Origin of the sequence: Streptomyces sp. NPDC048331, assembly GCF_043201215.1 — a bacterium.
Lineage (GTDB): Bacteria > Actinomycetota > Actinomycetes > Streptomycetales > Streptomycetaceae > Streptomyces.
The window spans coordinates 1-42,544 of record NZ_JBICYT010000053.1 but is presented as its reverse complement, the minus strand read 5'-3'; the positions used below and the strand labels follow the sequence as shown (position 1 = coordinate 42,544).

47 protein-coding genes and 3 pseudogenes are annotated in these 42,544 nt (G+C 69.9%); 24 read left to right on the top strand and 26 right to left on the bottom strand.

Annotated features, from left to right (window positions below; all coding sequences use genetic code 11):
- Positions 1 to 102: 102 nt before the first annotated feature.
- Entirely contained in the window at positions 103 to 792 is a 690-nt protein-coding gene (locus ACGFYY_RS38565) for a class I SAM-dependent methyltransferase (RefSeq protein ID WP_393716839.1), read from the bottom strand.
- 136 nt (positions 793 to 928) lie between these two features.
- Positions 929 to 1,804, bottom strand: a complete 876-nt coding sequence (locus tag ACGFYY_RS38560; RefSeq protein WP_393716837.1) for a DUF4394 domain-containing protein — start codon at positions 1,802 to 1,804, stop codon at positions 929 to 931.
- Positions 1,805 to 2,874: 1,070 nt separating this feature from the next.
- Between ACGFYY_RS38560 and ACGFYY_RS38555 the strand changes: the two genes are divergently transcribed.
- The 10 genes and pseudogenes from ACGFYY_RS38555 (at position 2,875) to ACGFYY_RS38510 (ending at position 11,996) form a co-directional block, all read left to right on the top strand.
- Positions 2,875 to 4,479, top strand: a complete 1,605-nt coding sequence (locus ACGFYY_RS38555; protein WP_393716835.1) for a DUF4331 domain-containing protein — start codon at positions 2,875 to 2,877, stop codon at positions 4,477 to 4,479.
- 106 nt (positions 4,480 to 4,585) lie between these two features.
- The gene (locus tag ACGFYY_RS38550) at positions 4,586 to 5,935 is read left to right on the top strand and encodes a tetratricopeptide repeat protein (RefSeq protein WP_393716833.1); all 1,350 of its coding nucleotides are present in this window, start codon (positions 4,586 to 4,588) and stop codon (positions 5,933 to 5,935) included.
- Complete coding sequence (locus ACGFYY_RS38545) at positions 5,932 to 7,620, top strand: nickel transporter (protein WP_393716831.1); 1,689 nt, start codon at positions 5,932 to 5,934, stop codon at positions 7,618 to 7,620. Before ACGFYY_RS38550 ends, ACGFYY_RS38545 begins: the two co-directional genes overlap by 4 nt.
- A 576-nt stretch (positions 7,621 to 8,196) precedes the next feature.
- The gene (locus tag ACGFYY_RS38540) at positions 8,197 to 8,727 is read left to right on the top strand and encodes a hypothetical protein (protein ID WP_393716829.1); all 531 of its coding nucleotides are present in this window, start codon (positions 8,197 to 8,199) and stop codon (positions 8,725 to 8,727) included.
- The gene (locus ACGFYY_RS38535; protein ID WP_393716827.1) at positions 8,724 to 9,305 is read left to right on the top strand and encodes a class I SAM-dependent methyltransferase; all 582 of its coding nucleotides are present in this window, start codon (positions 8,724 to 8,726) and stop codon (positions 9,303 to 9,305) included. The genes ACGFYY_RS38540 and ACGFYY_RS38535 overlap by 4 nt, the downstream gene beginning before the upstream one ends.
- Before the next feature lie 29 nt (positions 9,306 to 9,334).
- Positions 9,335 to 9,718: pseudogene (locus tag ACGFYY_RS38530) on the top strand (class I SAM-dependent methyltransferase); the annotation flags it as partial.
- 15 nt (positions 9,719 to 9,733) lie between these two features.
- Positions 9,734 to 9,883, top strand: a pseudogene (locus ACGFYY_RS38525) (transposase); the annotation flags it as partial.
- A 185-nt stretch (positions 9,884 to 10,068) separates the two neighbouring features.
- Entirely contained in the window at positions 10,069 to 10,437 is a 369-nt protein-coding gene (locus tag ACGFYY_RS38520; RefSeq protein ID WP_393716825.1) for a hypothetical protein, read from the top strand.
- Positions 10,438 to 10,805: 368 nt separating this feature from the next.
- Positions 10,806 to 11,522 carry a hypothetical protein gene (locus tag ACGFYY_RS38515; protein ID WP_393716823.1) on the top strand — a complete coding sequence of 239 codons (717 nt, stop codon included), beginning with the start codon at positions 10,806 to 10,808 and terminating at the stop codon, positions 11,520 to 11,522.
- A gap of 249 nt (positions 11,523 to 11,771) precedes the next feature.
- Complete coding sequence (locus tag ACGFYY_RS38510) at positions 11,772 to 11,996, top strand: hypothetical protein (protein WP_393716821.1); 225 nt, start codon at positions 11,772 to 11,774, stop codon at positions 11,994 to 11,996.
- Positions 11,997 to 12,282: 286 nt separating this feature from the next.
- Here ACGFYY_RS38510 and ACGFYY_RS38505 read toward each other — a convergent pair whose 3' ends face one another.
- On the bottom strand, positions 12,283 to 12,702 hold the full coding sequence (locus tag ACGFYY_RS38505) for a TIGR03618 family F420-dependent PPOX class oxidoreductase (RefSeq protein ID WP_393716819.1): 420 nt from the start codon (positions 12,700 to 12,702) through the stop codon (positions 12,283 to 12,285).
- 908 nt (positions 12,703 to 13,610) lie between these two features.
- Between ACGFYY_RS38505 and ACGFYY_RS38500 the strand changes: the two genes are divergently transcribed.
- The 3 genes from ACGFYY_RS38500 to ACGFYY_RS38490 are packed head-to-tail and all read left to right on the top strand — an operon-like array spanning position 13,611 to position 16,269.
- Positions 13,611 to 13,958 carry a hypothetical protein gene (locus tag ACGFYY_RS38500; protein ID WP_362846178.1) on the top strand — a complete coding sequence of 116 codons (348 nt, stop codon included), beginning with the start codon at positions 13,611 to 13,613 and terminating at the stop codon, positions 13,956 to 13,958.
- Complete coding sequence (locus ACGFYY_RS38495; RefSeq protein ID WP_393716817.1) at positions 13,958 to 15,067, top strand: MAB_1171c family putative transporter; 1,110 nt, start codon at positions 13,958 to 13,960, stop codon at positions 15,065 to 15,067. Before ACGFYY_RS38500 ends, ACGFYY_RS38495 begins: the two co-directional genes overlap by 1 nt.
- Positions 15,068 to 15,093: 26 nt before the next feature.
- Positions 15,094 to 16,269, top strand: coding sequence for an amidohydrolase family protein (locus tag ACGFYY_RS38490; RefSeq protein ID WP_393716815.1), 1,176 nt, complete (start codon positions 15,094 to 15,096; stop codon positions 16,267 to 16,269).
- A 37-nt stretch (positions 16,270 to 16,306) separates the two neighbouring features.
- Here ACGFYY_RS38490 and ACGFYY_RS38485 read toward each other — a convergent pair whose 3' ends face one another.
- Positions 16,307 to 17,161: a helix-turn-helix domain-containing protein gene (locus ACGFYY_RS38485; protein ID WP_393716814.1), complete on the bottom strand. Its 855-nt coding sequence runs from the start codon at positions 17,159 to 17,161 to the stop codon at positions 16,307 to 16,309.
- A gap of 566 nt (positions 17,162 to 17,727) precedes the next feature.
- Here ACGFYY_RS38485 and ACGFYY_RS38480 point away from each other — a divergent pair.
- From ACGFYY_RS38480 to ACGFYY_RS38435, 10 genes and pseudogenes are all read left to right on the top strand, one after another.
- Positions 17,728 to 18,804, top strand: a complete 1,077-nt coding sequence (locus ACGFYY_RS38480) for a hypothetical protein (protein ID WP_393716812.1) — start codon at positions 17,728 to 17,730, stop codon at positions 18,802 to 18,804.
- Entirely contained in the window at positions 18,801 to 19,556 is a 756-nt protein-coding gene (locus ACGFYY_RS38475; protein ID WP_393716810.1) for an ATP-binding protein, read from the top strand. Before ACGFYY_RS38480 ends, ACGFYY_RS38475 begins: the two co-directional genes overlap by 4 nt.
- A gap of 154 nt (positions 19,557 to 19,710) precedes the next feature.
- Positions 19,711 to 20,427: a WhiB family transcriptional regulator gene (locus tag ACGFYY_RS38470; RefSeq protein ID WP_393716808.1), complete on the top strand. Its 717-nt coding sequence runs from the start codon at positions 19,711 to 19,713 to the stop codon at positions 20,425 to 20,427.
- A pseudogene (locus ACGFYY_RS38465) lies at positions 20,424 to 20,900 on the top strand (DUF2637 domain-containing protein); the annotation flags it as partial. The gene ACGFYY_RS38470 and the pseudogene ACGFYY_RS38465, both read left to right, overlap by 4 nt.
- 968 nt (positions 20,901 to 21,868) lie before the next feature.
- The gene (locus ACGFYY_RS38460) at positions 21,869 to 22,060 is read left to right on the top strand and encodes a hypothetical protein (protein WP_393716806.1); all 192 of its coding nucleotides are present in this window, start codon (positions 21,869 to 21,871) and stop codon (positions 22,058 to 22,060) included.
- Between the two features lie 101 nt (positions 22,061 to 22,161).
- A complete protein-coding gene (locus ACGFYY_RS38455; protein WP_393716804.1) occupies positions 22,162 to 22,395 on the top strand; it encodes a hypothetical protein in 234 nt (77 codons plus the stop codon).
- Positions 22,396 to 22,499: 104 nt separating this feature from the next.
- Positions 22,500 to 23,027: a plasmid mobilization protein gene (locus ACGFYY_RS38450; protein ID WP_393716802.1), complete on the top strand. Its 528-nt coding sequence runs from the start codon at positions 22,500 to 22,502 to the stop codon at positions 23,025 to 23,027.
- Positions 23,028 to 23,042: 15 nt separating this feature from the next.
- Complete coding sequence (locus tag ACGFYY_RS38445; protein WP_393716800.1) at positions 23,043 to 24,782, top strand: relaxase/mobilization nuclease domain-containing protein; 1,740 nt, start codon at positions 23,043 to 23,045, stop codon at positions 24,780 to 24,782.
- An 80-nt stretch (positions 24,783 to 24,862) separates the two neighbouring features.
- Positions 24,863 to 25,285, top strand: coding sequence for a hypothetical protein (locus ACGFYY_RS38440; RefSeq protein ID WP_393716798.1), 423 nt, complete (start codon positions 24,863 to 24,865; stop codon positions 25,283 to 25,285).
- An 85-nt stretch (positions 25,286 to 25,370) separates the two neighbouring features.
- Positions 25,371 to 26,060 (top strand): hypothetical protein, encoded by a 690-nt coding sequence (locus tag ACGFYY_RS38435; RefSeq protein ID WP_393716796.1) that lies wholly within the window; start codon positions 25,371 to 25,373, stop codon positions 26,058 to 26,060.
- 143 nt (positions 26,061 to 26,203) lie between these two features.
- On the opposite strand, the gene ACGFYY_RS38430 is transcribed toward ACGFYY_RS38435, so the two are convergent.
- The 6 genes from ACGFYY_RS38430 to ACGFYY_RS38405 all read right to left on the bottom strand — a co-directional run bounded on the left by ACGFYY_RS38430 (position 26,204) and on the right by ACGFYY_RS38405 (position 29,984).
- Positions 26,204 to 27,112 carry a hypothetical protein gene (locus ACGFYY_RS38430; protein ID WP_393716794.1) on the bottom strand — a complete coding sequence of 303 codons (909 nt, stop codon included), beginning with the start codon at positions 27,110 to 27,112 and terminating at the stop codon, positions 26,204 to 26,206.
- Between the two features lie 91 nt (positions 27,113 to 27,203).
- Positions 27,204 to 27,776 carry a DUF317 domain-containing protein gene (locus tag ACGFYY_RS38425; protein ID WP_393716792.1) on the bottom strand — a complete coding sequence of 191 codons (573 nt, stop codon included), beginning with the start codon at positions 27,774 to 27,776 and terminating at the stop codon, positions 27,204 to 27,206.
- 201 nt (positions 27,777 to 27,977) lie between these two features.
- Complete coding sequence (locus ACGFYY_RS38420) at positions 27,978 to 28,274, bottom strand: hypothetical protein (RefSeq protein ID WP_393716790.1); 297 nt, start codon at positions 28,272 to 28,274, stop codon at positions 27,978 to 27,980.
- A gap of 50 nt (positions 28,275 to 28,324) precedes the next feature.
- On the bottom strand, positions 28,325 to 28,687 hold the full coding sequence (locus ACGFYY_RS38415; protein WP_393716788.1) for a DUF317 domain-containing protein: 363 nt from the start codon (positions 28,685 to 28,687) through the stop codon (positions 28,325 to 28,327).
- Positions 28,688 to 28,929: 242 nt separating this feature from the next.
- The gene (locus tag ACGFYY_RS38410; RefSeq protein ID WP_393716786.1) at positions 28,930 to 29,595 is read right to left on the bottom strand and encodes a hypothetical protein; all 666 of its coding nucleotides are present in this window, start codon (positions 29,593 to 29,595) and stop codon (positions 28,930 to 28,932) included.
- Between the two features lie 68 nt (positions 29,596 to 29,663).
- Positions 29,664 to 29,984, bottom strand: a complete 321-nt coding sequence (locus tag ACGFYY_RS38405; protein WP_393716784.1) for a DUF6087 family protein — start codon at positions 29,982 to 29,984, stop codon at positions 29,664 to 29,666.
- Between the two features lie 148 nt (positions 29,985 to 30,132).
- Between ACGFYY_RS38405 and ACGFYY_RS38400 the strand changes: the two genes are divergently transcribed.
- Positions 30,133 to 30,960, top strand: coding sequence for an SDR family oxidoreductase (locus tag ACGFYY_RS38400; RefSeq protein ID WP_393716782.1), 828 nt, complete (start codon positions 30,133 to 30,135; stop codon positions 30,958 to 30,960).
- A 114-nt stretch (positions 30,961 to 31,074) separates the two neighbouring features.
- Here the strand turns inward: ACGFYY_RS38400 and ACGFYY_RS38395 are convergent, their stop codons facing one another.
- The 16 genes from ACGFYY_RS38395 to ACGFYY_RS38320 form a co-directional block, all read right to left on the bottom strand.
- The gene (locus ACGFYY_RS38395) at positions 31,075 to 32,067 is read right to left on the bottom strand and encodes a SpaA isopeptide-forming pilin-related protein (RefSeq protein WP_393716780.1); all 993 of its coding nucleotides are present in this window, start codon (positions 32,065 to 32,067) and stop codon (positions 31,075 to 31,077) included.
- Between the two features lie 62 nt (positions 32,068 to 32,129).
- The gene (locus ACGFYY_RS38390) at positions 32,130 to 32,492 is read right to left on the bottom strand and encodes a hypothetical protein (RefSeq protein WP_393716778.1); all 363 of its coding nucleotides are present in this window, start codon (positions 32,490 to 32,492) and stop codon (positions 32,130 to 32,132) included.
- Between the two features lie 124 nt (positions 32,493 to 32,616).
- Entirely contained in the window at positions 32,617 to 33,456 is an 840-nt protein-coding gene (locus ACGFYY_RS38385) for a DUF317 domain-containing protein (protein ID WP_393716776.1), read from the bottom strand.
- 32 nt (positions 33,457 to 33,488) lie between these two features.
- Positions 33,489 to 34,748, bottom strand: a complete 1,260-nt coding sequence (locus tag ACGFYY_RS38380; RefSeq protein WP_393716774.1) for an acetyl-CoA carboxylase biotin carboxylase subunit family protein — start codon at positions 34,746 to 34,748, stop codon at positions 33,489 to 33,491.
- A gap of 55 nt (positions 34,749 to 34,803) precedes the next feature.
- Positions 34,804 to 35,214 (bottom strand): hypothetical protein, encoded by a 411-nt coding sequence (locus ACGFYY_RS38375; RefSeq protein WP_393716772.1) that lies wholly within the window; start codon positions 35,212 to 35,214, stop codon positions 34,804 to 34,806.
- A 34-nt stretch (positions 35,215 to 35,248) separates the two neighbouring features.
- Positions 35,249 to 36,517 carry an MFS transporter gene (locus tag ACGFYY_RS38370; RefSeq protein ID WP_393716770.1) on the bottom strand — a complete coding sequence of 423 codons (1,269 nt, stop codon included), beginning with the start codon at positions 36,515 to 36,517 and terminating at the stop codon, positions 35,249 to 35,251.
- A 53-nt stretch (positions 36,518 to 36,570) separates the two neighbouring features.
- Positions 36,571 to 37,041, bottom strand: a complete 471-nt coding sequence (locus tag ACGFYY_RS38365) for a hypothetical protein (protein WP_393716768.1) — start codon at positions 37,039 to 37,041, stop codon at positions 36,571 to 36,573.
- Complete coding sequence (locus ACGFYY_RS38360; RefSeq protein WP_393716766.1) at positions 37,038 to 37,553, bottom strand: hypothetical protein; 516 nt, start codon at positions 37,551 to 37,553, stop codon at positions 37,038 to 37,040. The genes ACGFYY_RS38365 and ACGFYY_RS38360 overlap by 4 nt, the downstream gene beginning before the upstream one ends.
- Positions 37,550 to 38,413 carry a winged helix-turn-helix transcriptional regulator gene (locus ACGFYY_RS38355; protein ID WP_393716765.1) on the bottom strand — a complete coding sequence of 288 codons (864 nt, stop codon included), beginning with the start codon at positions 38,411 to 38,413 and terminating at the stop codon, positions 37,550 to 37,552. Before ACGFYY_RS38355 ends, ACGFYY_RS38360 begins: the two co-directional genes overlap by 4 nt.
- Before the next feature lie 32 nt (positions 38,414 to 38,445).
- Positions 38,446 to 38,853, bottom strand: a complete 408-nt coding sequence (locus ACGFYY_RS38350; protein ID WP_393716763.1) for a hypothetical protein — start codon at positions 38,851 to 38,853, stop codon at positions 38,446 to 38,448.
- Positions 38,854 to 39,303, bottom strand: a complete 450-nt coding sequence (locus tag ACGFYY_RS38345; RefSeq protein ID WP_393716761.1) for a hypothetical protein — start codon at positions 39,301 to 39,303, stop codon at positions 38,854 to 38,856. It abuts the gene before it with no gap.
- Entirely contained in the window at positions 39,300 to 39,752 is a 453-nt protein-coding gene (locus tag ACGFYY_RS38340; RefSeq protein WP_393716759.1) for a hypothetical protein, read from the bottom strand. Before ACGFYY_RS38340 ends, ACGFYY_RS38345 begins: the two co-directional genes overlap by 4 nt.
- Before the next feature lie 142 nt (positions 39,753 to 39,894).
- Positions 39,895 to 40,608, bottom strand: a complete 714-nt coding sequence (locus ACGFYY_RS38335) for a hypothetical protein (protein ID WP_393716757.1) — start codon at positions 40,606 to 40,608, stop codon at positions 39,895 to 39,897.
- A gap of 41 nt (positions 40,609 to 40,649) precedes the next feature.
- Positions 40,650 to 41,348: a hypothetical protein gene (locus tag ACGFYY_RS38330; protein WP_393716755.1), complete on the bottom strand. Its 699-nt coding sequence runs from the start codon at positions 41,346 to 41,348 to the stop codon at positions 40,650 to 40,652.
- Positions 41,345 to 41,872 (bottom strand): GNAT family N-acetyltransferase, encoded by a 528-nt coding sequence (locus tag ACGFYY_RS38325; protein WP_393716753.1) that lies wholly within the window; start codon positions 41,870 to 41,872, stop codon positions 41,345 to 41,347. Before ACGFYY_RS38325 ends, ACGFYY_RS38330 begins: the two co-directional genes overlap by 4 nt.
- Positions 41,857 to 42,408: a DUF3631 domain-containing protein gene (locus ACGFYY_RS38320; RefSeq protein ID WP_393716751.1), complete on the bottom strand. Its 552-nt coding sequence runs from the start codon at positions 42,406 to 42,408 to the stop codon at positions 41,857 to 41,859. Before ACGFYY_RS38320 ends, ACGFYY_RS38325 begins: the two co-directional genes overlap by 16 nt.
- Between the last annotated feature and the right edge of the window lie 136 nt (positions 42,409 to 42,544).

Below are 42,544 nucleotides of genomic sequence, written 5' to 3'. Positions count from 1 at the left end.
AGGCGAATCCGGCCGCGTCACCAGCCCTCACCCCGCTGACCTGCACCTTCAACCCGGCAGGTACTCCAGAACCCCTGAATTACGCGGAACGCAGGGACGTGCTCAGCGGCCGGCGGCCCGCAAGGACACGAAGTGACGCCCCCGCCGTGACGTCCACCGTTCCCCCGCCGCCCAGCCCGCATCCGCCGCATGGCGGGGGAGAGCGTCCGCTCCGACCGTGGCCCAGGGGAATGAGCCGCGTACGGGACGGTGCCCCTCGTGCAGCCGGGCCAGATGTCGCCGGTCGGTCCCCCCGAGCGGGACCTCGACGATCAACAGGCCCCCCTCGGCCACCAACGCCCGGATACGGCACAACAGCGCGGGCGGGTCTCCGCCGATGCCGATGTTGCCGTCCAGGAGCAGTGCCGTCTGCCAGCGGCCCTCGTCGGGAAGCGGGTCGAAGACCGACCGGCACAGTACGCTGCTTCCCCGGCTCACCGCCGCCCGGACCGCGGGCAGGGAGATGTCGATGCCCAGGGCGCGATGGCCTTGTTCGTCAAGAGCCTTCACCACTCGGCCGGGGCCGCATCCGATGTCGAGCACGGCTCCTTTACAGCGGCGGACCACCCCCATGTCGCAGGCGTCCGCCCGCCCGCACCACCGGGTGGTCGCAAGCGGCAACACCCACCCCGTGCCGTCCCTCAGTGACAGGTCCGTGCTGCCGCAGACGAGAGCCCGTGCGTAGGGGGCGGCGTTCCAGTGCTCCAGCGACCGGTCGCGCCGCTCGGCGCCGGTACCCGAATGAGCAGACAAGGATTCCATACCGTTCGTTGAAGTCGGCGTAGCCACATCATGTGGAGGACGGAAGGGACGATGAACCGGCGGTGGTGTGCGGGCGGCCGCACTATGGGCGGCCACCCGCACGCCGAGGCCGGTTCAGAACTCGGGGCTACTTCTGGTTGAGGGGCAGGGCCAGGTCGGTGACCTGGTACTTCTTCGGGAAGGCACCCTTGTTCGTGGCTTTGCCGGTCAGGAGGTCGATCGAGTACAGGCGGTAGGAGCCTGCCGTGCCGATGGCGGCGAAGCCGTAATTCGTGCCGGCGGCCGCGTTGAAGTAGATGTCGAATCCGGCGTCCAGGTCGGCGCTGACACCGAGGTTGCCCGTGGGAGCGAGGGTGCCGGCGTTGGCCGGGGACTGCAGGGAGATCCGGTCGGCCATCGTGTCCAGGTCGAACAGGGTCGTCGCGGTCGCGGTGTTCAGGTCGTTGTTGGTGTAGGCGGCGCCGGTGACGCCCATGGCGGTCGACGGCGGGGTGGTGGGGTTGGTGAGGGTGCCGTCGACCGTGGTGGTCAGCGGGGCTGCCGGGTCGTCGATGTTGTGGCGCAGGTTCTGGCCGGTGTTGGAGATGACGCGCAGACGGTTCGCTGCGGGGTTGAAGTCCACGCCGAAGGTGGTCCCTGCCAGCGCGACGGTCAGCTGGGACACCTTCGTGGCCTGGGCGTTCATGGTGTCCAGGGTGTAGATGCCGCCCCGGTCGCCGACGCCGTACAGCTTCTCGTTCTGGACGCGGAAGTCGATGCCGACGAGCTTGGTGTCGCCGGAGAGGCCGGAGACCTTGCCCAGCGACCAGGTCTTGGACGGCTTGTTCACGTCGAACTCGACCAGCCGCTGGTCGCCGGTCAGGCCGATCGCGCTGAGGCCGCCCTTGTGGTCCATCGCCGGCAGGGTCTTTGGCGGGTTGTCGTCGGCCGCGGCGAGCGAGGGCGCCGCGCACAGGGCTGCCAGAACGGCTGCGGAGACCGCGGTCGCGGTGAGATTGCGCATGTTCACTCCATTCATCGGTGCCTCGGCAAGGGTGGCCGACGGCTTATCGGGGGATTCGTCACCACCACCGCAGCGGACAGGCACCGGGAGCGGAAGCCACCCGCACGGCCCAGGAAACGGCGCCCGGGCTACGCCAGCCGGGTGGCGACATCGTGTCCCCGGCAGTCCACGGCGTCCTGGACGTACTACCGGCGGAGACGGTGTGTTCATGCATACGGATCAGGGATGGCAGCGCACGGAGTGCGCGGGGCTCGAGGTCTGCCTGAAGGGGGACGAGGTTCGCGGACTGAGGCTGCTGGGCTGGGAGGCGGCCCTGCCCCGCTCACTGGCCGTCGTCCTGGGCGTTCAACCGGCCATGGCCCCACACCATCCAGCGGCACGATCACCGGGAGGAGCCTTCGCACAGTCCGCCCGGTCGATCGCCTGAGGGGAATCGCTCTCGCCTGCAGCTCGCGAGGACAACTTCCCTCCGGACCGGTGGCGAGGCCGTGATCAGGCGCAGAACAACAGGCCCACGCAGAGATGAGGCTGTTCCTGTGTGAGCTGGGCCGTCCACGGGGAGAGCCGCGATCCGGTGGTGCCGTTCGTACACGGCGAAGTGCCTGCCGGCGCACTGCCGGGACGGCCCGTCGCGAACGCTGCGGCACCGACACGTCACGGCTCCACACCTCCGTGGCGCTATTGCAACTAGCTTGCAATAGAAGACTGTTGGCTCGTTCGGGCTAGCGTGAAGCTGCGTGTCGCCGCAGCCTTTAAGCCGATGTAGCCGAGCGCCCTCGTGGGGCTGGCCTGCGGATTCGTCGTCCTTCTCGCATCGCGGATGCCGGCGTGGACTGGCTGGTGGGCGCGCGGCGGGCGCCGTGCGTGGTTTCCTTCGGCCTGCGCGACCCCGCGCCAAGGTGTGTCCAGGCCTGGTCAGTCCCCGTTGCCTTTCCTGACCCTGCCCGGGCAGTGCGAACCCCGGTTCGCCGCGGTGCCGACCGCCACCCGAACAAACCCGAAGCGGCACCGACGCCCGCCCGATCCGGCCGGGCCCGGTACGCACCCTGTTGGGAAGGAAGCACGTTCCAGTGAAGGCAACACCTGCGGCGTCCGGCCGACGCCGGCTGCTCGACCACTCCCTGCTCGTCCTCGGCTCCGGCGCGCTCGCGACCGCTATGGCCGTCCTTACCCTGGGCCCCGGGGTCAGTTCCGCCTCCAGCCACCGCGAGGCACCACTGATCGCGGGCGACCCGCGCGCGGACAACACCGACGTGTACGCGTTCACCAGCCCCGACAAGACGGACACCGTCACGATGGTGGCGAACTGGATCCCGATGGAGGAGCCGAACGGCGGCCCGAACTTCTACGCCTTCGGCGACGACCTGCGCTACAACATCAAGGTCGACAACGATGGCGACGGCAACTCCGACGTCACCTACACCTGGCGCTTCCGTAACAGCTACCGCGACGCCGCCAACCAGTTCCTGTACAACACCGGCCAGGTCACCTCGCTCAACGACCCCGACCTGAACTTCCGTCAGTTCTACGATCTGGTCGTCACTACCAAGGGCAAGAGCCGCACCATCCTGGAGAACGTGCCGGCCGCCCCGTCCCGCACGGGCAAGGCCTCCATGCCTGACTACACCACGCTGCGCAACCAGGCCACCCTGAACCTGCCGGGCGGCGGCAAGACGTACGCGGGGCAGGCAGAGGACCCGTTCTTCGCCGACCTGCGCGTCTTCGACCTCCTGTACGGCGGCGACCTGAGCGAGCGCGGCCAGGACACGCTGGCCGGCTACAACGTCAACACCATCGCCATCCAGGTCCCCAAGAGCCAACTCGCGCTGAACGGGAACAGCTCGCGCAACCCCGTGATCGGCATCTGGTCGACCACCGAACGCCAGGGCGTCACGATCAGCGACTCCCGCGAGGCGCAGCACAAGAAGGACTGGAAGCAGGTCTCGCGTCTGGGCAACCCGCTGGTCAACGAGGTCGTCGTCCCGATCAAGTACAAGGACGCCTTCAACACCCTCAACCCGTCCCAGGACCGCACCGTCCAGCCCGTCGTCGACAAGGTCCTCGACCCGATCCTGCCCAAGCTCATCCAGCAGGTCTACGGGATCCCGGCCCCGCCCACACCGCGCAGGGACCTCTTCGAAATCTACCTCACCGGCATCTGCAAGGCATGCGGCCCCATCCAGGCCGATCTCAACGCCCACCGCCTCAACCAGGACGCCAACCTCAAGAAGATCGTCCCCGCCGAGGAACTACGCCTGAACACCGCAGTCCCCCCGACCGCGCTGCCCAACCGTCTCGGCGTCCTCGCCGGCGACCTGGCCGGCTTCCCCAACGGACGCCGCCTCGCCGACGACGTCATCGACATCTCCCTCCAAGCCGTCGAAGGCGCCGCCCAGACCGGCCAGCTCGTCCCCGCCCTCGCCGACGGAGACAAGGTCGACACCAACGAAGTCCCGTTCGGCACCACGTTCCCGTACGTGGCGCTCCCGCACACCAAGAACGTCAACACCGGCCCCAACGGCCCGGAGCGCAACGCCGAGCAGTCGACGATGAAGAACTCCGCGGCTGAGCTTCCCGCCCTGACCACGTCCCACGCCACGGCCATCGGCGGGCTCGGCGCACTGCTCCTCGGAGCCGGCGGCTTCCGCCTGCGCCGCCGCAACAAGAACAGCTGAACCGGCCGCAGCCCGACGACGGCTGCGACCCACGGTGTCAGGGCCTGGGCACAGGACCGTCCGGGCCCTGACACCGGTACCACCAGGAACCGGGGAGGACCCTTTCGTGCCGCACCATGCCACCGCACCGCCATCCACACCTCAACCGTCACAGGCGCGCAGACGGCTGCGCAGCACCGCGGTCGTACTGGCCCTGGGAGCGGTCATGTTCACCGTCGGCGCGGTCGCCCTGAACCCGAACGGAGGAACCGCCGCCCAACCCACAGCCACCGCCCGGGCGGCAGGACCAGCCCCCGGCTCCATCCAGGCGCTCCAGGCACGCGTGACCCGCCTACCGAAAGACCCCGGCGGTTGGGCGGCGCTCGGCATGGCCTACGTACAGCAAGGACGTACGACCGCAGACCCGGCCACCTACGCCCGTGCGGAGAAGGCCCTGCGGACCTCGCTGACCGTGCAGGGCACGGACAACACAGACGCCGAGATCGGCATGGGAGCCCTGGCCGCGGCCCGACACGACTTCCCCACCGCCCTCGACTGGGCTCTCAAGGCCACCACCAGTGACCCCTACAGTGCCTCCGCCCACGGAGTCCTCGCCGACGCGTACACACAACTCGGCCGCTACGACAAAGCGGACGAAGCCGTGCAGCAGATGGCGGACCTGCGCCCGGACGCGGCCTCCCTGGCCCGCGCCTCCTACGCCTTCGAACTCAAGGGCGACACCAAACAGGCCCGCGACCTGATGCGCCGCTCCCTCACCGCGGCCGCCACCCCGGCCGATTCGGCCTTCGCCCGCGCGGTCCTGGCCTCCCTCGCCCTCCAGGACGGCGACGCCCAAGGCGCGCTGACCGAAGCACAGAACGGGCTGAGGGCCGCGCCCGGCGATGCGGCCCTGCTCGAAGCGCGAGCCCGCGCCTACGAAGCCCTGGGCGACACCCCCAAGGCGGTCGCCGACTACCGGGCCGCCATCGCCATCGCCCCGCTGCCGCACTACCTGCTGGGCCTGGGGGAACTGGAACAGTCCCTCGGCCACCGCGACCAAGCGGAAGCCCAATACACACTGCTGCGCGCTCAGGACCGGATCCGGGGGAACAATAAGGCACCGGCCGATGCTGACGCGATCCTCTTCGAAGCCGACCACGGCAACCCGCAGCAGGCCGTCACCATGGCCGAAGAGGCCCTGCGTACACGGCCGTTCATCGCCGTCCACGACGCCTACGCCTGGGCACTGCACCGGGCCGGCCGCGACACCGAAGCACTCGAACACGCCGACCGGGCACTGGCCCTGGGCACCCACAGCGCGCTCTACCACTACCACCGCGCCGCCATCCAAGATGCCCTCGGCCACCTCGAGGACGCACGCCAAGACCTTGCGCAAGCACTGCGTCAACCCGGCTTCCACCCCCTGCACGCCAGCGATGCCCGCGCCCTGCTCCAGCGAATCGACACCAGCGAATGAACCACACCCTTCACCGCACCCTCACCGCCCTCGCCGGCGCCGTCCTCGCCGCCACCGCGGGCGTTGCCGCAGCCCCCGCCGCGAGCGCCCACCCACTGGGCAACTTCACCGTCAATTACCACACCGGCCTTACCCTGCGCCCCGACCGCATCGACGCCAAGGTCATCGTCGACCGCGCCGAAATCTCCGCCCTCCAGGAACGCACCCTCATCGACACCGACCACGACGGCAGCATCAGCGCCCCCGAAGCCCGTGTTTACTCCGAGAACGCCTGCGCCGTCCTCAAGCGTCAGCTCCACGTCCTCGCGGGCGGCCGTAACGCCGACTGGAAGGCGACTTCGGCCAGGCTCGAATACCAGCCCGGCGAGGCCGGCCTCAAGACCAGCAGACTCACCTGCGAACTCACGGCCCCCACCACGCTCACAAAGCCGACCGACATCTCCGTGACAACCAGCTACGACACCCAGCGCATCGGCTGGAGAGAAGTCACAGCCACCGCACAAGACATCAAGATCACCCAGTCCGACGTCCCGGCCGTCTCCACCACTCGCGAACTGCGCGCCTACCCGCAAGATCCTCTCGCCTCCCCCCTCGACCAGCGCGCCGCGAACCTGCGCACCGAGCCCGGACAGGGCGCGGGCCTGGTACCCGCAGCGGCGGACATCCCTGGGGCCGGTCTGGTCACCGGCACCATCGGCAAGGTCACCAGCATGTTCGACTCCCTGGTCGGAGCGAAGGAGATCACCCTGCCCGTCGGGATGCTGGCTCTGCTCCTGGCCGTCGTGCTGGGAGCCTCGCACGCCGCCATGCCCGGCCACGGCAAGACCATCATGGCCGCCTACCTCGCAGGACGCCGCGGCACCCGCCGAGACGCCGTCACCGTCGGCGCCACCGTCACCCTCACCCACACAGCAGGCGTCCTCATCCTCGGCCTCGCCCTGCCCGCCGCCACCCACATCGCCGGGGAATCCGTCCTGCTCTGGCTCGGCGCCGCCAGCGGACTGCTCGTCACAGGCATCGGCCTATGGCTCCTGGCCGGCGCCCTCCGCGGCAAAACCACCCTCCACAACCACCATGACCACGGCAATCACGGGCACACCCACGATCACGAGCACCCGCACGACGCCCACCATCACCACGAGCACAGTCACCACGACGACGATCACAGCCACACCCATGACCACCACGGGCTCGGGCCTGCTCGCAGACCCGGCAAGCTGATCCCCTCCAGGCGCGACGCCCTAACCGACCAGCCGCACGAGAGCGGCCGCGTCGCCACACTCACTCCCGCGCACCACGCACACTCCCACCCCACTGCGCCACTGGCACCGAAGGCCGCCAGGCGCCCGGCGAAGACCGGCCTCATCGGCATGGGCATCGCAGGTGGCCTCGTCCCCAGCCCCTCCGCCCTCGTCGTCCTCCTCGGCACCGTCGCCCTGGGCCGAACCACGTTCGGCATCACCCTCGTCATCGGGTACGGACTCGGCATGGCCGCCACCCTCACCCTCGCCGGACTCCTCCTCGTCCACGTACGCGAACACATCGAAACCCACCGCCGAACCCACGCACTGCGCGAGAACATCCTGCTGCGCAAGATCGCCCGCACCGGCCCCGTTCTCACCTCCCTCCTCGTGATCGCCGTCGGATTCGGTCTCACGGCCCGCGCAGCAACGGGAGGCGGATAGAGACATGGGCCGGCTGCGTTCAGGGAGAGCGATAGCACCGCGTTACGCCTGAGCGTGCCAGCCTCCTGCGGGGGTCTGTACGGTCTCCGGCCCTGTCTCACATCCGGCGGTGACGGAGAGTCATCGAGGTATGCGCTGGTCGAGAAGGTGGATGTTCATCCGGGCCAGCTGTCTCCCCTCCCGTACGCCCGGAGTTCCGGGGCGCTGAACGAGGGGCCGAACTGGGAGAATCGCTGCACGTGACGATCGTGGCGGTACGTCACCACCAGATGTGAGACAGCCCGCAGGCTTTACAGACCCGCACCCGAGAAGCAATCACAGAAGCGTTGAAACGAAGCATCCGATCCATACTTGGCGACGACAGCGCAGGGTGCCCGTCAGGGGCCGCCAGTCGCTCCCGACGGGCGGCGAGAACCTCCCCTCAGGTCCCCCGGGTTGGGCAGTACGTGATGTCCGCCACAGGCAGCAGCTGGGAAAGGGACACGATGGCTCGCCGTAACGCGACACGAGCCCGGGGCTCGGCTCCTGCGTAAAGCGACACGACGTGCGGGGGACACGGCCTTTGCCGAAACAAACTTGCTCGACCGGCTCGGCGCTTCCCCGACCGCGTTCGGCGTGATCATGGGCATCGGCGGTGCCGGCGGCGTGGCCGGCGCGCTGCTCGCGCTGCGGATAGCCGCCCGGATCGGCATCGGCCCCACGATCATCGTGGGCTTCGCGATCAGCCCCCTCGCCCAGGTCCCCCTGCTGTGTGCCGGGCCCGGCCTGCGGTGGCAGATCGTCCTCGCCGTGACGCTGGCCGGGCAGTTGTTCTGGGCGGTGGCGGCGGGGACCAGCCAACGGTCCCTGCGCCAAGCCGTCTGCGACCCCGCCTTCCAGGGCCGGATGCAGTCCGCCAGTACCACGCTCACCGCCGGCATCCGGCCGCTCGCTGCCGCCACCGCCGGCGGCCTGGTCCTCCTCCTCGACGTCCGGGCCACCCTCGCCGTCGGCGCGCTACTCCAAGTCGTCCCCGTCATCCTGCTGCTCGCCTCCCCCATCCGCTCGTTGCACAAGATCCCTGCCCGCGCGGCCATGCCGCCCGCCCGCGAAGAAGCCACCTCATGACCACCGCGCCCACCACGGCCGCGACCTACTGGGAACCGCTCTGGTCCCAGGGCCGCCGCTACCGGCAGCCCGACGACGCCGAACACCGGCTGCTCGACCAGCATCTCGGCGCCGGCCACAACCGCACGGCCCTCGACATCGGTTGCGGCGACGGCTCACTCGCCCGGCGCCTCGCCGACCTCGGCTACCGCACGACCGGCATCGACTGCTCCCCAACCGCCATCGCGCTCGCCGCGGCCCAGAACCCCGGACGCGGCCGCGTGCCCGCCTGGCAGCGCCTGGACTTCACCACCGACGACCTCACCGCCCTCCCGGAGCCGGCGTACGCGGTCATCACCTGCCGCCTCGTCTACCGGTGGATCGACGACAAGGCAGCCTTCCTCCACCGCGTCCACCGCCTCCTGGTACCCGGCGGAGTCTTCTGGGTCGTCGCCGAGATCGCTGGCCGCAGGAAGAGCACCGACCCGCTCCAGAGCCTCGGGATTACCCCGGCCGATGCAGAGCTCCTCACGGCGGGCTGGTCCGTCGTCCGCACCCACGACCTTGACGTCCTCCGCTGCTACGCCCTGCGCCCCTGACCCATCCCACCCTGCTGGAGCACACGTTGATGGACATCGAGAAGCAGACCGCCGAAACCTGGACCACCTACGGCGCACACCAGCTCACCACCCGCCCGGACCTGCCGGAGATCGAGCGGTGGGACTGGGGCGTCACCGACACCGGGCCCGACATCGAGAGCCTCGGGAACGTGGAAGGGCTCCGCGTCCTCGACCTCGGCAGCGGAACGGGCCGGCACGCCGCCCGCCTGGCCGCCCTGGGCGCCGACGTCACCGGTGTGGACGCCTCCCCGACCCAGCACGAGCGCGCCGTCACCCGATACCCGAACACTCCCGGGCTCCGCTTCGTGTGCGCCGACGCCGTCGCCCACCTGCAGGACGCAGCCCCCTACGACCTCATCTACTCCATCAACGGGCTGCCGTTCCTGGACCCCCACCGGCTCCTGCCGGCCCGTCCCGCAGCCGCACCGAAACCGGGCAGGCCCGGCCCCGGGCGACCGCCCGGCAGCCGCAACCAGTACAAGGCCCGTATCCAGAACGTCGGCAAGACCGTAAAACGCGCCGAAACGATCAAGGAACACGAACAGCAGCGAGGTTAAACGTCAAGCTAAGCAAATCAGCCTCGCCGCCGCCGAACAGAAGCTCACCGCCCTGCGTGACCTCGCCGCCTGGCACCCCACCGTCCACCTCGGCACGTCCTACTTCCGCAGCGTCATCGCGCGCGTCGGGTCCGAGCAGCCAAACGGAGATGCGAAGCAGCAGTGCCAAGGGCTAGAAAGAGGGGATGACCGCCTTCCTCTGTTCCAAGTGCGGCACCGCGATCACACCGCAGTTGGCTGAGCTGGCCGCCGTCCCCAACGTCTCCGACGACGAACATGACCGGGACAAGGACACACGCCGGGCACCTTCCACCGTGCCGCAGGGCCACTACGTGATCGATGCCGAACCCTGGGGGCCTCCCTACGTCGTGCAAAACGATCAAGAAGACCCGAGGCCGGCGCAGTCCCGAGGGCTGCTGGTCTCTGGTGAGGAGGGCCTTTGTCATCTCAGCTGGCGTTCGGGGCACAGTGCTGATGTACCCAGAGGACGCCCCCGACCTTCGGCCGCTGCCCAACTGGGAGAACAGCAGCGGCTGCTGCGGGCCTACCGGTAACGAAGGACTCAACCGTGCCTGCTCCTGCGGTGCCGCGGCCGCAACGCTTGCGGCCGACTGCTTCGGGCCCTACGAACTGCACCTCGACCCCGTTCGAACCTACGCGTTCTCCCAGTAGGCTCGCGGAACGGCCGCCCCCGGAGCGCGACACGGGTGCACGGCCGGGACGGCACTGACCGCGCAGGGTGTAGCCCTGGCCCCGCCATACGGACACCCTTAGTCGACGCGGCGCGCTCGGCGGGCTCTGGCTAGGTGGCGCGGAGGAGGCCCTCACCACGGATCCCTGCGAAGGCCTGGAACTGGTACGGGGAGTCGGGCACGATGGCGCCGGGCAGAACTGGGGGGGAGCTGTGGGGTCTCGTCGACTGGTGGCGCGTATCGGTGCCGCCGTCTTATTGCTGGTCGCGGTGGTCTGGGCGGTCATCGTGCCGGGGGTGGGGACGTGGATCGCGGCAGCGGTCCTGGCCGGGCTCGCTTCCACTCTCGGCGGGCTGGTGACGCGTGGCGCGGACCGGGTCCTTGCGCGCGGCCGTGACGCCATCGTGGCCGCGACGCCGGCCTCTCCGATCGTCGTGGAGGCCGTGGAGCCGTACGGCAGGAACAAGCACGTCGGCCCGATTCCCGTGGGAAGGGAGGAGCGGCTGAACTCTCCGGGCTGGGTGACGGAGGCGGTGGCAACGGGCGTGGACCTGACGATCGAAGCCACCGTCGAGCGCGCCGTGATCCTCACCAGGCTGGAGGTGCGGGTGGAGGCGCGGTCGCGGCGCCCGCCCGGCAACCTCGTGGCCCCGCCGGATTCCGGGATCTACGCGAGGCCGATGGAACCGGAGGAAGCGCGCACCTTCCTGGTCGACCTCGGCGAGGCACGGCCCACGCCACAGCAGGACGAGGGCGTCCCGAGCTTCCCCTACTCCGTCTCGCATCTCGATCCGGAGCGGTTCTGCATCCGCGCGTTCCTGGACAGGCCAGGCGACGTCACGTGGCGTGTCGAGATCCACTGGCGGTGCAACGGCGAGTCAGGGGTCGTGGTCGCTGACAACGAAGGTCGACCTTTCCGGCTCGTTCGGACTCTGCCCGCTCGGTGAGGCTCGCCCCAGCTGGGAGCGGCCCTCAGGGCGGAGACCCGCCGGCACCGAGCGCACCCGCTGTTCCAGGGCCCGGCGGATGCCAGTCCCTGCCCGATCTCCTTCCTTCGCGTCGAAGCGCACGCCGAGGAAATCAGGGACGCCGCCGCCGACCTCGCCGCATTCGCCACAGCGTCCTCCGCAGCCGGGGCGGGATGCGGAGGAGCCGACGAGTGAGGTGCGGGGTGCGGGGCGGCCTGCTCGGCCTTGGTGTCGTTCGGTAGCGCGACGATGGCGGTGAAGCGGCTGGTCCGCTCGACCAGTGCGGCTATCGCAGACGGCCTTGGGATGGGGCTGCTGGCCACCGGAGCCGCCGTCTACCTCTCCCTGGTCCACCCCTCGACGGCCGGGCCGCTGGGAGTGGGGGCGACTGTCCTCGGCGCGCTGGCCGGCGCCGGGGGCGCTATTGCTCGCGCGATCCGGCACTGTCGCTGACGCGAGAACTGGGAGAAGCCGCGGGTATGTCCTTGCTGGGAGTACGCACCGCATACGGCGATGGCGAGATTGCCTGGGGCGCCGCGGTTTCTGGACCACATCAGCGATGAAGCCGATTGCCTGTCCAAGTAGCCCTAGAATCCCGGGGTTCCACGGATTACCCTCACGGATCACGCCCCGCCACCGAGTCGGGAGCGCCGTCACGCGACGGAAGAAACTCCGAGATCCCGCTAGGGAATAGCGGCATGCCGCTGTCACCTAAAGCGAGAGTCCGGGCAACTTCACTTCACGGACGTGATGGGATCTCCAACATACCCATGGTGCGCACAGGGGTTATCTCCACCAGCACGCGCTCAGAGTCTGGGGCGGGGCGGCGACCATAGCGATCCGCATATCGGTCGACAGCGTTCGAGACTTCATCGCCTGCGGTTCGAACCTCTGCCACGCCCTCGATGGTCAGCCACCTAGGGCCCGCTACCTGCGATACCGCGACTCGCGCCTCACCTGGGAGGGCAGCAAGGATGTTGGCAACTTTCACGCTACTCTTTCGCGTGATGACACGCGCGACGCCCGCCTCGTGGTCGTAGGTCACCCCAACAGGCACCACATGCGGAGTTCCATCGGAACGCAACGTGGTCAGCGTGGCCAAGTGGTATTCAGACCAGAAGCTCGCAAAGGCTTCAGTTTCGGTGATCGCGGTAGCCATGGCGCCAGGTTAATTCACTTCTGCATTCACGCGGGTGCGACCTATGTCACGCAAATCAAGATCATCAAGAAGGGTTCCGATTTGCCTGAATTGCGCCACCCCGACAGGACGCTCCACGGGCGCTTCGTTTCGGATCCATAACGAATCTACCGGCGGGTACTTTCCGCGAACCTGTCAACCTCGCAAGTGAATAACGGCAGGTCAGATGGCGCTCATGGCAATGCATGCCATGAACGCGGTTGATCAAGTAGACACTTTCGATCTTGAATGGCTTTAGAGCCCTATTGGCCCGCCCGAGACTACTGATCAACCCGCTCCGGGAATGACGTACGGTTCGATCAAGCGGTCGGAATCGCTGGTTCCGCGGGGCTTGCCTTCGCGAACCTTCCGCCGCCGGACCATGTGGGGGATGTGTCCCCCGCAGGGCCCCTAGCGTTAGCCCTGCGGAGCCGCCGGGCGGAAAGCGCTCGCACGGTGCAGGGGCGCGGTTGACCGACCGCGAACCCCACCCGTCAAGCAGTAGGAGCAAAGCCGAGCCGCATCCCCACTGTTGTGGCATCCGCCTCGGATTTCGAACATACGAACGATGGTGCCAGTGTCTTTCGTCGTCTCCCGCAGGGTGTGACGGAGGACTACAGGCTGACGAGGGACCTATGTGGTGGCGAACCGGGGACACGCGTTCCCACAGCAACACCGAGCGCCGGGTACGTCCCTGGCCTCTCCGCCGACCGGGAGCCTTGACCCCTGCAGGGCGGGCGGACCGAGTGGCGGACCGGCAGCTACGTAGGCGTATACGCCTGGAGCTCCAAGAGCTGGGCGTCCAGCCGCCGCTGCGCATCGACGAGCTTCGGCTCGCGTTGGCGGCCCAGCGCGGTCGGCCCATTCTGATTCGACGGGCGCCGCTACCCATGCCGGGACCGGTGGGGCTCTGGCTCGACCTCCCGGACGCCGACGTCATCGTCGTCCAGGAGCGCACGACCCAGCTCCATCAGGACCACATCATCCTGCACGAGCTATGCCATCTGAAGGCCGACGGGCCGCAGGGTCACCGCTGGGAAGACCTCGCGTCGGGAGTTGGAACGGAGGGCGGGCAGCGGTGCTCGTACCTCGACAAGGAGGAGTGTCAGGTGGAGAAGGCGGCCACGATCATCATGGAGTGGGCGTCCGTCCTGGAGCAGGTCGGCCCTCCGCCGGCATCCGATCCGGCCGTTCGCAGTGTGAATCTGGCCCTGGGTGACCGGCAGGGGTGGCTGTGATGACGATCCTTTTCCTCCTCATCCTGGCTGCCGCCGTAGCGTGGAAGGTCTACCAGCTCACGAAGGCGCCCAGGGACGGCGCCCTGCGCTCCGTCACCCTGTGCCTCGTGTGTGCGGCCCTGTCCTATCCGGTAGCCATGCCGGGCGGCGCCAGCGGCGTGGACACGGTTGCCGGCCACGGCGCGGCCAAGCTCATACAGAACATCCTGCTGCTCGGCACGGTGTACTTCCTGATGTGCTTCTACCTCTATTCATCTGCCGACCGGGCAACGAGTAGGCGGCGAGCACGTCGCGAGGCCATCCTCGTTCTCGTCGTAGCAGCCGTTCTCGTCGTCTCGGCCACGACGGTGCCGCACGAGGTGTTCGCCGGATCCTTCTCGTCGGCGGACATGACGATCACGCAGCTCGCCGCGTTCTACGGCGTCGCCGGCCTGTATCTGACCTACACCCTAGGTGCCGCTGGCATCTGGACGGTCCGCTACGCCCGGCTTTCGCCGCGCCCGCACTCCACCGGTCTTTGGATCACGGCGGTCGGGCTGCTGGCCATGGCCGCTGCCTGTGCGGTCCGGGCAGTCTTCGTGGCCGCGCGTTGGCAGGGCGGCACCGTTCCGAAGGGCCTGATGGCCTCCGTCGCGATGCTACTGGTCCTCTCCATCCTCCTCTTCGTCGTCGGCGTCTCCTACTCCGGTGCCCGCAGCCGCCTGTCGGCGATGCGGGTGTGGCGGCAGCACCGCCGCGGATACCGCCGCCTCGAACCGCTCTGGGGTCTGCTGTCCGACCGGTTCCCCGAGACCGTTCTGGCCTCTCGGCCGACGGTGCTCGAAGCATGGGGTGTGCGTGGCGTACACCGTCTCTACCACCGCCGCGTGGTCGAGTGTCGGGACGGGCTGGTCCGCATCAGCCCGCTCATGGGCGACCTGACCACGGAGGAACTGCTGTCTATGGACACGGCCGTCCTGGCCAACCGCCTGCGCTCAGCAGCCGCCGCAGACGTCCACGCGTCCGAGGAGGCCCAGCCGGTCATTCCCCTGGCTGTACCCAAGGTCGATAGCGCGGGCGCTGACGCCGCCCACCTGTTTGCCCTTTCCGACGCCCTCCGCGCCGCCTGACCATCTTTCACGGAAAGAGAACCCTGATGCTGATCACAGCTGGCCGCATCCTCACCGGAGACGCCGACGTAGCCGACGGCGCCGTACTAGTACGGGACGGCATCGTCACGGCCGTCGGCCCGCGCGCCGACATCGAAGCCCAGGCAGGCAGTGGCGAACCGCGCCAGGACTTCCCGGATTCCACCCTGCTGCCCGGCCTGATCGACGCCCACGTCCACCTCGTCTTCGATGCCGGCGCCGACCCTGTGGCCACCATGCAGGAAGCCAGTGACGAGGATCTGCTGGAGGGGATGCGCAAGCGGGCCGACCAGCTGCTGGCTACCGGTGTCACCACGGCCCGCGACCTCGGCGACCGGGGAGGCCTCGCGCTGCGCCTCGCCCAGGAAATCGCCGCCGGCTCCGCGCCGGGCCCGCGCATCATCGGAGCCGGGGCACCCGTCACTCCGCCGGGCGGACACTGCTGGTTCCTCGGGGGCGAGGTCTCCAACGCCGACGAAGCCCGTGCCCTCGTACGCCGCAATGTGGCCGACGGTGCCAAGGTCGTCAAGGTGATGGCCGGCGGCGGCGGTCTCACTAAAGGCGGAGCGCCCAGCTGGAAGAGCCAGTTCGGCGCGGAGGAGCTCGCCGTCGTCGTCGAGGAGGCGCACCTGGCCGGCCTGATGGTGGCCGCGCACGCGCACGGCACCGACGCCATCACCGACGCGGTGGCCGCCGGGGTCGACACCATCGAGCACTGCACGTGGATGACCGAGGACGGCTTCGACCTCCGCGAGGACGTCCTGGCGCAGATCGTCGAGAAGGGCATCTACGTCTGCCCGGCCGTCAGCCCGCACTGGCGGATGCTCCCCCGCTTCTTCGGCGAGGAGAAGGCCGCCGCCATGTTCGCGCTCGTACAGCGGATGGCCGAGTCCGGAGCCCGCCTGATCGCGGGCACCGACGCCGGTGTCCAGCGCGCCGGGTTCGACGGGATCGTCGGCGCCCTCGGCTTCTACGAGCACCTGGGGGTCTCCCGAGACCGGATCCTGGCCATGGCCACCAGCGAAGCGGCGGCAGCCCTCGGTGTAGGTGACCAGACCGGCCGTATCGCTCCCGGCTACAGCGCCGACCTGCTCCTGGTCGACGGCAACCCGCTCGAAGACCTGTCCGCTCTGAGCGCGGTGCGCGCCGTCTTCACCAACGGCCGCCAGCACCAAGCCGCGTAGACATCGCAACGACCAAGCGGGGCTTCGCCCGGCGCCGTTAGGCGCTGGGCAGGCCCCGCTCTTCGATTTCCGCGACGATGTTGTTGATCAGGGCCATGACCTCGGTGGGCAGGCCCTCGGGTCCCATCTGCCTGCCCTTCAGCCCGCGGATCCTGCCGGCCTGCACGTTCGCGAGCAGAGTCAGTCCCTCGGCGACCTGCCTTTTGACCACGTCGCGGCTTCGGAAGAAGAGTGCGCTGACGCCGAATGCAGCCGACAGCCCCTCCAGCACCGGTGGGGACGCCTCGGTCACCTCGCCGTTCCGCAGGTCCGCGACACCGGCAGCGGAGATCACCTGGGCACCGACGTAGGCGTTCACCGCACGGGCGATCTCCGCGTCCGAGGGTGGCACGCTGTCGTCGTCCGGGTTCTCCAGGAGATACCGCATCTTGTCGGCGAGGCTCGTGGGCATCTCGGGGTGGGGCTCGGGAACCTCCACTCCGAAGGACCGTTCCTGTGCTGCCATCAGCTGCTCGACGCTTACGTCATACGCCTTGGCCAACGGCTCGACGTAGACGCCCGAGAGCCGCCGCTTGGCCCGCTCCGCGTTAGCCACCGGCCCGGCAGACTTGGTGCCCAGGAGCCCCGGGACCTCGTTCTGGAAGAACCCGGCATCGGCCCGCAGGTCTGCCAGAGTGGGCAGACCATCACGCGGGAACATGGCATCGAGCGGCTGCCCCAGCGCCCGGGCGAGAGCTGGAAGCCTCTCCGGATCCGGGTGGCTCGTACCCTTCTCCCACGCGGTCACGCTGGTCGCGTGGACTCCCACGGCGGTAGCCACGGCCTCCTGCGTCAGCTCGGCGGAGCGACGGAGCGCGCGTACACGCTGTCCATCGAAGATACGTGCCGGCATGCCCCTCCTCCTTTCCGTCCTGTCCTAGGTTCACTGTATTCAGGAAACCTAGTTTTAGCCACTTGTGCGGTTCGACGAACGCAGATAACTTCGACTCGACGAACGGTACCGGCCGCCGACCAGGCCGCCTAGCCCTCGTGACTGTCTTGCCACCCGAGGGATCGGCGCTGGTCAGGATGCACGTCGTGACCTGTGAGGAGTTCTAGAGCGAAGTCTAGGTATTCCGGCAGGTTCTACGTATGTTCGTCGTCGCCCGCCGGTCACCAGGCCCGGCGGAGGACTCGGAGGGGGGGCTGGATGCGCAGCGGATGGACCTTACGGACTGGCTGAGCCAGGAAACAGCGACGGCGCCCGAGAGCGGGAACTCTCAGACGCCGGACGCTTCTGGCAGCACAACCGCCCACGAATGAGCGGACAGCCACCCAACATCGCCGAACCGGACCTTCTCACGGGCACACCGGTACGGCGGGTCACACCAGAGGAGAGTGTCGCATGGCGACCGCCCTGCGCAAAAGACCGGAGCATACGGCCGACCCCGCAACCCGCGATCAGGGGGGTGTCGCCTAATGGCCCGCATCCGCACGATCAAGCCGGAGATGTTCTGGTCGGAGGACCTCGCTGCGTGCGACGTCACCGCGATGGTGACCTTCCAGGGACTGCTCACGCAGGCCGATGACAGCGGGCGGTTCCTTGCACACCCGGCGATCATCGCCGGACAGGTGTGGCCGCTGCGTATCGAGCACACCCCCGCCCATGTGGCCAGGGACCTCGACCAGCTGGCTGCCGTCGGCATCATCTGCCGATACACCGGGTGCGACGACAAGGACTACTTGCACGTCGTGAAGTGGGACAAGCACCAGAAGATCGACCGACCCTCCGCGTCGCGCATGCCGCGGTGCCCCACGCACCAGGCCGAGCGCCTGTGCAGCGAGTGCGGTAGCGCGGCCTGCCCCGCTTCCCCCGCCAAGGCGTCGGCGCCGACCACCGCAGTCGGGCTTGCCGGTATCGCCTCGCAGGATTCGACGAATACTCGTCGAGTACTCGATCAGCCGGTTTCGCCCGATTCTGCGCCTGCGGCGCAACCGGACCCCGCACCCGTCGGCTTCGGTACCGCCCCGCGATCCGCTCCGAAGGCCCCCCAGGAACCACATTCCGACCTGCCGGGAGAAACCGCAGGTCAGAAGGCACTCGATGAGGGCTCGACACAAATACGCGAGGGCTCGTCGTCTGGATCTAGGATCTTGGATCCTGGATCTGTACCTACGGGGCGCGAGGCGCCAGCACTTGGCAGCGTCTCGGAGAAGGTGTCCGCGAAGGATCTGGTGGCCGAGTACGTGAAGGGCTGCCGCCAGAAGCCTCCGAGTGACATACGCGGCCTCCTGGGCCGGAAGATCAAGATGCTCCTGGACGAGGGCTTCGCGCCCAGCGACATCCGAGCCGCCATGGACCTGCTGCGGGACAAGGGCCTGCACCCGAGCGTCCTGCCGAGCCTGGTGAACCAGGTCGTCAACGCCGCGCCGCAGCACGCAGGCTCCCCGCAGTCCTCCGCCTCCGGCGCGGGGCCCTGGGCCAGCACCGGATCCGCCTACACGCCCTACTTCAATCCGGCGCCTGCGCCCACCACGTTCGGAGGAAGCCTGTGACCCGCTACCGTCTCGCCGACCCGCAGCCCGCCTTCGACCGCCTGCAGGCCCGCCTGGCCGCCCGCCTCACCGAACGCGGGATCGACGCCAACGCGCCGGCACTGCCGGACACCCCCGAGCCGATACCGGCCCTGGAGGCCGCCCAGCGGCGCATCCCGTACGACTACCGGGAGGCCTTCGCCGATCACCCGGCGGTCGCAACCTGGGTGCGGACCATCGCGGAGGCGGCGACCGCTCCGAACGCCGATGACCACAACCCGCACTGGGGCAGCGGTGGGCGCCGGATGATCGCCCGCGGCCCCTCACTGCTGCTGTGGGGCAACACCGGAGCGGGCAAGACCCGCCAGGCGTACGGGGCGATCCGCTCGCTCACCGCCGCCGGGTGCGCGGTGCGCTGGCACGCGGTCAAGGCCGTGGACCTGTTCGGACAGATGCGTCAGCGCAGCGGCGTGGACGTCGAGTGGCTTCTGCGCGACATCGTCCGCATGCCACTGCTGCTCTTGGACGACCTCGGTGCCGCTAAGTCCAGCGAGTGGAACGAGGAGATCACCTTCCGCCTCCTGGCCTGGCGCGGGGAGAACCACCTCCCCACCCTCATCACCACCAACTACGCCCCGGTGCGTACCGAAGTGATGGACAAGCACCAGCCGGTGCTGCGGGACAAGGTCGGCGACCGAATCCTCTCCCGCCTGTCTGGTATGTGCACACCGGTGCATTTCGACGGCCCGGACCGCCGCTTCCTGCGCGCCTGACCGACTCGCCCTCCTTCCTCTCCCCTTCCGGCGCGGCCCCGTAGCCGCTCCCCCTGCCCTGCCTCACCGTCGAGCCGCACCCACACCGCTTCACCGCCGGTGTGCCGCGCTGCCCGCCCGCCGGCCCATGAGGCGTACCCGGAGAACCATTCCAATGCGCTACATCACCACCAACACGCCTCCCACCGGCCTCCACGGCGTCGCCGACATCAGCTGGCACGCCCGAGCCGCCTGCAACGGAGTCGACCCCGCCACCGCGGACGAGCTGTTCTTCCACACGCCCAACGACGACTACGCCATCGCGGAGGCGAAGGAGATCTGCAGCTGGTGCCCGGTCCGCCGCGAGTGCTTCGGGTACGCCCTGGACAACGAGACCAAGGAGGGCGTCTGGGGCGGCCTGACCGAGGCCGAGCGCGCGACCTGGCACGACCAGGTCGAGAACCGGCTGGACTACAGCCGGGTGAAGGCCGCGATCGAAGGCCGGGACGTCCAGCTGAGCCGACTGGAGCGCAAGACCCTCACCCGCTACGCGAGCGCCCAGGGTTGGAGCCCGGCCCGGCTCGCCCACACCCTCCAAGTCGGTGTCGAGTGGGCTCGCGACTTGCTCCGGGTGGAGGCCCGCGCCATCGAGAACCGTGACTACGACAACGTCTCCTCGGATCCCAACCCGGCCGAGACCGCCCGGCAGGCCGCCCTCGACGGACAGCAGCCCCCACGCGCCGGCCAGGCCCACGACGGTGACGGTCCCGAGCGCGACCGCACCCTTCCCCGCAAGACCAGGCGGGGCAAGGTCGTCAAGCAGAAGCCGAGGCCGGTGGCCCGCCAGGTGCAGACCCAGGCCCTGATCAGCAGCCTTCGGGAGGCCGTGTGACCTCCGGCAACACGGGCCCCAGGGCCGCGAAGAGCACGGAATCCGCCGAGCGGTTCACACTCGCCGCCGCCGGGGCCGTCATCGCGGCTCTGACCGGCGCCGCCTTCTGGCTGTCCTACGCGCACCTCGCCGAGGTCGCAGGGCAGCACGGCTTGGCCAAGTCCCCCGAGCGCCAGTGGGCCTGGCCCGGCACGCTGGATGCCTTCATCGTCATCGGCGAGCTGCTGATGCTGCGGGCAGGACTGCGGAAGGTCACCGACTGGTGGGCCGTAGCCCTCACCACGATCGGCTCGGTCGGCTCGATCGCGCTGAACGTCGCCGGCGTCAGCGGGACCGGCAGCGACCCGGTCCCCGTGCTCGACTACGTGGTCGCCGCCGTCCCGCCCACTGCCGCATTGCTGGCCTTCGGAGTTCTCATGCGGCAGATCCACCAGCACGTGGCCGCACCCCTAGCCCCAGCGGATGAGACTCCGGTCCCGGCGAGCGCCGCCGGGACCGGAGTGGGCGGAGACACGAGCGACGGAGACCAGCCCTCCGCACAGTTCGGGGACGGCGACGGGACCGTGGTCCCGGCGGGCGGGGACCAGCACGCCGGGGACCGCCGGAACGGGGCCCGCGTCAGCACGGTCCCCGCGCAGAGCCTCGGTCCCCGAACGGTCCCCACCGGCGCCGATACGAGCGAGCGGGGGACCGTCCCCGAACTGGGGACCAGGGACCGCCACAGCGGGGACCGTCCCGCCACGGTCCCCGAACAGAAGCATGGTCGCCACACGGTCCCCGTCCCGCCCGGGGACAGTCCCGAGGGGACCGTCGGTCCCCGAACTGGGGACCATGCGGGGACCCTCCCCCAAGCGGGGACCGGCAACGGTCCCCGTACGGTCCCCAATCCAGTCCCCAACACCAAGGCCGTCAAAGGGGACCGACTCGGGCGCGGGCCCGCAACCGCGCGGAACAGCGGCGTCAGCGGGGACCGTCCCCGCCACGACCGCACCTCCTCGGTCCCCGGGACCGGGGAACGGCTGGGAACAGTCCCGGGGACCGACGCCGACGGTCCCCGTCCCCACCCCGCACCGGACAGGGACCGGGACACTGCTGGGGACCGTGAAGGGGACCGGAGCAGCGCCGACCCCGAGGACCCGCCGGCGAACCCGCGACGGGGACCGGTCCCCAAACCGAAGCGGGTGAAGGGGACGCGTGTGCCGGAGCACCCCCGCACCGAACGGGGACCGCAGAACCGTCCCCGCCTCACCGAGGACGAGATCGTCGACCGGCTTCGCCCCCACGTGCGGACCGCACTTGAACGGGACGGCAACGAAGCGGTCACCCGCGTGCAACTGCGAGCGATCATGCGCGCCCAGCAGATCCCCATCCGCAACGACCGTCTCACCACAGTCCTCGCCCGACTGCGCGACGAAAACAACACCCCGACAAGGAGCCGCCGATGAAGACATGCCCCCGCTTCACCCGCATCCGCACCGACTTCGAGCGGGACATCCACTACCTCGGCAACCACGCCGCCCGCCACCCGGGCACCACCCCGGCGAAGACCAGCGCCCGAACCGCGCTCGGCACCAAGCAGCGGATGGCCGAAGCCCTCACACGGCACTACGCGCACTGCCCCGAATGTGGATGAACTCCACATAACCACAGGGCAACCGCCTGTGGAGCCCCGCTTCTCTCCAGGCGGCCCGGCCAGACGCCGGGCCGCCGCCCACCCCGGAAATGGAATCCATCATGTCTGCATCGACCCCTCCCAAGCCTTTCTCCCAGAGCCTGATCACCCATTTCATGCATTCGTTCCTCGAGTTCAACTTTCTCCACTCGGCTGTTGAAGGCCCTGACGGCCAGTGGTTCGTCCAGATCTCGCCCACTGAGCGCATCCATCACCTGACCGACAGCGAGGACGCCTTCGAGTTCATCGGCGACATCCTCGCGATCGTCGACGAAGCCAACGGGCCCGCCCTGTGATGAACCCGCTCATTCCCCATGACCCCGAGAGCAGTTCGCCGAACTCCAACCCGACCTCAGGGCGAGCAAGTTATCGGCCAAGACACTCTTCCCCGTCGGGGAAGGTGTCTTGGCCAGAGCCCGCCCCGGGGGTGGCGGGTCCGGACCAGCGCCGGGGGGCACTGGTCCGGGAGGCAGCGACCGAGGGCGGACCGCAGCCGGAGGAGAAGCAGACACCACCACGCCGACAGCGCGCCGCACCACGAAGTTCCCGCAAGCGCTCCCCCAAGCCTCCGTCCGACAAGCGAGTTCACGTCTGCAGCGTCCGCCTGAACGACGACGAGAAGACCTTGCTGTCGAGCGCCGCATCAGCAGCGCACACGTCCCTGCCGGCCTTCCTCGCCCGCAGCGGCATGGCCGCCGCCCACGACATCGACAACAGCGCCGCCGCGATCGCCGGCCACCGCGAGACAGTCTCGGAACTGTTCGCCGCGCGCCGGCATCTCGGCCGCGTCGGCAACAACCTCAACCAGATCACCCGCGCCATCAACTCCGGTGACCAGCCCGAAGAACTGGAAGCGGTCCTCGGTGCCGTCCGGCGGGCCGTGGACCGCGTCCAAGCCGCCACCGACCGCCTGCTGAACCAGACCTAGAAGGACACCACCGTCATGATCCCCAGGATCCACAAGCGTGGGAAGCGCACCATCGGCCTGCTCGCCTACCTGTACGGGCCGGGCACGCACGAGGAGCACACCGACCCTCACCTTGTGGCGTCCTGGGACGACAACGCCCCCGACCCCGGGCGCGATCCGCAGGCCACCTTGAAGCAGCTCCAGCACCTAATCGACCAGCCCGTGCAGAACGCCGAAGAGGACAGCCGCCCCACCCAGCATGTGTGGCACCTGTCCGTCCGCAACGCCCCCACCGACCGGATCCTGTCCGACGAGGAGTGGGCGGACGTCGCCCGGCGCATGGTTGCCTCCGCCGGGATCGACGACCCGGACCAGGGCGCGGGATGCCGCTGGGCTGCCGTCCGGCACGCCGACGACCACATCCACATCATCGCCACCCTCGTCCGCGAGGACGGCTACAAGCCCGACCTCGACCACGACGCCCAGCGGGTCCAGGACGAAGCCCGGCTCCTGGAGGCCGAACTCGGACTGCGCCGCCTCAACGCCGGCGACCGCACCGCAGCCCAGCGGCCCACCAGCGCTGAGCGCCACAAAACCGAGCGCGAGGACCGCGAGCGCACCCCGCGCGAGGAGCTCCGCGAGACCGTACGCCGCGCGGTGGCCGGCGCCAGCAGCGACACCGAGTTCTTCGACCGGCTCGCAGCCTCCGGCCTCCTCGTCCGGCAGCGAATCGCACCGTCCGGAGACCTCATCGGCTACACCGTCGCCCTGCCCGACGACCGCAACAAGGACGGCGACCCGGTGTTCTACTCGGGGTCGAAGTTGGCCCCCGACCTGTCCCTGCCGCGCATCCGCGAGCGATGGGCAGGCACGGAAACGCCCGGCCAGGACGGCGACAGCATCACGGCTGACGCACCGCTGCGGTCTGTGCCCGGGCCCGCCACGGCACGGCGGGCCGCGACCACCGCCGCGTGGCAGGCGGTCCTGGTGTTCGACAGCGGTGACGACGAGGTCATCGCCGCGCACATCGCGGCGGCCGGCGAGGTCCTCGACGCACTCGCCAAGACCTCCGCCGCCCACACCCGCAAGGAACTAGGCGAAGCGGCATCCGCGTTCGAGCGGGCGTCGCGCTCCCACGTCCGGGCCGCACGGGGGCACGACCGCGCCCTGCGCCAGGCCGCCCGCGACCTGGTCCACGGCGGACCGGCCCTCGGCCGCGGGGAGGACGGGGCGAGCACCGCGATGCTGATCGACATGGCGTTCTTCCTCGTCACCGCCGCAGCGGCCTGGCACGGAAAGAAGGAGCACGCACAGCAGGCCGCTGCTGCCCTCCAGGCCGCCGAACACCTGCGCACCGCCTACCAGGCCGCAGCCGGACACCCCATGGCCGTACTCCACCAGCGGGGCCGCCTCCTGCCCCCGGCACTCCAGCGGCGGCAAGCCGCCTACCTGCGCGCGGCGGTGCCGGAGCTCGCCGAGCAAATCTTGGCCGAGGCCGGTTGGTCTGCGCTCGCCGCTACCCTCGCTGACGCCGAAGCGGCCGGTCATGATCCGGCGGCCCTTCTCGTGGAGGCCTCTGGGCGGAGGGAGTTGGGGAGCGCCGAGTCTGTCAGCGACGTGCTGGTGTGGCGGCTGCGCCGTCTGGCCGGACTGCCCGCCGACGCTTCCGCAATGCCGATCCACCAGAGCGGTTCCGCCACGAAACCGTCGCGTTCGCACATATCTGGCCCGACTGGTCCTGTGCGGGATACCCGCGACCCAGTCCGTGGGCATTGAGCGTTTCTAGAATGGAACGACGACAAGGGCATGGTGCACCATCTATGGTGCCCGGCAGGACAACGACGAGGGGGGACCTCATGTTCGGACGCAATCGCGAACGGCGGCAACAGCGCGAAGCCCAGCAGCAGTGGGAAGCATGGGATGCCGTGCACGTCGAGCCGCCGCTTGGCCCAGCCCGCCAGGGGCCGGCGGCCGGGCTGGTCGTGGGCGACTTCCTGCCGCCCGAGCTGCGCCTGCCGACGCGCGAGGAACTCGCCGGGATCCTGATGGCCCACGACAGTCCGCTCGTGCTCGACGGTGAGGTCCGTGTCTGTTCCGACTGTGGCGCGTACCGCAAGTGGATCGTCGTCAGCACGAACGACGGTTTGTGGCTGCGCTGCTCCGCCGGCCACGAACAGGTAGAGCCCCGGCTGGACGCGGCATGGTTCAACCGCACCAGCGGGCCGTACACCGGCCAGCACTCCACGTACGAGGAATGCCTGCGCTTCCTCGGCCACTGACCGACCCCTGCCACCCATCACGCCGGAGGAAGGCCCCACGAGGGCACCGGCAGTCAGACCCGATCCACCACACCAGGGGTTCCACATGCGTATACGCACCATCATCACCGGCTTGACCGTCGCCACCTCCCTCGCCCTGTCCGGCTGCTCCAAGAGCTCCCCCGCAGGCTCCGCCGCCATCGTGACGCCAGCGGGGCAGCCCAAGTCCGGCGCTGCGGCGGCCAGCACCCCGCTGTCCTCCGCCATGCTCGCCGGAAGGCTCCTCACCGCGGCTGACCTCGGACCCGACTACACCCTTAAGCCCGAGACGACCTCCCGTCACGACGACGTGACGGTGATCGGCTGCCCCGCGATGGAACAGCTCGGCGGGGACGCCGTCGCGGGCGGGACCCTGGACTTCCCGAACAAGGCGAAAGCCACGTTCGCCTACAGCGGCGGCAAGGGCTCCGAGGTCTCCGAGGAGCTCTACAGCGACACCGCACCGAAGCTGAGCGCAGGAACGGCACGGATCTTCGACGCGATGACGAGCTGCCCCGTCTACCAGATGGTGATCGGCAGCAGGCCCGTCAAGATCACCACGCAGAAGCTGGCGGCCCCCGCCCTGGGCGAACAGGCCTGGAGCCAGATGCTGACCTTCACCGCTGGCGGGCAGGACACCATCATCAAGCAGACCGCGGTCCGCATCGGGTCCGTCCTGCTGATCGTCTCCGGATCACCGGCCCTGGTCGACTCCCACGCAGAGAAGGCCCTCTCCAAGGCCAGTCCCGCACGCTGATCGCGTCTCGCATCCGGCCCCGCCGCTCCTCCCGGACCGGCGGGGCTGACCTGTGCAAGGGGGTATCGCCGGGAGTACACGTAAGGCCCGGTACCCATCTCCTCACGGAGTGGGTACCGGGCCTGACAGGGCCACTCGGCGCGTTACGCCTTGCGTCGCTGGGCGGGCAGGGCGACCGTGCCGCCGTCAGCGAAGCGGCGTTGAATGCCGAGGAGCCGGTCGCGGTGGACGCGGGTATCGGTGATGCGGTCCTCGCCCGGCAGGTAGACGACCAGGTCGATGTGGCTGTCGTGGCGGTGCCGGGCTACGGCGACGACGTGGTGGACATCGCCACAACCGGAGAGCGTGTAGCGGTCGCCCGGCTCCAGGAGCCACGCCCGGTCCTCGAAGGCGCCGTGCACGTCCGCGTCCCATGCTGCCGCGTGCGCGCGCAGCTCGGGCAGGATGTACATCTGGCGGTAGGTCTCCTCCTCCGCCCACAGGCGAAGGCAGGCAGGGCATTCGTGTGCCCCGGGTGTCCGGACTACCGGCTGTTGTTCGCCGCAATAGGTCTGGCCGGTGGCACCGTTACGGCGGTGCCCGAAGGCGAGGGGTCCGGCACCGTGGTGCGTCCACAGCAGGCTGTCCTCGCCGTGACAAGGCTCGACTGCGGGAAGGGCGAGCTCACCGGCACGCTCTCGCAGGGCGTGCAGGGTCCGGGTGAGACGCGCGCAGTTGGCGCAGGGCCTCTTGCTGGTGGAGCGGCGGCGGTCGAGGGCCTTGCCGCAGTAGCCGAGCAGGTGGCCCGGGATCGGCCGGTGGGCTGCTGCGCTTCTTCCGGCACCGGCCGCCGGCCGGGCTTCGGCGTCGCCGGAGTGGGGTGGGGCCGTCAGAGCGAGGAGAGCACGTGCGCAGCTCTGGCAGGTGTGGTGGGCCGTGCCCTCGCCGATCGGGGCGAGGGCGGGCGAGTGAGTGGCACACACCGTCAGGTAGTCACCGTTCGGGAGCACAATGCCGTAGTGGGCGACGCCGATGGTGCGCCCGGTGGAGAGTCGGATCAAGGTGCAGGGCAAAGGGGCTCCTTGCAGTTGGAGAATGGGGCACGCAGATGGGGCGGCCGTCCTCACGGAGAGGGACGGCCGCCTTCTGGAAGGTTGGGTCGGGTCAGCCGGGGAGGCTGAAGGTGAGGCGCCCTGCGGCGAGTTCCGGCAGGATGCGGCGCCGCACCGGGGCGGGTGAGGCGATCGAACCGGCGAAGGCCGCGACCAGGTCGTGCGGGGTGCTGGCGCTGAAGGCCGCGCACCAGAGGTAGGGGCGGCCCAGGACCGGCTCGGCCCACGCCTGCCAGCCCACAAGATCCGGGCGCGGATCTCCGTCCTGGATCCCGGCCGGCAACTCTCCCCAAGTGAAGCCGGCGGATGTTCCCGCGTCCCAGGCCGTGGTCTCCGGCTGGTCGACGTCGCAGAGCCAGCCCAGAGCCGTCAGCGTCGACATGACGCTCTCCGGACCGCAGTAGTTGACGACGGGGTCAGTGCGCGCCCCGAGGGCGAGGAGGAAGTCGGCAACGGCCTCGTGAGGGGTGCCGGGGGTGAAGTACGCGTTCCACTCGGCCAGCGCGCTGCCGCGGTGTGTGCGTGCGGAGATCTGCCACGCCAGGGGTAGGCCACCCAGCAGGAAGGCGGGGTCGGCGCGGATCCACTCGGCGCCACACAGCCCGTTCGGGCTCAGGAGGAGCATGGTGCTGCGGGCGGTCGTCCAGCTAGCCCAGCCGGACTCGGCGAGGGTCTCGCAGATCCGGTCGGCGAGGACGCCGTCGTCGCCGGCGAGGTGGCGGGGCGTGACCCAGCAGGACGGGCCGGGGTCGGGGTTGGACGGGTAGCGGGAAGAGCGGGGGTTCAGGGGCGCCTCCAGGGCAGTTCGGAACAGGGGGACGACGAGCTACTGGTCTCCGGTGGCAGTTCGGCGCCGGCGCGGCGGGGCCTCGCTCGGCTCGTGCCACGTCAGATCAACTGCTACGGACTTGGGGACGGGGCCGAGCTGCTCGCCGCGTTCGGCGAGGTACACCACGGTCCGGCCCTGCGGGTCAACGTGGGAGACGATGGCGCCGGCAGTGTGCTCCATCGGGAAAAGCGGGTTGACGGCCAGCCGGAAGATGGCGTCGCGGTCGAAGGCGGCGAGCCGGTCGATGATCTCGCCGACGGTGCACTCCGCGTCCAAGGTGGTCTCCTTCGTCATGAGGTTGCGTGCGCGGGATTCGTACCACGTCGCGCACGCGAGGTCAGGGTTCAGCGCGAGCGTACGGGTACGGAGGAGGCGATGACCTCGGCCACCGCCGCGGCGACGACTTGGGCGGGGGTCTCGGTGTCGAAGACGACGCGATACCCGGGGACAGTGGCCGTCCCTGTGACGGCGAGGACCCAGCCGTCGTCCTCGGTTCCGGGCCGACCCGAGGGGAACCATCCAAGGTAAAAAGAGCCGTCACGGGAGCTGATGTGCATATCGGCCCGGTCGTCGACGACGAACTTGAAATCCTCGTCGGTGAACTGGTCGATCACCAATCCCTGATGCCCAGTACCGAGCAGCCAGGTACGTAGCCGAAGAGCCTCGATCGTGGTGGAGAATCCGGGCTTCGCCGCATCCAGAGCCAACCGCACACACCTCTCTGACCTGGGGTTTCTTGGGAAGGTGTCTACGTTGACATCCGTTGCGGCGTTGCACCAGTCCTTTGGGAATCTTTCCTGTCTGCCCCCAGCGGAACTGCCGCATCGACGAGATTACGAGGCGGTCAGGCCCTGCGGAGTGCACCGCCACGACGCTCAGCATGCGACGCCAGCGGACCTGCGATCTCCGGCCCTGGCCGTACGATTCGCGGGGTCGAACGGCTCTTGCGTCAGACCGGCGTGCGGCCGGCCTGGGCGAGTCGCCAGGAGAGGCCAAGCTCGGCGAGCCGTCCTCGCATCACTTCTCGCTGCTCCTCCAGCGCCAGCCAAGCCGGGGAGAGGAGGTAGACACGGTCCTGATAGGAACGGAACCCGACGCTCTCCCACCCTCGGGCGATCTTGGCGTTCACCCGGTCGAACTCGGCCCGATCCCTCAGCCGGTCGCTGCGGAGGTCGGTGACGCCGGGCGAGCACGCCACAGCCCTGCAGCCGGCCACAAGCCGGTGGATGGCCTCCGAGGCGAGGATGGCCCCGAGTCCGTGACCGCGCCAACCCGCTGCCAACGTCACCCTGTCCATGACGAGCAGGGCGGATCCGGCGTACGGCAACCACGTGCTGGCGTCCTCCGTGAAGCTCCCGGTTCCGGGGTCCAGCAGGACCTGAGCGGTCTCGTGCAGCTCGTCGGACTCCTCCTCCATGGCACGGAAGGCGTTCAGGCCCCGGTCCAGGTGGACCCTGTAGAAGGTCATGGTCCCGGCCTCCGCCTCCTCGTGGAGGATGACCAGGTCCCAACGTTCCAAGGTGTCTGACTGCGGAGCGCCGTCGAGTTCGTCGGTGTAGGAGATGCGCAGGCGCAGCTCGGAGGGGTCTCCGGGCAGCAGAGAGGATGCGTTCACCGCTGCAGCGTAGTGATGCGCCACGGACAGCAGGCCAAGCGGGCATCTCGGCGAGCCGGTCAGTGGGGTCAGGGCCGGGGCTTGCGATGGCGTCCGGTACCTGGGGCCAGGGGGTTACGTCCTGTCACGGGGCCGGTCGTCTCCGTCTGGTCAGCCTTCGCACTTTCAGCTGGCGGCATGAGAACCCGGCGGGCTGCCGCGTAGTCCTCCACCACCATGAGCGGCTGCCAGGCGAAGCCGTCCCACTCCAAGATCATGCGTGGGGCGCCGGGGTCGACGTGGTCAGCGCGCTGCGGGCCCTCGGCGAGGGTGACAGCCTTCAGCTCGCCTGGCTTGCGCAGACGCCCTTGGCGGCGCGCGGCCCATCGGTCAAGGGGTTCGTCGGTCATGGTCGTACCTCCGTGGAGTGGAGCACCATACCGAAGCCAGACGGCCAGCCTCCACCTTCTCCTCATACGGAGAACGGGGAGGTCCCGCGTCCGCCTCTTACCTCGGATCCGCTGCGAACGGTTTGCAGGGCCACTAGCGTGTGACGACATGACGGTGCTGATCATCGGCGGTAGCGGGTTCCTGGGTACCGAATTGCTACGGCAAGCGCGGTCCGTCGGGCACTCCACGGCCGCGACGTTCAACTCCCGCCCCGTGCACACCGCTGACACCTCATGGCACCACCTAGACCTCCAAGACCCCCGGCGCATCGACGAAGTCCTCGACGCGGTGGAGCCCAGCGCCCTGATCAACTCCTCCAGCGGGAACAGCAACTGGGCCGTCACCGCCGAGGGCCCCGGTCGTCTGGCGCAGAGCGCGGTCAGGCGCGCCATCCGGCTCGTGCACGTTTCGAGTGACGCCGTGTTCTCCGGGATCCGCGGCTCCGGCTACGACGAGTCGGCGCTCCCCGATCCGGTCACGCCCTACGGCGCGGCGAAAGGGGCTGCCGAGACTGCTGTTCGCCTCCTGCACCCTGCCGCGGTCGTCGTGCGGACCTCGCTGATCATCGGGGATGGCGGCTCGGTCCACGAACGGGTGGTGCACGAACTGGCCGCCGGTACAAGGTCGGGAGCCTTGTTCACGGACGATGTGCGCTGCCCGGTGCATGTCGCCGATCTGGCAGCCGCGCTCTTGGAGCTCGCCGAGTCCCGGGTGGCCGGCATTGCCCACGTCGCTGGCTCCGAGGCCCTCACCCGGTACGAGCTCGGTGTGCTCATCGCGCGGCGTGACGGCCTCGACCCCTCGCTGCTGCCCGTCGGCCGTCGGGCGGATACCCGGCTCCCGGGAGCCCTCGACGTGCGCCTCGATTGCCGGGCCACGCAGCAGCAGCTGACTACCCGATTCCGTGGAGCCCACGAGTTCCTCGGTCAGGGCTGAGAAGGGCATCTGCTACGAGCAGCGTGGAGCGGAGACACGCCAAGGCCCCAGGAACCGGTCGTGCTCGGTTCCTGGGGCCTTGGCGTTGGTGATCAGTTCTGGGTGGTGGTCCGGTCAGCCGGTGGTCTGGTCATCCTGGTCCGCATCGCGGCGTCGACGTACGGCGATCAGTGCGCCTCCGCCTGCGGCGATCAGCACTCCTGCTCCGGGGAGCAGCCATCCGGTGGCGTCCGCGCCGGTCTGGGCGAGGGACCCTGTGGGGGCGGGCGAGGAGGTGCTGGAGGTGGTCTGTTCCGGGGTCGGGGCCGCGGAGCTGGTGGGGGGCTGGGAGGTGGCCGGCGTGCTCGGGGTCGGCTTGCCCGACGGTGTGGCGGGCGGGGTGGTGGGGGTCGTCGGGGTAGGGGCCGGGGTGGTGGGCGGCTGGGTCGGCTGCTCCTTCTTCGTGTTGGTGAAGGCGGCGGTGACCGGGGCGCCGGGCTTGGCGGTGATCTTCGCCGGGGTGGAGTCCAGCTGGTAGCCGTCGGGGGCCTTGGTCTCGGTGGCGGTGTAGCTGGTGCCAGCGCGGGCGGCGACCGGGAGCTTGCTCGTGGCGGTGCCGTCCTTGCCCGTGGTCAGGGTGACGGGCTTTCCGTCGCCGGAGGCCGGGGTGATGTTGATGATGGCGCCGGCGAGCGGCTTGCCGCTGGCCTTGTCGGTCTTGGTGACGGTGAGGTCGGCGGGCTTGAACGGATCGACGACGGCGAGCTTCACGGTCTGTCCGGGGGTGACGATGACGTCCTGGTCCGGTGCGAGGTCGTGGATCGGGCTGCCGGTGGCGGTCTCCTTGAGTCGCCAGACGCCGGGGGTGACGCCTTCGAAGCGAAGGACGCCGTCCGCGTTGGTCTTGCCGGTCAGGGCCTTGGTCCCGTTAAGGGTGTCGAGCAGGTTGAACTCGGCGCCTGCGAGGAGGGCTCCGTCGGGGTCCTTCTTGGTGATCTCGACGGTGCCGGGCTGCGGTTCGGGAGCTTCCGCCCAGGCGGTCGGGGCGCCGAGCAGGGTGCTCGCCACGAGGGCCGCCACGGTTGCGGTGACTACGGTCGGGAAGCGGTTGGTGGCGCTGGAGTGCATGGAGGGAGTGGTGTCCTTGATCGTGGATGTCGGTGTGCCGAGGCGGCGTCGGAGGCTGGGAATCAGCGGGAGCGGCCGGGTGCGGGGCGCGCGGTAGGCAGGGTGGGCAGACTCGGGCGGGAGTGCTCGGGTGTCGGGGCGGGAGCCCAGATCCGGGTGTAGTGCGTGATGGCGCGGCGGAGACCGGTCAGGTCGGCGCCCTTCCAGGGCGGGGGCCCGTTCTCGTGCCAGTCGCGGATGCGGGCGTAGCCGTCCCATCCGGGGCCGATGCCCCTTGCCTCGTCACGCCGGGCGAAGGTCTGGTGGTCGGCGAAGGAAAGGAAGGCCGTGTCCAGGGTGCCCCGGTCGGGATGGATCACCTCCAGCCGCAGGCCGTCGTATTCCCGGTGGCGGATCGTGCTCTGGAAGTCGATGCGGATCCGCACCGGGGAATCCGCGACGGGGCTGCCGTAGTAGGAGCTCCCGACGACTGCGCCGACGGGGAAGGGTGGCTGGAGTTCGGCGAAGAACTCCGATGCGTGCAGGGACAGGTAGACCTCCAGGTCATGGTCAGCGGCGGGCGGGAGCCGGGGTGGTGCTGGTACTCCAGCGCGGCACGCTGGTCGTGGTGAGCACCGACCGCGGTCGGGCCGCCATCTGGCGGTGCACGTCCAGCGGAGTGGGTGCCGGCGGCGGGGGCGGAACGATCGGCGTGAGCTGGATGTGCGGGAGCAGGGAGGAGAGGATCCCTTCCTGCCAGCGAGGAACGGGTGCCGGGTCGGCCAGGGCGGTGGTGATCGCGGTGACCAGGTGGACCGGGGTGCCGGTGGAGGCGGTGGCGTACCAGCGGGGTCCCTTCGGGCCTCCCCACATGTACCAGCGTGCCTCCAGGGTGGTCAGCTCCTTGGTCTCGTCGAGCCGGCCGGTGAGGTATTCCAGGCCGGCCAGGCCGTCGGCGCTCTGGAGTTCCAGAACACCCCAGCGCGGGTGCTGGAGTTCCCAACCGCCTTTCAGGAGCGGGGCAACGGCGTCGAAGCGGTCGCGCGGCTCCTTGTCGAGGTAGGCGTCGGGGCCCTGGGCGTACGCGGCGGCGAGGGCGGTGGTGAAGGCGGTGACCAGCTCCGTGGGAGTCATGTCGTTGAAGCACACGCCCCAGGCGGGGGCGGCGAAGGGGTCGCGGTAGGCCGTGATGCGCCACAGGCCGTCGTCGTCGCCTTCGGGGAGGAAGCCGAGCCGGACCTTGCGGTCCGGGGAGGCGACGTACAGGTTGCCGACATCGTCGTGGTGGCGGTCCCAGCCGAGTTCGAACAGGGGCCGGAGGGCGTCGTCGGCGATCCAGGCGCTGCCGGCCAGGTAGCGGGGGGTGACGTAGACGTCGCCCTCGATCGGGTCAGGTGCGGTGTCGGTCAAAGAGCAGTCCAGGGGGCAGGGGTGGGTGGCGGCTACGCGGTCGGCGTGACGGTGATCGTGATGTGGTCGCGGGCAGTCTGGATGCGGGCTGCGGCCTGGTCGGCGTCGGGGGCGGCGACGACGAGGAGGCCGACGCGGGCGACATCGACGTCGCCCTCCGGCGGCAGGGTGACCTGTTCGCCCGGGGAGACGATCCAGCTGGTCTGTTCCAGCCAGTCGGTGTCATCGAAGAACTCGGGGTCGATGCCGCGGGCGACGACGGTGCCGGAGGCCTCGGGGTAGAGGAGGGCGACGGCTGCGGCCTGCTGCCGGGTGGGGGTGAGGTCGGGCTGGAGGCCGAGGGCGAGGTCGGCGGCGGCGCGCGGCAGGTCGATACCGGTGGCGAGTAGGACGAGCTTGCCGATCAGGTCGCCGCCGATCCGGCCGTTCACTTCGATGATCCGCGGGCCCGTGGCGGTGAGGCGCATTTCCACGTGCTGGATGCCGGTGGTCAGGCCCAGGGCGGCGACGGCTGCCTGGGCGACCGGTCCGACGCGGCGGAGCAGGGGGTCGGTCCCGTCCACGGTGTGGCCGATTTCCTCGAAGTACGGCGCGAAGGCGAGCTGCTTGCGGGTGACGGCGACCGGGGTGGTGACTCCGTGGTGGGTGACGCATTCGACGGATATCTCTTCGCCGTCGAGGTACTCCTCGACCAGGACGTCGGTGGACTCGCCGCCCCACAGGCTCGCGCCTTCGGTGGCGAACTCGAAGCCGGCCGGGAGTTCTTCCGCGCGGTCGACGCGGATGACGCCGACGCTGCCGGCCTGACCGGACGGTTTGACGACGACGGGGTAGCCGATGAACTCAGCGGCGAGGGCTGCCTCCAGGAGGTTGGCGGACTTCATCGACCGGGCGGACGGGACCCGGTGGAGATCGAAGAGCTCGCGGCTGAGGGACTTGTCGCGGCATCCGTGGAGAACGTCCGGGCCGTCGGTGGCCACCTGCAGGTGCTGGGCAAGGACAGCGGTGTTGACCAGGAGCATCTCGTTCCAGGTGAGCACGGCGGAGATGGTCTGCCGTGCGGCCAGTGCCTGCCCCGCTGCCAGCAGCGACTCGATGTCGTAGGGGTCGGCGACTTCGTGGTCGACGACGAGGGCCTTCTCCCAGGTGAGGGCGGCCGGGGTGATGACGACGGTGTCGTAGGCGGCGGCGACGGACTCAAGGCAGTAGCCGCGGTACAACTCGTCGTTGGGTGCGACGACCAGGACAACGGGGCGGGCCGGGGCAGTACGGAGGGTGTTGGACGGAGTCAAGGGGCAAGCCTTTCGAGCAGACGGAGAGCGGGGAGGTTTCGGAAGCCCGGGAAGTTCAGCGCTGGCGGCCTGGTCCTTCGGTGCTGGCCGCGATGCGGGGCGGGGGTGTGACCGCCGCGGGGGGTGGCTGTCGGCGGGGAAGGGGCTGGGGGAAGACCGTGTCCTTGGCCAGCAGAGAGAGCGTTTCCAGCTGGGCTGCGGCCTGGCCCAGTGCGTCCTGGACTTCGAAGGGGAGCGGCCCTTCGAAGAGGGTGGGGCCGGTGGTGCCGGCCCAATGGGACACGGCGCGGAGCAGGTGCTGGATGTCGGTGACGAGGCCGTCCTGGGCCAGCAGGTTCTGGGCCAGTGCGGTGGTCTCGGCGGTGGGCAGGGTGTCGAAGCGGTCGGTGAGCAGGCGTACGAGGCTGCCTGCTGCGGCTGCTTGGTCGGCTGTGAGCGAGGCGATGGCGGAGGGCGGCGGGGGCATGGTTCTCCCGGGTTGGATGGGCGGGCAGGGAAGGTCAGGCCCGCTTGTGTGCGGGAGAGCGGCCGTGGCGCATGGCGGGTTCGCGGCGCAGGCGCCAGAACGCGGCGAGGAGGCCGATGGCCTGGAGCGCGGCGCAACCGGTCAGGACGTGGCCGAGCATCGCGGCGGGAGTGAGGGCGACGAGAACTCCGGCGAGCGGAAACGGCAGGAGCATGATCAGGATGGTGATGCTGAGGGTCGCGCCGAAGACCTTCTCGGGGATGAGGTGGGAGCGCAGGGTGCGCAGCACGACGGTCATGCCGCCCTCGCCGGCCATCAGTACGGCGGTCAGGACGAGGAACTGCTGGTACGTGCCGGCCTGGGAGACGGCGAGTCCGGCCAGGGCTGCGATGCCCGCGCTGGCTGCTCCGGTGGGCCACAGGCCGACGCGGTCGATGGCGTAGCGGCAGCAGGCGACGGTGACGAGGGAGGCTGCCGCGGCGGCCGACCAGATGACGCCGACGGCGGCGCTGGAGTAGCCCAGGTGCTGGACGACGATGATCGGGGCGGCAGCCTGGAGCATGCCGGTCGCGAGGTTGGAGACGGTGAGTCCGGCGATCAGCCACGCGAGCGCCGGCAGGGAGACGAGGGTCTTCCATCCGGTGCGCAGTCCGGTGAGCGCGGACGCGGCGGCGGGGATCAGTCGGGTCTCGCGGTGCCAGGGGGCGAGGGCGGCGCCCAGGAGGGAGCAGGCGGCGATGGTGATCAGGGTGCCGGTGACTCCGGCCCAGTGCAGGAGGAATCCGGCGGCTGCGGGTCCGGCGAGGGTGGCGGTCTGGTCGATGCCCAGGAGGGCCGACTGCACTCGGTGGGCCCGCTCCCCCGCGTCCTTGCTGGCCGCCGCTCCGGCGGTCTCGGCCGCGATGTAGGAGAACTCGGTGGCCACGCCGGTGATGGCGGCGAGCGCCATCACCGTGATCGTCGCTGCGGGGCCACCGGCCTGGGTCGGCAGGATGACCGCCGCGGCCAGGACCACCAGGGCGCGCAGCACGGAGGCGATGCGGAAGACCCGCTTGGTGCCGTGCCGGTCGACCATCGTCCCGGCCAGGGAGAAGGCAGCGAGGCGGGGAATCCACTCCAGCGCGAACGCAATGCCGGTGAGGGTGGCGGAGCGGGTGGTGGCGAGCACGATCAGCGGGATGCCGTACGTGGTCATGGCGAACGCGCCGGCGTCAGCCGTACGAGGAAGGTAGATGCGGCGCAGCAGGGACAGCTGCGGGAGGAGGGCATGCCGTGGGCCGGCGATCACAAGATCGGAGGTCATCGTCGCTTTCACGCAAGAAGACGCCCGCCGCGGCGAGCAGGACAGGAAAAGGGTCAGCGGCGCGGTACGCGTGGCTTCGGCGGGTTCTTTGCCGAGGGCGTCACGCCCAGAGCATTCGACGCAGTGGCCGGAGGGCTCGGCTCGGCCACAACCTGCTGGTAGAGGGCCAGGAGCGTGTCGAGCTGACGGAACAGGGAGCCGCGCCGGAGGCTGGCCGCTTCGATGCGGGCGGCTCCGCTGCCGAGGGGGCCTTCGGTCCAGCGGTGACCGCCCCACCGCATGTCGCGACCGCTGAGGGTCGCGTTCAACGCTTCGACGCCGCGAGCCGCGTCCTCCAGGAGCTGCCGCTGCACGGTGTCGATGCTCGAAGCCGTGTTCATCACGGCCACGACCAGGTTCTGCACATGATCGGGGGCGTCCTTCATTGCCGCGAAGGCCCAGACGTTCGGGTCCATGCCGACCACGCGCGCCACCTCGCTGGTCCCCAGATCGGAGATAGCTCCCTGGTGCGGTGTGGTGTTCACGCGGCCAGCTCCATCGCGTCGCGGGAGGCGCCGGTGAGCTGCGCGGCCAAGGTCGCCCCGTGGTCGCGGATCCACGAGGTGAGGGCCGCCCGGGGCTCGTCCAGGGAGTCGTAGTCCAGCTCCTGTGCGTGCCCGGGACGAGGCTGGTCCGAGCCGAGCAGGGCGAGGGTGGCCTGGACCCGTGTGACGAAGTCGCTGACGTCGCTGGGGTGATGGTGGGTGCGGGCCCAGCGGGCCGCCGTGTCGTAGACCTCGGCCAGTTCCTCGCCGGCCGGGGTGAGGACCAAGCTCGGGATTCCTTCGACGGTCGAGGCCTTCAGCAGACCCAGCGCGCGCCCGACGGCGGAGGCCTGTCGCCGCTGCCAGGTGGTGAGGCCGGTGAGAGTGCGGCTCAGGAGGTGCCGCTGGAGAGGCCCGTTGTCGTCGATGTCGCTGACGATCCGTATGAGGCCGGGGTGCGACAGGGCTCGGGTAGCCGGAACCAGCGCGCTCACGTGGGTGTGGGTGTTCATCGGGTGCGGCCTCCCGTCGGAGCCGTTCCCGCGGGACGGACGGCGGTGCTGTGGGAGAACAGGCCGCCGGGCGTCCAAGCTCCACGCGGAGGCGTGGTCGGCGCCGTCGGGATGCGAGGAGCCGTAGTGGCCCACGTACCGGGGCGCGCCTGCGACGGTGGGGGTGCCGGTGCCCATACCGGGTGGTGCGCGGCCCTGGTCACCGGAGAACCGGCGGCCCAGGCGGACAAGGCCAGGTAGACCGGGGCCAGATCCCGTCCGGCGGCGGTCAGCTCGAAGCGGCCCTCATCGTTCCGCGCGACGAGGTAGTCGTCGGTCAGGCGGTTCAGCGGCTCGTAGACGTTGGTCAGGTGCCGATCGGGCATGGCCGTGGCCGACAGGGCCTTGGCGCTCGATGCCCCGCGGATGCGCAGGGCCCACAGGATCGGGCTGGCCTGCCGCGGGGCGATCAGCGTGATCGTGTCCTTGATGTCCTGCGCGCGGGGCATCGCCTTGGGCACCCGGTGGCCGGTCGCCGGATCCAGCACCGTCTCCTTCTCCAGGTGCTTATCGCCCCAGGCGGCGATCACGCCGAGGACCGGCAGCAGCTCGCGGCCTCGAACCGACAGGCCGTAGAGCACGTCGTTGGGCTCGAACTCGGTTCGTTCGAGGAGGCCGGAGTCGACGAGCTTGCCGAGCCTTGGGTGGAGCTGGCCGTTCGGGAGCCAGTGCAGGGCGTTCTTGATCCCCCGGTAGCGCAGCGGCTTCTCGGACAGGGTCAGCAAGACCCAGACGTTCCACCGCGGAGCCAGCATCTGCAGGCTCTCGGTGACGCGGGACAGGTCGGACGATATGGATGCGGGCAGGCCGGTGGTAGCCAAAGAAGTACTCCTGGAACGGGGAGGGGGAGGATTCAGCGGGTGCGCGAGGCAGGGGCCGCAGCAGGGGCCGGCGGTGTGGCCGGGGCCGCGGGTGTGGTCTGCGGCGTCGGGGTGCGGTGCAGGCTCTGCAGCACCGCGGAGACGTGTCGGGCCTGGGCGTCGCGGACGGCGACGGCTTCACCGATGCGGCGGGCACAGTCGTAGATGTGGCCGGAGTCGAAACGGCCGATCTCCCGCTCGGGGTCGGTCAGCTGGCGCAGGCGCTGCAGTTGGAAGGCGAGGTCCGTCTCGGCGAACTCGACGGTGCGGTGGCCGGCCAGGAGAGCGGACAGCATGTTCGGGTGAGTAGTGGAGTCGGCGTGCGCTTCGAGGTCGGCACGCGGCTGTCCGTAGAGGGATTCGATGTGGTCGGCGATCTGCCGGGAGGTGGTGTGGGTCAATCAGTGGCCTCTCGCGCCGTGGGCTGCCGGGCTCGCGGTGACCGGCGGCAGCGAGGGAGTGGGACGGGTCCTGAGCCTGGGCTGGTCCAGCTTCGAAGGCCCTTCGTGGGCGGTGGCCGCGGGGGGCATGGCGCGTAGGAGTCGCTGGAGAGCGGCGGTGTACTGGGTACGGGCGGAGAGGGCCGCTTCCATCCACTCGGAGTCGAACCGCAGCTCGGCGGCGGACAACGAGCCCATGTCCGTGTCCGGGGCGGTGTAGCGGTGGACGCGGTCGCGGACGCGGGCGACCTGTTCTTCGGCCAGGGCCAGGAACGAGCGCAGTTCCAGGGCCCGGTGCACGGCGGGAGTGGAGGTCCCGGCCGCTACGGCGGTATAGAGCTGGGCCACCGGGGCACCGAAGGCCGCTTCAAGGTGTGCGTCCTGGCTGGACGGCTTCGACGAGGCGCTCATCGTCCGCCTCCCCTGACAGGAACGCTGGGCACCACCGCCGGGCGGGCAACGGGTGTGGTGGTGAGGGCGGGCCCTGTCCGGGCGGCGCCTCGCCAGGGGCCGGGTGTGCTCTTACCCGGGGCAGTGTCGTCGAGGAGGTGGCGCACGACCAGGGCTCGACCGTCACGCACCGCCACGAGCGTGTTCACTCGGTCGGCGAGGGCCATCACGGGGTCGGCGAGGTCGCCGACCGGCGCGTGGTCCAGAGCTGCGAGGAGCTGGTCCTCGGCGGAGGAGAGGGCCTCTTGGGCTCCTTCGAGGAGTCCGTACCAATGGGCAACGGTGGTCGCCTCGGGATTCGCCGTGGGTGCCGCGGTCACCGCGTGACGCAGCTGATCCAGCGGCATTTGGAAGCGGGATTCGATCTGCTTGGTGAATGCGCCGAGCACGTCGTCGAGTTCTTCGGGCATGACGGACTCCTGTCCATGAAGGCATGGGGTGGGAAGAGTGAAGGGGCCGCCCGTTTCTGCAGGGTGGGCCTTCTCCTAGGGTCCGGAGATTCCCCGGTTTGGCTGACCGGGGATGTGCTGCTATGTTCCCGGCCCGCCGGAATCATCGAATTCGACCCGGCCTTCTCGGCGGGGCGCCCGGAAGGGGGCTCGGTCCCGCCGTGCGGGCGCTGGACGGAGCGGGCGGCGGCAGCGGAGCGGAGCGCTCCTCCATCCAGTCGACGGCGGCCTCCATCGTCTCGAACGCGCCCTCGCGCAGGGTGTGCGTGAAGGTGTCGAGGTCGGCCTGCTCCAGCAGAACGCGGAATGGCTTCTGGACGCGCTCGCCGCGCGCCCGGAGGAGCACCACGACTTCCGTCTGGGAGGAGAGGTCATCGGTGTGGCTGTCGAGCAGCTCGAAGTGGTCGCCGTCGCGCATGATCCGCTGCTGCAGGGCGACGGTGGCCGGGTCGGCGGCCGTGGTCCCCATGCCCGACGGCAAGGCGATGGCGTCGGCGGGGCAGCCACGCTTGATGAGCCAGGACTGGGCCAGCGCCGGCAGCGGCAGTTCGGCGTGCGCGAAGTCGTACGTCATCGTGGTGCTGTCCCGTGTGATGTGCGCGGCGACGAGCTGCGGCTCGCCGGGCAGTCCCCACGTGACGGATCCGTCGTGGATCACGTAGAAGCTGTTGCGGCCATCGGGACTGTGGTGGTCGGCGAGCGTGGTCATCGAGCCGCTCTCCGCGTCGAGGTGAGCCCAGAAGCGTTCCTCCACCTCGTCGCTGGCGGGCTCGAACCCGTCGAGGCGGAAGTCAGGACGGTAATCGGTCGGCGGCACGGAGCTCGTCTCATAGGAGGGTGTTGGTGGCGGCTGGCAGGTCAACGGGACCGCGCGGGGATCACCGGCCAGGACCCCGTCCTGGGCATTGGGGTGGGTGGTGCCGCAGCCGGGCGGACCGTGCCGGTCAGCGTGGCGCGGCCGGTGTCCGTGATCGAGATGGGCTGTCCGGCGTGGAGGGGGTGGGAGGCGTCGCACACCACCAGCCGGGCGGCCTCCAGCCTCTGGAAGACCGGATGGGCAACCCGGGCGCCGGAGGCGGTGACGACGGACAGCCGGCCGGTCCGCAGGTGCTGGTGGAGCTTGGCGCCCTGGCTGATGGCCAGGAGCGCGGCGAACTCGTGGGCCATCAGGTCCACGCCGTGCCCAGGGTCTCGGGCCGGGGCGGCGGCCTCCACCAGTTCCAGCACGGCGACCGCACGCTGTTGGTGGAGGTCACGTGTGGCGGCGGCCTCCTTGAGCTGCGCGACGGTCCGCTCGATGCGCGGGAACAGCCCTTGTTCGAAGGGCAGGTCGCCGGAGGCCAGGCGCTGCAGCTGGGTCTGGTTGAAGGCCACGCCCCGTTCTGCGTCGGCCAGAGCGCGGTGGGCTTCGGCGAGACGGTGCAGCGGCTCGTCGAGCAGGCCGCGGTCGTGGCAGGTCCATAGGCTGTTGATGTCGTGGCCGGACACCTTCTCGACGCGGTGGTCGATGCTGGTCGGGGTCTTCGCCGGCGCAGGGGACGACGACAGGGGGATCACCTCCTAGAAGGGGGCCGGGGGCGGTGTTGCCCGATCGCCGGGTCCTGTGGAGTGAGGGCGATGCGGACGTCGAGGTGCGTGCCCTCGCGGCGGGACTTGGTGGGGTGGCCGAGGCGTCGGACCAGGCCGAGGATCGGTAGGTTCGACGCCTCGGCGTACACGGCCAGGGTGTGAGCGCCGCGGGAGCGGGTGTGGGCTGCGGCATGCCGGGCGAGGGCGAGCCCGATGCCTCGGCGCTGGTGGCCGTCGGTGACCTGCAGGCCGAGATCGAAGACGCCCGGCTCTCGGCTGACTGGGCCCGCCGACGCCAGGGCGACGACCTCGTCGGTGGCATCAAGGGCGATCCAGCAGCTGGAGAGGCCTAGCAGGCGCTCGATGTCGCGGCGGGTGATCCGCGTTCTGCCCCAGCGGCGGTGCAGGGCTCGTTCGGAGCAGCTGCGGTGGAATCCGTCGATGACCGGCCAGTCCGCCAGGGTCGCGCTGCGGATGCGGGTGCTGCCAGCGGAGGTCAGCAGTTGGTGCACACGCCCATGGCGGCCAGGAGGGCTTCGCGGGTGTAGGACTTGCGGCGACGGCCGTCCGGCAGGGTGATATCGCGGGTCCGCGTGCCGTGCGGGGCCAGGAGCTGGGCGAGGCGGGCCTGGGTGAGGTCGCTGTAGCGCCAGTGGTTCCCGGCGGTGCCCGGCAGGTACTGCAGTGCCTCCACGAGGTCGGCGGAGGCCACGGCGTGGGGGTCGCCGAGCTCGGCGAAGACGTTGCTGCACGCGTCGAGGAGACAGGCCGCAGACTCGTCCGGTTCCTTGCAGCACTGCTCGCCCGCGCCGGTACCGAAGCTCGTCTTGACGGCTTCGCCGGCGGCCTTCGCGGCGGCGAAGTCGGCCTCGCTGAGGCAGGGAGCGGACAGAAGGAGGGACAGCTCGCGCCCTGCGGCGAGTCGTGCGATGAGGAGATCGGTGCACAGATCCCACTCTTCGGCGCTCCCGATGTCGAGCGGCGGCGGGGTGGTCAGTGCGGTCAGCAGGCGCTGTTCGAACTGCTGGACCTCGACGAAGACGTTCAAGAGGTGGCGGTGGCGGGGGTTTTCATACTCCGACGTGGCGCCTAGTAGGGCTTTGTTAGGTCCTGTGGTGGGGTTCGGAGGTTGCTGCGGGTTGGCCGCATATCGAGCAGGCGCCGGTCCAGGTGGCCAGGAGGGC

Bases quoted from the DNA above. Each gene is read 5' to 3' on its own strand.
- ACGFYY_RS38560 (WP_393716837.1), bottom strand. From the start codon at position 1,804: ATGCGCAATCTCACCGCGACCGCGGTCTCCGCAGCCGTTCTGGCAGCC.
- ACGFYY_RS38545 (WP_393716831.1), top strand. From the start codon at position 5,932: ATGAACCACACCCTTCACCGCACCCTCACCGCCCTCGCCGGCGCCGTC.
- ACGFYY_RS38535 (WP_393716827.1), top strand. From the start codon at position 8,724: ATGACCACCGCGCCCACCACGGCCGCGACCTACTGGGAACCGCTCTGG.
- ACGFYY_RS38520 (WP_393716825.1), top strand. From the start codon at position 10,069: ATGACCGCCTTCCTCTGTTCCAAGTGCGGCACCGCGATCACACCGCAG.
- ACGFYY_RS38505 (WP_393716819.1), bottom strand. From the start codon at position 12,702: ATGGCTACCGCGATCACCGAAACTGAAGCCTTTGCGAGCTTCTGGTCT.
- ACGFYY_RS38500 (WP_362846178.1), top strand. From the start codon at position 13,611: ATGCCGGGACCGGTGGGGCTCTGGCTCGACCTCCCGGACGCCGACGTC.
- ACGFYY_RS38495 (WP_393716817.1), top strand. From the start codon at position 13,958: ATGACGATCCTTTTCCTCCTCATCCTGGCTGCCGCCGTAGCGTGGAAG.
- ACGFYY_RS38490 (WP_393716815.1), top strand. From the start codon at position 15,094: ATGCTGATCACAGCTGGCCGCATCCTCACCGGAGACGCCGACGTAGCC.
- ACGFYY_RS38485 (WP_393716814.1), bottom strand. From the start codon at position 17,161: ATGCCGGCACGTATCTTCGATGGACAGCGTGTACGCGCGCTCCGTCGC.
- ACGFYY_RS38480 (WP_393716812.1), top strand. From the start codon at position 17,728: ATGGCCCGCATCCGCACGATCAAGCCGGAGATGTTCTGGTCGGAGGAC.
- ACGFYY_RS38470 (WP_393716808.1), top strand. From the start codon at position 19,711: ATGCGCTACATCACCACCAACACGCCTCCCACCGGCCTCCACGGCGTC.
- ACGFYY_RS38460 (WP_393716806.1), top strand. From the start codon at position 21,869: ATGAAGACATGCCCCCGCTTCACCCGCATCCGCACCGACTTCGAGCGG.
- ACGFYY_RS38455 (WP_393716804.1), top strand. From the start codon at position 22,162: ATGTCTGCATCGACCCCTCCCAAGCCTTTCTCCCAGAGCCTGATCACC.
- ACGFYY_RS38445 (WP_393716800.1), top strand. From the start codon at position 23,043: ATGATCCCCAGGATCCACAAGCGTGGGAAGCGCACCATCGGCCTGCTC.
- ACGFYY_RS38440 (WP_393716798.1), top strand. From the start codon at position 24,863: ATGTTCGGACGCAATCGCGAACGGCGGCAACAGCGCGAAGCCCAGCAG.
- ACGFYY_RS38435 (WP_393716796.1), top strand. From the start codon at position 25,371: ATGCGTATACGCACCATCATCACCGGCTTGACCGTCGCCACCTCCCTC.
- ACGFYY_RS38425 (WP_393716792.1), bottom strand. From the start codon at position 27,776: ATGCTCCTCCTGAGCCCGAACGGGCTGTGTGGCGCCGAGTGGATCCGC.
- ACGFYY_RS38420 (WP_393716790.1), bottom strand. From the start codon at position 28,274: ATGACGAAGGAGACCACCTTGGACGCGGAGTGCACCGTCGGCGAGATC.
- ACGFYY_RS38405 (WP_393716784.1), bottom strand. From the start codon at position 29,984: ATGACCGACGAACCCCTTGACCGATGGGCCGCGCGCCGCCAAGGGCGT.
- ACGFYY_RS38400 (WP_393716782.1), top strand. From the start codon at position 30,133: ATGACGGTGCTGATCATCGGCGGTAGCGGGTTCCTGGGTACCGAATTG.
- ACGFYY_RS38395 (WP_393716780.1), bottom strand. From the start codon at position 32,067: ATGCACTCCAGCGCCACCAACCGCTTCCCGACCGTAGTCACCGCAACC.
- ACGFYY_RS38375 (WP_393716772.1), bottom strand. From the start codon at position 35,214: ATGCCCCCGCCGCCCTCCGCCATCGCCTCGCTCACAGCCGACCAAGCA.
- ACGFYY_RS38370 (WP_393716770.1), bottom strand. From the start codon at position 36,517: ATGACCTCCGATCTTGTGATCGCCGGCCCACGGCATGCCCTCCTCCCG.
- ACGFYY_RS38360 (WP_393716766.1), bottom strand. From the start codon at position 37,553: ATGAACACCCACACCCACGTGAGCGCGCTGGTTCCGGCTACCCGAGCC.
- ACGFYY_RS38345 (WP_393716761.1), bottom strand. From the start codon at position 39,303: ATGAGCGCCTCGTCGAAGCCGTCCAGCCAGGACGCACACCTTGAAGCG.
- ACGFYY_RS38340 (WP_393716759.1), bottom strand. From the start codon at position 39,752: ATGCCCGAAGAACTCGACGACGTGCTCGGCGCATTCACCAAGCAGATC.